This is a genomic window from Aeromonas eucrenophila, assembly GCF_000819865.1.
GTDB lineage: Bacteria > Pseudomonadota > Gammaproteobacteria > Enterobacterales > Aeromonadaceae > Aeromonas > Aeromonas eucrenophila.
The window spans coordinates 350,171-407,841 of record NZ_CDDF01000005.1; the positions used below are offsets into that span (position 1 = coordinate 350,171).

General features: G+C 61.4%; 49 protein-coding genes (2 of these 49 running past the window's edge). 21 read left to right on the forward strand and 28 right to left on the reverse strand.

Features of this window, described 5'->3' with window-relative positions:
- Positions 1–840: the 5' portion of a mannose-6-phosphate isomerase, class I gene (gene manA / locus BN1124_RS05635; RefSeq protein ID WP_042639940.1), read on the reverse strand. Its footprint begins 372 nt before the window's first position; the window shows 840 of its 1,212 coding nt (coding positions 1–840); the start codon lies at positions 838–840; the stop codon falls past the left edge of the window.
- Between the two features lie 129 nt (positions 841–969).
- Between manA and BN1124_RS05640 the strand changes: the two genes are divergently transcribed.
- The 5 genes from BN1124_RS05640 (at position 970) to arsC (ending at position 5,283) form a co-directional block, all read left to right on the forward strand.
- Positions 970–1,845 carry a helix-turn-helix transcriptional regulator gene (locus BN1124_RS05640; RefSeq protein ID WP_033130403.1) on the forward strand — a complete coding sequence of 292 codons (876 nt, stop codon included), beginning with the start codon at positions 970–972 and terminating at the stop codon, positions 1,843–1,845.
- A gap of 200 nt (positions 1,846–2,045) precedes the next feature.
- The gene (gene icd, locus BN1124_RS05645; RefSeq protein WP_042639942.1) at positions 2,046–3,299 is read left to right on the forward strand and encodes an NADP-dependent isocitrate dehydrogenase; all 1,254 of its coding nucleotides are present in this window, start codon (positions 2,046–2,048) and stop codon (positions 3,297–3,299) included.
- 169 nt (positions 3,300–3,468) lie between these two features.
- Positions 3,469–3,801, forward strand: a complete 333-nt coding sequence (locus BN1124_RS05650) for an ArsR/SmtB family transcription factor (protein ID WP_042640865.1) — start codon at positions 3,469–3,471, stop codon at positions 3,799–3,801.
- Between the two features lies 1 nt (position 3,802).
- Entirely contained in the window at positions 3,803–4,861 is a 1,059-nt protein-coding gene (gene arsB, locus BN1124_RS05655) for an ACR3 family arsenite efflux transporter (protein WP_042639943.1), read from the forward strand.
- Positions 4,858–5,283, forward strand: a complete 426-nt coding sequence (gene arsC, locus BN1124_RS05660) for a glutaredoxin-dependent arsenate reductase (RefSeq protein ID WP_042639946.1) — start codon at positions 4,858–4,860, stop codon at positions 5,281–5,283. Before arsB ends, arsC begins: the two co-directional genes overlap by 4 nt.
- Positions 5,284–5,414: 131 nt before the next feature.
- Here arsC and BN1124_RS21190 read toward each other — a convergent pair whose 3' ends face one another.
- The 3 genes from BN1124_RS21190 to dsdX form a co-directional block, all read right to left on the reverse strand.
- A complete protein-coding gene (locus BN1124_RS21190; RefSeq protein ID WP_080675191.1) occupies positions 5,415–5,591 on the reverse strand; it encodes a hypothetical protein in 177 nt (58 codons plus the stop codon).
- Between the two features lie 326 nt (positions 5,592–5,917).
- Positions 5,918–7,249: a D-serine ammonia-lyase gene (locus tag BN1124_RS05665; RefSeq protein ID WP_042639948.1), complete on the reverse strand. Its 1,332-nt coding sequence runs from the start codon at positions 7,247–7,249 to the stop codon at positions 5,918–5,920.
- Positions 7,250–7,265: 16 nt separating this feature from the next.
- Positions 7,266–8,603, reverse strand: a complete 1,338-nt coding sequence (dsdX, locus tag BN1124_RS05670) for a D-serine transporter DsdX (RefSeq protein WP_042639950.1) — start codon at positions 8,601–8,603, stop codon at positions 7,266–7,268.
- Positions 8,604–8,835: 232 nt separating this feature from the next.
- Here dsdX and dsdC point away from each other — a divergent pair, with 232 nt between their 5' ends.
- Both dsdC and BN1124_RS05680 read left to right on the forward strand, forming a co-directional pair.
- A complete protein-coding gene (gene dsdC, locus BN1124_RS05675; RefSeq protein WP_042639952.1) occupies positions 8,836–9,780 on the forward strand; it encodes a DNA-binding transcriptional regulator DsdC in 945 nt (314 codons plus the stop codon).
- A 408-nt stretch (positions 9,781–10,188) separates the two neighbouring features.
- Positions 10,189–10,596: an H-NS family histone-like protein gene (locus BN1124_RS05680; protein WP_025327689.1), complete on the forward strand. Its 408-nt coding sequence runs from the start codon at positions 10,189–10,191 to the stop codon at positions 10,594–10,596.
- A gap of 489 nt (positions 10,597–11,085) precedes the next feature.
- Here BN1124_RS05680 and BN1124_RS05685 read toward each other — a convergent pair whose 3' ends face one another.
- The 9 genes from BN1124_RS05685 to nadK all read right to left on the reverse strand — a co-directional run bounded on the left by BN1124_RS05685 (position 11,086) and on the right by nadK (position 22,768).
- Positions 11,086–12,192: a 3-deoxy-7-phosphoheptulonate synthase gene (locus BN1124_RS05685; RefSeq protein WP_042639955.1), complete on the reverse strand. Its 1,107-nt coding sequence runs from the start codon at positions 12,190–12,192 to the stop codon at positions 11,086–11,088.
- A 257-nt stretch (positions 12,193–12,449) separates the two neighbouring features.
- Entirely contained in the window at positions 12,450–13,256 is an 807-nt protein-coding gene (locus tag BN1124_RS05690; RefSeq protein ID WP_042639957.1) for a siderophore-interacting protein, read from the reverse strand.
- Positions 13,257–13,394: 138 nt separating this feature from the next.
- Positions 13,395–14,795, reverse strand: coding sequence for an efflux transporter outer membrane subunit (locus BN1124_RS05695; RefSeq protein ID WP_042639959.1), 1,401 nt, complete (start codon positions 14,793–14,795; stop codon positions 13,395–13,397).
- On the reverse strand, positions 14,792–16,792 hold the full coding sequence (locus BN1124_RS05700; RefSeq protein ID WP_042639961.1) for a MacB family efflux pump subunit: 2,001 nt from the start codon (positions 16,790–16,792) through the stop codon (positions 14,792–14,794). The genes BN1124_RS05695 and BN1124_RS05700 overlap by 4 nt, the downstream gene beginning before the upstream one ends.
- Complete coding sequence (locus tag BN1124_RS05705) at positions 16,789–17,952, reverse strand: efflux RND transporter periplasmic adaptor subunit (protein ID WP_042639963.1); 1,164 nt, start codon at positions 17,950–17,952, stop codon at positions 16,789–16,791. The genes BN1124_RS05700 and BN1124_RS05705 overlap by 4 nt, the downstream gene beginning before the upstream one ends.
- Before the next feature lie 238 nt (positions 17,953–18,190).
- Complete coding sequence (locus tag BN1124_RS05710; protein WP_042639966.1) at positions 18,191–18,631, reverse strand: universal stress protein; 441 nt, start codon at positions 18,629–18,631, stop codon at positions 18,191–18,193.
- A 314-nt stretch (positions 18,632–18,945) separates the two neighbouring features.
- Positions 18,946–19,827 (reverse strand): DHHA2 domain-containing protein, encoded by an 882-nt coding sequence (locus BN1124_RS05715; RefSeq protein WP_042639968.1) that lies wholly within the window; start codon positions 19,825–19,827, stop codon positions 18,946–18,948.
- A gap of 278 nt (positions 19,828–20,105) precedes the next feature.
- The gene (gene recN / locus BN1124_RS05720; RefSeq protein ID WP_042639970.1) at positions 20,106–21,770 is read right to left on the reverse strand and encodes a DNA repair protein RecN; all 1,665 of its coding nucleotides are present in this window, start codon (positions 21,768–21,770) and stop codon (positions 20,106–20,108) included.
- A 113-nt stretch (positions 21,771–21,883) separates the two neighbouring features.
- Positions 21,884–22,768 (reverse strand): NAD(+) kinase, encoded by an 885-nt coding sequence (gene nadK / locus BN1124_RS05725; RefSeq protein ID WP_042639972.1) that lies wholly within the window; start codon positions 22,766–22,768, stop codon positions 21,884–21,886.
- 219 nt (positions 22,769–22,987) lie between these two features.
- Between nadK and grpE the strand changes: the two genes are divergently transcribed.
- The 3 genes from grpE to dnaJ all read left to right on the forward strand — a co-directional run bounded on the left by grpE (position 22,988) and on the right by dnaJ (position 27,040).
- A complete protein-coding gene (gene grpE, locus BN1124_RS05730; protein ID WP_042639974.1) occupies positions 22,988–23,563 on the forward strand; it encodes a nucleotide exchange factor GrpE in 576 nt (191 codons plus the stop codon).
- 301 nt (positions 23,564–23,864) lie between these two features.
- Entirely contained in the window at positions 23,865–25,787 is a 1,923-nt protein-coding gene (gene dnaK / locus BN1124_RS05735) for a molecular chaperone DnaK (protein ID WP_042639976.1), read from the forward strand.
- Positions 25,788–25,900: 113 nt separating this feature from the next.
- Positions 25,901–27,040, forward strand: a complete 1,140-nt coding sequence (gene dnaJ / locus BN1124_RS05740) for a molecular chaperone DnaJ (protein WP_042639978.1) — start codon at positions 25,901–25,903, stop codon at positions 27,038–27,040.
- A gap of 90 nt (positions 27,041–27,130) precedes the next feature.
- On the opposite strand, the gene BN1124_RS05745 is transcribed toward dnaJ, so the two are convergent.
- A complete protein-coding gene (locus tag BN1124_RS05745) occupies positions 27,131–27,859 on the reverse strand; it encodes an MgtC/SapB family protein (RefSeq protein ID WP_042640866.1) in 729 nt (242 codons plus the stop codon).
- A 223-nt stretch (positions 27,860–28,082) separates the two neighbouring features.
- Complete coding sequence (locus tag BN1124_RS05750; protein WP_042639979.1) at positions 28,083–28,448, reverse strand: hypothetical protein; 366 nt, start codon at positions 28,446–28,448, stop codon at positions 28,083–28,085.
- 530 nt (positions 28,449–28,978) lie between these two features.
- Between BN1124_RS05750 and BN1124_RS05755 the strand changes: the two genes are divergently transcribed.
- From BN1124_RS05755 to BN1124_RS05770, 4 genes are all read left to right on the forward strand, one after another.
- Complete coding sequence (locus tag BN1124_RS05755; protein WP_042639980.1) at positions 28,979–29,392, forward strand: YeeE/YedE family protein; 414 nt, start codon at positions 28,979–28,981, stop codon at positions 29,390–29,392.
- Between the two features lie 11 nt (positions 29,393–29,403).
- Entirely contained in the window at positions 29,404–29,832 is a 429-nt protein-coding gene (locus BN1124_RS05760) for a YeeE/YedE family protein (protein ID WP_042639982.1), read from the forward strand.
- A 95-nt stretch (positions 29,833–29,927) separates the two neighbouring features.
- On the forward strand, positions 29,928–30,944 hold the full coding sequence (locus BN1124_RS05765) for a lipoate--protein ligase (RefSeq protein ID WP_042639984.1): 1,017 nt from the start codon (positions 29,928–29,930) through the stop codon (positions 30,942–30,944).
- A 218-nt stretch (positions 30,945–31,162) separates the two neighbouring features.
- Positions 31,163–32,857: a pyridoxal phosphate-dependent decarboxylase family protein gene (locus BN1124_RS05770; RefSeq protein ID WP_042639986.1), complete on the forward strand. Its 1,695-nt coding sequence runs from the start codon at positions 31,163–31,165 to the stop codon at positions 32,855–32,857.
- Positions 32,858–33,066: 209 nt separating this feature from the next.
- Here BN1124_RS05770 and BN1124_RS05775 read toward each other — a convergent pair whose 3' ends face one another.
- The 11 genes from BN1124_RS05775 to BN1124_RS05830 all read right to left on the reverse strand — a co-directional run bounded on the left by BN1124_RS05775 (position 33,067) and on the right by BN1124_RS05830 (position 50,499).
- Positions 33,067–34,602 carry a glycosyl hydrolase family 18 protein gene (locus BN1124_RS05775; protein ID WP_042639988.1) on the reverse strand — a complete coding sequence of 512 codons (1,536 nt, stop codon included), beginning with the start codon at positions 34,600–34,602 and terminating at the stop codon, positions 33,067–33,069.
- A 415-nt stretch (positions 34,603–35,017) separates the two neighbouring features.
- Positions 35,018–35,380: a copper-binding protein gene (locus BN1124_RS05780; RefSeq protein WP_042639989.1), complete on the reverse strand. Its 363-nt coding sequence runs from the start codon at positions 35,378–35,380 to the stop codon at positions 35,018–35,020.
- A gap of 46 nt (positions 35,381–35,426) precedes the next feature.
- Entirely contained in the window at positions 35,427–38,549 is a 3,123-nt protein-coding gene (locus BN1124_RS05785) for an efflux RND transporter permease subunit (RefSeq protein ID WP_042639990.1), read from the reverse strand.
- 73 nt (positions 38,550–38,622) lie between these two features.
- Positions 38,623–40,128: an efflux RND transporter periplasmic adaptor subunit gene (locus BN1124_RS05790; protein WP_042639992.1), complete on the reverse strand. Its 1,506-nt coding sequence runs from the start codon at positions 40,126–40,128 to the stop codon at positions 38,623–38,625.
- 344 nt (positions 40,129–40,472) lie between these two features.
- Positions 40,473–40,907 (reverse strand): hypothetical protein, encoded by a 435-nt coding sequence (locus BN1124_RS05800; protein WP_042639996.1) that lies wholly within the window; start codon positions 40,905–40,907, stop codon positions 40,473–40,475.
- Positions 40,908–41,063: 156 nt separating this feature from the next.
- Complete coding sequence (locus tag BN1124_RS05805) at positions 41,064–44,192, reverse strand: efflux RND transporter permease subunit (RefSeq protein WP_042639998.1); 3,129 nt, start codon at positions 44,190–44,192, stop codon at positions 41,064–41,066.
- 9 nt (positions 44,193–44,201) lie between these two features.
- Positions 44,202–45,401 (reverse strand): efflux RND transporter periplasmic adaptor subunit, encoded by a 1,200-nt coding sequence (locus BN1124_RS05810; protein WP_042640000.1) that lies wholly within the window; start codon positions 45,399–45,401, stop codon positions 44,202–44,204.
- A 268-nt stretch (positions 45,402–45,669) separates the two neighbouring features.
- Positions 45,670–46,476, reverse strand: a complete 807-nt coding sequence (gene xthA / locus BN1124_RS05815; protein ID WP_042640002.1) for an exodeoxyribonuclease III — start codon at positions 46,474–46,476, stop codon at positions 45,670–45,672.
- A 138-nt stretch (positions 46,477–46,614) separates the two neighbouring features.
- Entirely contained in the window at positions 46,615–47,577 is a 963-nt protein-coding gene (locus tag BN1124_RS05820) for an ion channel (RefSeq protein WP_042640004.1), read from the reverse strand.
- A 59-nt stretch (positions 47,578–47,636) separates the two neighbouring features.
- Positions 47,637–49,283 (reverse strand): tetratricopeptide repeat-containing response regulator, encoded by a 1,647-nt coding sequence (locus BN1124_RS05825; RefSeq protein ID WP_042640006.1) that lies wholly within the window; start codon positions 49,281–49,283, stop codon positions 47,637–47,639.
- Positions 49,284–49,434: 151 nt separating this feature from the next.
- Entirely contained in the window at positions 49,435–50,499 is a 1,065-nt protein-coding gene (locus BN1124_RS05830) for an FAD:protein FMN transferase (protein ID WP_042640008.1), read from the reverse strand.
- Between the two features lie 316 nt (positions 50,500–50,815).
- Between BN1124_RS05830 and azu the strand changes: the two genes are divergently transcribed.
- Entirely contained in the window at positions 50,816–51,256 is a 441-nt protein-coding gene (azu, locus tag BN1124_RS05835; RefSeq protein WP_042640867.1) for an azurin, read from the forward strand.
- 188 nt (positions 51,257–51,444) lie between these two features.
- The gene (locus BN1124_RS05840) at positions 51,445–51,648 is read left to right on the forward strand and encodes a hypothetical protein (protein ID WP_041205382.1); all 204 of its coding nucleotides are present in this window, start codon (positions 51,445–51,447) and stop codon (positions 51,646–51,648) included.
- Between the two features lie 13 nt (positions 51,649–51,661).
- Here BN1124_RS05840 and BN1124_RS05845 read toward each other — a convergent pair whose 3' ends face one another.
- Positions 51,662–52,222: a HutD family protein gene (locus BN1124_RS05845; protein WP_042640869.1), complete on the reverse strand. Its 561-nt coding sequence runs from the start codon at positions 52,220–52,222 to the stop codon at positions 51,662–51,664.
- Positions 52,223–52,509: 287 nt separating this feature from the next.
- On the opposite strand from BN1124_RS05845, the gene BN1124_RS05850 reads away from it, so the two are divergent.
- Positions 52,510–53,478: a nucleoside hydrolase gene (locus BN1124_RS05850; protein WP_042640012.1), complete on the forward strand. Its 969-nt coding sequence runs from the start codon at positions 52,510–52,512 to the stop codon at positions 53,476–53,478.
- 87 nt (positions 53,479–53,565) lie between these two features.
- On the forward strand, positions 53,566–53,895 hold the full coding sequence (locus tag BN1124_RS05855) for a DUF3634 family protein (RefSeq protein WP_042640014.1): 330 nt from the start codon (positions 53,566–53,568) through the stop codon (positions 53,893–53,895).
- A gap of 67 nt (positions 53,896–53,962) precedes the next feature.
- Here the strand turns inward: BN1124_RS05855 and BN1124_RS05860 are convergent, their stop codons facing one another.
- Entirely contained in the window at positions 53,963–54,874 is a 912-nt protein-coding gene (locus BN1124_RS05860; RefSeq protein ID WP_042640016.1) for a LysR family transcriptional regulator, read from the reverse strand.
- Between the two features lie 119 nt (positions 54,875–54,993).
- Between BN1124_RS05860 and BN1124_RS05865 the strand changes: the two genes are divergently transcribed.
- From BN1124_RS05865 to cyoB, 3 genes are all read left to right on the forward strand, one after another.
- On the forward strand, positions 54,994–55,437 hold the full coding sequence (locus BN1124_RS05865; protein ID WP_042640018.1) for a carboxymuconolactone decarboxylase family protein: 444 nt from the start codon (positions 54,994–54,996) through the stop codon (positions 55,435–55,437).
- A 557-nt stretch (positions 55,438–55,994) separates the two neighbouring features.
- Positions 55,995–57,026, forward strand: coding sequence for a cytochrome o ubiquinol oxidase subunit II (gene cyoA, locus BN1124_RS05870; RefSeq protein WP_082041436.1), 1,032 nt, complete (start codon positions 55,995–55,997; stop codon positions 57,024–57,026).
- 3 nt (positions 57,027–57,029) lie between these two features.
- Positions 57,030–57,671 carry the beginning of a cytochrome o ubiquinol oxidase subunit I gene (cyoB, locus tag BN1124_RS05875; protein WP_033130383.1) on the forward strand. Its footprint extends 1,335 nt past the window's final position, so 642 of the gene's 1,977 nt are visible here — the first part of the coding sequence; it begins with the start codon at positions 57,030–57,032; its stop codon lies beyond the right edge, outside the window.

Below are 57,671 nucleotides of genomic sequence, written 5' to 3' on the forward strand. Positions count from 1 at the left end.
CATGATCTCGAGGCCGGTGCCGCGTACGTAGGCGTGCGGGGTGCAAGCATCGAGGAACATGGCCTGACCCGGCTGCAGCGTCACCACGTTGAGCAGCAGCGGCGAGAAGAGCCCCACGTCTCCCGGGTACTGGGCGGCCAGGCCGGTGATCAGTGCGAAGGTCTCCTCATCCTGGTGTGCGGCGGCATAGGCCAGCAGGCCCGCCAGCGCCTCATCCTTGCGGGTCCCTTCCAAAACCAGCAACTGGTGGAAGAAGTGCTGCAAGCCCGCCTCATTCCGAGCGGCGGCGAGGGCCGCGGTCAGCTCGCTCAGGGCCGGGAGGTTGACGCGCACGAACAGCGCCAAAATGGCGGGAATGGCGCGAAAACCGTTCATCGCCTGATAGGGGGTGAGGGCGAACACCAGCTCCGGCTTGTGGTTCGGATCCTTGTAGTTGCGATTGCCCGCCTTGAGGGGGATGCCGGCGGCCTCTTCCTTGGCGAAACCAACCTCGGCCTGGGCCTTGCTCGGGTGCACCTGGATGGAGAGCGCCTTCTCGGCGCACAGCACCTTGAACAGGAAGGGCAGGCTGCCGAAGCGGGCCAGGGTGGCCTCACCCAGGACGGCGGCCGGGGCTGCGTCGATCAGGGTCGAGAGTGTCTGCGAACTGCCCGCGGCGCTCACCTCGGAGCAGCCGTTCGGATGGGCGCCCATCCACAGCTCGGCCTGGGGTTTGCCATCGGGATTGGGGATGCCAAACAGGCGGGTGAGGGCGTCATGGCTGCCCCAGTCGTAGCCCTGGATCGGGTTGTGCATCGGCAGGAAAGGGGGCAGTGAAGAGGGCAAATCGCGACTGCTCATAAGGGACGCCTCATGTAATTTGAAAAAACTCGAGTGAAGAAAAAGGTGGAATTGACCCGCAGAGCCGGACTATAACATGGGCGGTCGCGCGCGCCGCAATCGCTTGCCTCTCTCTTGATCGGGATCATCATGTCACTCATCTTCAGCCAGCTGCTCGACGGCGCCCTCCATGAACAGGTTCCCTTTGAGCAGATCTGGTTTGCCAGCGAGCAGGGCGTGCCCCCGGGTTTCAGTTATCAGGTCAACTTTCCCCGCCTCGAGCTGGTGTTCAGCGGCGAATACTTAAACCAGATCTGGGACAAGGAGCAGGGCAGCAAGCAAGTCAGCGTGTTGCCGGGACAGGCGCTCTACATACCGCCAAACGGCTGGAACAAGCCGCAATGGAGCACCGACTGCTCGGTGCTGAGCCTGCTGTTTGGCAAGCGCCAGCTCGGTTTCAGCCTGGTGAGCAAGCGCCGTGATGAGCCCGATTTCTTCGATGTGCAAAAGCACAGCATCATGGCCCGGGCCGGGCACGTGATCGAACACATACTGGCGGCGCTCAATGCACTGACCGAGGATCCTGGCCGCTCTCCCACCGACAACCATCTGCTGCAGGCGCTGCTCACCAGCGCCCGCCAGCTGCTGGCCGAGTCCACCTTCGATCGGCCGAGGGGGGCTGACCTGTTTCACGGCATCTGCATCTACATCCAGGAGAATTTTCACCGCCCCATCAGCCGCGACTCCATCGCGCACCGCTTCAACGTCTCGGCCAGCCATCTCTCCCACCTGTTTCGCGAGCAGGGCCACATGCGATTGGCCGATTACATCAGCTGGGTGCGGATCGACAGGGCCAAGTTCATGCTGAAAAAATACCGGTTTCGGCTGGAAGAGGTGGCGAACCGCTGTGGTTACATTGATGTGAACTATTTTTGCCGGGTGTTCAAGCAGAAGACCGGGCTGACCCCCTCCCAATACCGCTCCCTGAGCCAGCCGCAGGGCCAAACCGATGGCCTGGCGGGGTGAGGGTGGGCGCTCTCAAGCCCGAGCAGAACAGGCTTTGGATGCGGTTCGGGTCGATCGAACCTGAACCGGTCGGGCGCATTGTGATCCAGTGCTCGACTATGGTCGGACATGCGCGCCCGCCATTTGATTATGAAAATGGATGGGCTAAGATGGCCGCGCTCAATGACATATTTATAACAAACGGAAGTTAGGAGATGCCGATGGAAAGCAGAGTAGTTATCCCGACCACAGGTCAAAAAATCACAGTCGATGCCAACGGCAAGCTGCAGGTTCCCCACAACCCGATCATCCCGTTTATCGAAGGGGATGGCATCGGTGTGGACGTGACCCCGGCCATGTTGAATGTGGTGAATGCCGCGGTCGAGAAAGCCTACAAGGGCGAGCGTTCTATCGCCTGGATGGAGATCTTTACCGGCGAGAAATCGACTCATGTCTATGGCGAAGGCGCCTGGCTGCCGGCTGAGACCCTGGATTTCATTCGTGAATACTGCGTGGCCATCAAGGGCCCGCTGACCACTCCGGTCGGTGGCGGTATTCGCTCCCTCAACGTGGCCCTGCGCCAGGAGCTGGATCTTTACATCTGCCTGCGCCCGGTCCGTTACTACGAAGGCACCCCGAGCCCGGTCAAGCGCCCGGATCTGACCGACATGGTGATCTTCCGCGAGAACGCCGAAGACATCTACGCCGGTATCGAGTGGAAGGCGGACAGCGATGAAGCCAAGAAGGTCATCGCCTTCCTGCAAAACGAGATGGGCGTGAAGAAGATCCGCTTCCCCGAGTCCTGCGGCATCGGCATCAAGCCCATGTCCAAGGCCGGTACCGAGCGTCTGGTCCGTGCCGCCATCGAGTACGCCATCGACAACGATCGCGACTCCGTGACCCTGGTGCACAAGGGCAACATCATGAAGTTCACCGAAGGTGCCTTCAAGGATTGGGGCTACGCCCTGGCCCAGAAAGAGTACGATGCCCAGTTGATCGACGGCGGCCCCTGGTGTTCCTTCAAGAACCCGAAGACCGGCAAGACCATCGTCGTCAAAGACGTCATCGCCGACGCCTTCCTGCAACAGATCCTGCTGCGCCCGGCCGAGTACGATGTCATCGCCTGCATGAATTTGAACGGTGACTACATCTCCGACGCCCTGGCTGCTCAGGTCGGTGGTATCGGCATCGCCCCGGGTGCCAACATCGGTGACGGTGTGGCGCTGTTCGAGGCGACCCACGGCACAGCGCCGAAATACGCTGGTCAGGACAAGGTCAACCCGGGCTCCCTCATCCTCTCCGCCGAGATGATGCTGCGCCACCTGGGCTGGACCGAGGCGGCCGATCTCATCATCAAGGGGATGGAAGCGGCGATTGCCAACAAGACCGTCACCTATGACTTCGAGCGACTGATGGAAGGCGCCACCCTGCGCTCCTGCTCCCAGTTCGCCCAGGACATGATCGACCAGATGTAAGTCTGTCTCGCGTCAACAAGGCCAGCCCTCGGGCTGGCTTTTTTTATGTGAGTACCGAGGGCTGTATCATGTCAGGGGTGTCATGCGCCGGTATGCAAATTGATCATTTCAATATTTCTTGTATAGTTGAAATGTCGACTTTCACAGAGGCATCCCCATGCGCGATCCCATGACGTCCGAGAGTACCGTCAAGGTGCTCGAATCCCTCGCCTCGCCGGTGCGCCTCGCCGCCTGGCGTGAACTGGTGCGTGCCGGCCTCGATGGCATGGTGGCCGGCGAGCTGGCCAGCGCCCTCAATGTGGCCCCCAATACCCTGTCGTTCCACTTGAAGGCCATGCTGGGGGCGAACCTGCTGAGGGTGGAGCAGGAGGGGCGCTTCCTGCGCTATCGCGCCAATATCCCCTTGATGCAGTCACTCATCGGTTATCTCACCGAAGAGTGCTGCGCCGGTCATCCCGAGGCGTGCGGCGTCTCGGTATCTTCTTGCTGTCAGGAGTCGTGACATGTCTGCCATAGCGCCGAGCCCCATCGGCTTCTTCGAACGCTACCTCAGTGCCTGGGTGGCGCTGTGCATCCTGGTCGGCATAGGTCTGGGCCAGGGCTTGCCAGAACTCTTCAAGCTCATCGGCACCCTCGAGGTGGCCAGGGTTAACCTGCCGGTGGGTCTGCTCATCTGGGTGATGATCATCCCCATGCTGATCAAGGTCGACTTCGGCGCCCTGCATCAGGTGCGGGATCACCTCAAGGGCATAGGCGTCACCCTGGTCATCAACTGGCTGGTCAAACCCTTCTCCATGGCGCTGCTCGGCTGGATCTTCATCCGGGGCCTGTTTGCGGATCTGCTACCGGCAGATCAATTGGACAGCTATGTGGCCGGTCTCATCCTGCTGGCGGCCGCCCCCTGCACCGCCATGGTGTTTGTCTGGAGTCGGCTGGTGAAGGGGGATCCCTACTTCACCCTTTCCCAGGTGGCGCTCAATGACCTCATCATGGTGCTGGCCTTCGCCCCCCTGGTGGCACTGCTGCTCGGCGTCTCCAGCATCTTGGTGCCCTGGGATACCCTGCTCACTTCAGTGCTGCTCTATATCGTAGTGCCGGTGATCCTGGCCCAGTGGCTGCGTCGGCGCGCCTTGGCGCGCGGCACGCTCGACACCTTGCTGGCGTGCATTCAGCCCTGGAGTATGGGGGCCCTGCTGCTCACCCTGGTGCTGTTGTTCGCCTTCCAGGGGGAGGCCATCCTGGCTCAGCCCCTGGTGATCGCCCTGTTGGCGGTGCCAATCCTTATCCAGGTCTTCTTCAATGCGGGCCTCGCCTACTGGCTCAACCGGCTGGTGGGGGAGAAGCACTCGGTGGCCGGGCCCTCGGCCCTGATCGGAGCATCGAACTTCTTCGAACTGGCGGTGGCTGCCGCCATCAGCCTGTTTGGTTTCCATTCCGGGGCGGCGCTCGCCACCGTGGTCGGCGTGCTCATCGAGGTGCCGGTCATGCTGCTGGTGGTGCGAATCGTCAATGGCAGCCAGGCCTGGTATGAACAATCCAACTCCCGGGAGTACACCTCATGAGCAAGATCAGCATCTATCACAACCCGGCGTGCGGCACCTCCCGCAACGTGCTTGAACTTATTCGCAACAGCGGCGCAGAGCCCGATGTCATCCTCTATCTGGAGACGCCGCCGAGCCGTGCCGCCCTGGTGCAACTCATCGCCGACATGGAGATCAGTCCGCGCGCCTTGCTGCGTCAGAATGTCCCGCCCTTTGAGGCGCTGGGACTGGCGGAGGAGAAGCTCAGCGATGACGAGCTCATCGACGCCATGCTGGCCCACCCCTTGCTCATCAACCGCCCGATAGTGGTGACGCCACTCGGCACCCGGCTTTGTCGCCCCTCCGAGCGGGTACTCGATATCTTGCCCGATCAGCAAAAAGGGGCCTTCGCCAAGGAGGATGGCGAGCAGTTGGTGGACGCAGAGGGCAAACGGCTTAAATAGAGCGGCGGTAAAGGTTGCTTGAAAGCAGGATCACAACGGCCCCATTTAGGGGCCGTTGTCGTGGATATCTAGGTGAGCAGATACCCGGTGGGATCTTGGAGGGAAGCACCGTCCGGGATGGGTGATCGCCGTCAGGTGGTCTTTTCCACGTGTTGTTGGTAGAGCTGCTGCCACTTGCTGGTTTCGGCTTCGTCGCCCTGTGCCTGCCAGAACTCGCAGATGGAGTTGGCGAGTTCGGATGCCATGGCGTGATCGCCATCGCGGCGGCTCATCAGATATTGTCCCAGCCAACTTTGATACTGTTTCATAGTCCGATCTCCTTATCTAAGGTGCCCTTGGTGGTTGTCGTCTGGCAGATTCCCTTGCCATGACTGACTCATCCAGGTCACAGGTGGTGCTGCGCGTCGGTGCGTTGTGAGCGCGAGATTAGGTCGCGATCTCGCCGGATAAGGACGATAACGGAGCGCAGATGTCAAAAAACGGCCCCTATCTTATCACAAAATAACCAATTTGGGGGGATTGACGGCAAGGGAGGGAATCGGAAGCGATCATGTGTATGGCAAAGGATGTGCCATCTTGCTGATCCATGAAGAGAAAACCCGCCATGAAGGCGGGTTTGGCAGTTGAAAAAAACTTAAATCTTGGCAGTGGCCAGATATTTCTCCATCTCGGCTGCGGGTACCATGCCGCCGCCGGTGGCCCACACCAGGTGAGTCGCCTGGGTCATGGCCGCTTCATCCCATCCTTGAGCCAGTTGCCAGGCGCGGTCGGCCGTCACTCGCCAGGGGCCCGGCATGCCGGCCAGCGCCGAGGGCTCCAGCTTGATCTGCTCCTCTCTGGCGAGCAACCCCAGCAGGTCATACATCTCCTGATCGCTCAGGGTGAAGAAGCCATCCAGCAGCCGCTCCATGGCGCGGCCGACGAAGCCGGAGGCACGCCCCACAGCCAGGCCATCGGCAGCGGTGAGGTTGTCGATGCCCAGATCCTGCACCGCAATCTGATCGTGCAACCCGGTGTGGACCCCGAGCAACATGCAGGGGGAGTGGGTGGGTTCGGCGAAGAAGCAGTGGACGTTATCCCCGAACGCGAGTTTGAGGCCAAAGGCCACGCCGCCCGGGCCGCCGCCCACACCGCAAGGCAGGTAGACGAACAGCGGGTGTTCGGTGTCCACCTTGATGCCCATCTCATCGAACTGCTGCTTCACCCGCTCGCCGGCCACCGAGTAGCCGAGGAACAGGGTGCGGGAGTTCTCGTCATCGATGAAGAAGCAGTTGGGATCGCGCTCCGCCTCCTTGCGCCCCTGCTCCACTGCAACCCCGTAATCCTCGGCGTATTCCACCACTATGACCCCATGTTCGCGCAACTTGCGTTTCTTCCACTCCCGCGCATCGGCAGACATGTGGACTGTGACGGTGAAGCCGAGCTTGGCGCTCATGATGCCAATGGACATGCCGAGGTTGCCGGTGGAGCCGACCGCGATGCTGTATTGGCCGAAGAATTGACGGAACTCGTCCGAGAACAGCTTGCTGTAGTCATCTTCTGTGCGGAGCAAGCCCGCCTTGATCGCCAGCTGCTCGGCGTGGGCCAGCACCTCGTAGATGCCGCCGCGGGCCTTGATGGAGCCGGAGATGGGCAGGTGACTGTCTTTTTTGAGCAGCAGGCGACCGCTGACCTCGACGCCATAACGCTCATTGAGGGCCCCCTGTATGGCAGGGATGGCGGCGACCTCGGACTCCAGAATCCCTTGAGTGACGCGGGTCTCGGGGAAGGCTTCACACAGGTAGGGGGCGAAGCGGGCGAGACGGGCTGAGGCATCAGCGACATCGCGCTGGTCCAGGCCGACATAGGGCAGGCCAACGGCAAGGGAGGTGGCCTTGGGATTGAACCAGGTCAGGGGCTCCAGCGCGATCAGGGAGCGAACCAGCGGGAATTGGACGGTGAGCTGGGAAACATCGATGTTTTTCATGAGATATCTCTGTTTGTTACACGATATAGGAAAGCAGGAAAGTGCCGGCAAGCGCCATCAGGGAGGCGACCAGGGTGGCACTGGTGTAGTACTTGAGCGTTTCGTTCAGGGTGGCGCCACAGTATTGCTTTACCAGCCAGAACAGGGAGTCGGTCACCATGGTGCAGCCGATGGCGCCGGAGCCGATGGCCAGCGTCATGATCTCGGGGCTGATGTCGGGGTAGTGCCCCATGATGGGGGAGACGATGGCGGTGGCGCCCATCATGGCGACGGTGGCGGAGCCGACGGCGGCGTGCAGTATGATGGCCACCAGCCAGGCCAGCAGTATGGGGTGCATGTCCAGTTGGGAGAGGATGCCGGCCAGGCTGTCCCCCAGGCCACTGGCCTTGAGCACCCCGTTGAAGGCGCCACCGGCTCCGATGATCAGCAATATGTTGGCGATGGAGGAGAAACACTGTTCAGTCTGGTCCAGCAGCCCCTCCATCTTCATGCGTTGACGGATCCCCAGCACGTAGTAGGCGGTGAAGGCGGCGATGAACATGGCGGTGATGGGGTTGCCGATAAACTCCAGCAGGGTGTAGAGGGCGCCATCGTGCGCCATGTTGAGATCGGCCACCGTCTTGGCCAGCATCAGCAGTATGGGCAGCAGCACGGTGAAGAGGGAGGCGCCCAGGGTCGGCAGTTCGGCCTCATCGCGGGCCTGGATATCGGCGAAGGCGGCGGGCACGCTCTTGAACGGCAGTCGTTTGCCGAGCAATTTGAGGAACAGGGGGCCACCGATGAGGGAGGCAAAGAGCCCGACCACCAGGCCATAGACGATGACGGATCCCACATCGGCTCCCAGCTGATTGGTGACATAGAGCGCGGCCGGATGGGGCGGCACTATGCAGTGTACGGCCATCAGGGCGGTGCAGAGCGGGATGGCCAGGGTCAGCAGGGAGGTGTTGGTCTTGCGGGCGATGGAGAAGGCGAGCGGAATGAGCAGCACCACGCCGACCTCGACGAACAATGTGATGCCGCACACCAGGCCGACCAGCACCATGATCACCTGGGGCGACAGCCAGCGGCATTTTTGCAGGGTGAGACCGATACGCTCGGCGGCCCCGGACACTTCCATCATCTTGCCGAGTATGGTGCCAAGGCCGATGACGGCGGCGAGAAAGCCTAGGGTGCCGCCAATGCCCTCTTCCATGGCGTTGACCATCTTGACCGGGTTCATCCCCATCATGGTGCCCACATAGAAGCTCGCCAGCAGCAGGGCGAGGAAAGGATGCACCTTGCCCTTCACTATGGTGAGGACGATCAAGATGATGCTTGTCAGCAAGGTACCGACGACCCACATTTCAGAATTCATACTGCGCCTCGACATAAGTGATGGGCTGGGATTGATGGGGCTATTGAACGGCAAGGGAGGGGGCACTGACAAATGATGAAAACGGGGTCTTGGATGCGCTGGTTTGATGCAAAGGTGCCACATTCATCACATTTCCCTGGGATGTGGTAATTTGGATTCGCTTGCTGCATCCAAAAGAACGTGCGCCGGGATATGATGGCGGCATGACCCGACTGCCTGGCAAGAGATGCGGATGTATACCGAAGAGAACTATGTATCGAGAAACAAGCTGCTCAATGGCTATCAGTTGTCGAAGTTGCATACCTTCGAGGCGGCGGCCCGTCACAGCTCCTTCGCCCTGGCGGCCGATGAACTGGCGCTCAGCCCGAGTGCGGTGAGCCACAGAATAAGCGCCCTGGAGGAGGAGCTCGGCTTCAAATTGTTCCAGCGCTTCCATCGCAAGGTGGTGCTGACGGCGGAGGGGCAGAGGATATTCTGGGCACTCAAGTCATCGCTTGAGTTCATCAACCAGGAGATCCTGGAGATCAAGAACCAGGAACTGTCGGGCTCACTGACCGTTTATTCCCGCCCCTCCATCGCCCAGTGCTGGCTGGTGCCAAGGCTCGCAGACTTCTCCCGTCTGCATCCCCAAATCGATCTCAACATCATGACCGGTAACGAGAACATCAACCTGCACGGCTATGGCATCGATCTGACGCTTTATTTCGATGACAAGACCCCGGAGCGGCTCGCCATTCACCCGCTGATGGATGAATACATGGTGCCGGTGTGCAGCCCGGAATATGCAGAGCAGCACCAGTTGCTCGGTAATCCGGACAATTTGCAACACTGCCGGCTGCTGCACGACAGGCAGGCCTGGGGCCATGACTCGGAGACCGACGAATGGCAGAGTTGGGCCCGCCAATCCGGGATCGCCATCGACGGTTGTCAGGCAAACATGGGGTTCGATCGCTCCGATCTCGCCATCATCGCCGCCATGAACCACGCCGGGGTTGCCATGGGCCGCAAGAATCTGGTGAGCAAGCGGTTGGCAAGAAACGAATTGGTGGCTCCCTTCCCGGACAAGGAAGTCTGCTGCGCGCAGCGTTATTACCTCGCCACGCTCCCCAACCGCCAGTGCCCCAAGATCCAGGCCTTTATCGACTGGATCAGCGCTCAGGCGCAACCGGCAGGTTGAATTGGGAGCAATGTAGTGAGTTCATAGCGGTATGAGGGGCAGGCTATCCGTCAATGGTGTATTTCTCCTGTGGGAGTGAATAACTCGAACATCATTTGTACGGGGCGGTCAACCGTAGTGGGCGGGGGCCTGATTCTAACGGCTGACGGGATTACACCCTTGGCATTTACCTGCTTGACAAATGTTATGGGAAAACTGACATGACATTAACCAGCGCTGAAGGAAATATTGTCCGGGATGCAGCTTTCAATAAGTTCAGGGGAGTGGATTAACCCCAGAAAATAATGAATATGATGTTGTCAATAATCCTCCTGCGGTTATAAAATCATTATGTTGTTATCGAGCAGACATGCTATTCTCAAAATGAGTCATCCCTGTGACATACAAAAATAATTCTGTGAGGAAGTAATGAACGAATTTTTAAAGGTTCTGCTGAACATTCGTAGCTTGCGCGCTGCCATCCGTGAACTGCCGTTTGAGCAACTGCAAGAAGCAAAAGAGAAGTTTGATCTGGTATATAACGAGCGTGCCGAGTCTGTTGAACAAGAACGGGCCGAGCAGGAAGAACGCCAGCGCAAGCTGAGCGAGTTCACCGAGATGCTGCAACAAGCTGGTATCGATCCGCGCGAATTGATCGGCAGCGTGGCCACTCCGGCCGCTGCTGGTGCGACCAAGAGCAAGCGTGCTCCGCGTCCTGCCAAATACAAGTATCAGGAAGATGGCCAGGAAAAGACTTGGACCGGTCAGGGCCGTATGCCCAAAGCCATTGCCGAGCAAGTTGCGCTGGGCAAGGATCTGAATGACTTCCTGATCTGATTGTCTTGATCAATTCAGCGATAATGCCGCCTCTTGGGCGGCATTATTATTTTTGGGGTCATGTTGCGGTACTACAACATCGGATAGACCAGATATTTACCTCGTCGACATTGGAATAGCCATGGCCTGCATGGGGCAATAGAGGGCCATCTGTCAGTAGTGATACTCTACTCAACACCAACCATGCCATTCTTTATCCTCTTGCGAGGACTCACACAACCCTCCGCTCTCTTCGATGATCCTGAGGGACAAATGCAAGACTGCCTCGATGCGATGAAATAAGCTGAGTCACTTTCGACCGCTTCTCTCTGTCACTGCCCCCATCTTCTTACCATGCTCACAGAGACGTTATCCCTGTCGGGCTCAGGCACCCGTTATCTCTGCCCTATTTGACACCCTTGCACTGGTTATATATGAGGGCTGTCGACGAGCCCGGTGATTTTTTAATACGGGGTCTGCTGACCCCGTCGTGAATAAATAGGGCACAGCTTAGATTACTAGCTGGATATCCTCGCAAGGAAGAGAACTCGGCGACATTCTGGCCAGACGGCGACGAGCCAGGACGGCATCGGCCAGCATGGCAAGCAAAGTATGACTATCTTCCCAGCACAGGCAGGCATCGGTGATCGACTGGCCGTATTGCAGCTCATCCAGTGGAGCCGGTTTTTGGCTGCCTTCTTGCAAGAAGCTCTCGACCATGACGGCGGCGATGGCATCGCTCCCTGCACCCAGTTGGCGGCAGAGCTCACCGGCGACCCGCATCTGATTCTTGTGCTGCTTCTGGCTGTTACCGTGGCTGCAATCCACCATCAGCCGATGGTTGAGCCCCTGGCGCGCCAGCTGTTCGGCAGCATCCATCACGTCACTCTGGTGGTAATTGGGAAGGGTGCCGCCGCGCAATATGATGTGTCCGCTCGGGTTGCCCTCGCTCTTGATCACGACTATGCCACCCTGGCTGCCCGGGGCGGTGAACAGATGGGATGCCTCGCTGGCCTGAATGGCGTCTATAGCCACCCGGATATTGCCGTCGGTGCCGTTCTTGAAGCCGACGGGGCAGGGCAGGGCCGAGGCGAGCTGCCTGTGCACCTGAGACTCCGTGGTGCGCGCACCAATGGCGCCCCAGCTGATGAGATCGGCCAGATAGAGGAAGCTGGTGGTATCGAGAAACTCGGTGGCGGTGGCCAGTCCCAGTTGATTGATGTCCAGCAGCAGCTGGCGGGCCAGGTGAAGGCCCTGGCCTATGTCGTTGCTGCCATCCAGGTGAGGATCGAACACCAGCCCCTTCCAGCCGACCGTGGTGCGGGGCTTCTCGAAGTAGGTGCGCATCACGACGAGCAAGCTGTCCTGATACTCTGCGGCCAGCCTGGCCAGACGTTTGGCATAGTCGAGCGCGGCGAGGGGATCGTGGATGGAGCAGGGACCTATCACCACCAGCAGGCGATCATCGGCGCCGCTTAAGATCTGGCGCACCTGATGCCGGTGCGCTTCTATTTTCTCCGCCATCTCAGCGGGGCAGGGGTGCTGTGCCAACAGGTCGGCAGGGGTGGGGAGAGCCTCGACCGCGAAGGCGCGCATTACCGAATTCAAAACTGCCATCTGGATTACCTTGCTGTACCTGGGGGGTAAGTGAAATGTCTGCGGTTCAGCACCCTGAATGTCAGGGTTTAGGCGCAATGACAGATCACATTGTTGAGAGTGATTATCATTATCTTGTTGTCTCTCTCGAATGCAAGCCTTGGCGTGGGGATCACCAAGATGGGGGGGAGGCGAAAAAAAGAGTGGAAATCGGATATTGAACAGGCCTGGCTCCCATCGGAGATAGGCCTGATTTATATAGGGAAAATAAGGCGTTATCAGCTGTCCATCACGACGTGGCGATCCTGGTGATAGGCATCTTCATCCTTGCCATGGCGCCAGTAGGGCACTGCATAGACCCGTTGGCGATCCACATCCAGAGTGCGTCTGACATGGCGGCGCAGCGGTACCACCAGCCCTTCCTCCCCGCCGAACCAGAAATAGCTCTGCTCCGCCACCATGGGCAGGGCGGTGAAATAACTCACCAGCGGCTCGGTTTGCTCGGGAGTGCCGACAAACCAGCGCAGACTGACCCCGCTTGGCAGCGACAGATCCTGCACATCTTCCTGATGGGGCACCAGCAGGGCGATATGGCCCTGAGCCTCGGCCGGCATCGCCTCGGCCATGGCGCTGATAGCGGGCAACGAGGTGAGATCTCCCACCATGTAATAGTGCTCGGCCACTTGCAGCATGGGATCCGGACCGCCTGGACCCGAGATGGCCAGCCTATCCCCCGGCTGAACATGCAGGGCAAAGCGACTGGCCGGCCCGATGTCGCCGTGCAGGGCGAAGTCGATATCCAGCTCCAGGGCCTCGCGGCGGAAGGCGCGGATGCTGAAGGTGCGGATGACGGGTTTCTGGCTCGGATCTTCCCAGCGGGGCCCCTTGGGGGTTGGTGTCGGCAGCACAGCATGCTCCTGACCCGGCTGGGGCAGCATGATCTTGATGTGGGCGCCGCCGCAACTGAAAGGATAATCGGCCAGCTCCGGGCTGGTCAGGCAGATCCGGCGCAGATGCGGGCCCACATCATGGACATGTTTGACGGTGAGCAGGCGAGGGCGATTGACCGGGGCGGGCTGTGACATTTGAGTACTCCTGACAGACGATGGCGTCATTTTTCATCAAATGAAAATTATTATCAATTGCTTTGTGGGGAGGGGGAGGAGTGCCTGGGCCGGGGTAAAGTCCACCTCGGCCCAGGTGAAGAGAGGAAATGCCTGAGGCTAGGATCCCCGATCACTGCCCCCCAGCGCCTGATAGATCCCGGCCATGTTGTTGAGCTGGGTCTGCTGCTGACCCAGTAGGCTCAGCTCGGCGTCCCACAGGCGGTTCTGCTCATCCAGCCAGGGCTGCACTCCGGTCGCTCCCGTCTGGAAGCGCGCCTCGGCCAGCCGCTCTGCCTCTTTGGCGTAATCCCGCTGCTGTGTCAGATAGCGCAGCCGCTGCTCGCCCTGATGGCGAGCCGACAGGCCGTCTTCCACCTCCAGCAGGGCTGTGTAGAGCTGCTTGCGAAACTCGGTCTCGGCAATCTGGTAATCGAGCTCGGAGCTCGCGATGCTGAGTCGGGTCTGGTTGTACTCGAGGAAGGGCAGGGCCAGGGTCGCCCCCAGGGTTCCCACCGGGTTGCTCAGCATCTGGGTCAAGGTGTCCGAGGTGGTGCTGGCGTTGCCGGTGAGGCTCAGGGTGGGATAGAAGCCGGTGCGGATCTCGTCCCCCTTGGCCAGCGTCTTGCGCAGCCTGAGCTCGGCCGCCCGCACGTCGGGACGGCGGGCCAGCACGTCGGCCGGGATGCCGACCGCCAGGGTGGGGATGGGGGCCATGACCAGTTCGGTCGGTGCAAACTCCAGCGGGCCGCTGCTGCGACCGAGCAGCAGGCGCAGGGCGTTGGCGGCCTGTTCCCGTTGCTGGATGAGGGCAGCGAGCTCCGCCTGTTTACCGACCTTCTGCTGGCTGGCCTGCACCAGATCGAGCCGGGTGATGGCGCCCGCCTCATATTTGACCCGGGTCAGTCGCTCGGCCCGCTCATAGTTGACCAGTTGCTGCTCGCCGAGGGTGATGGCCGAGCCGAGATAGGCCAGCTGCCAGTATTGCTCCAGCGCCTTGCCGATCAGCATCAGGCGGGTTGCCGCCAGATCCTGCTCGCTAGCCTGCGCCTCCCAGCTCGCCTGATCCCGCACCGAAGCGAGCCGCCCCCAGAGATCCACCTCGTAGCTCAGGTTGAGCGAGGGCCCCAAGTTGCTGCTGGTGCTGCCATCCTTCATGTTCTTGGAGCCGCTCGCCCCCAGATTGGCACTGACCTCAGGGGTGAGGTTGGTGTCGGCCAGATCCGCGCCGAGCAGGGCGCTCCTGAGCCTGAGCCCCGCCACCTGCATGTCCGGGTTGGCGGCCAGCACCGCATCGACCAGTTGGTCGAGGGCGGGATCCTTGAACCCCTGCCACCAGAGGCCTGCCTGCTGCCGGGTCAGATCCTGGTCGGCTTGCTGCCAGTTCGGTGCCACGGCAAGCTCGGGCCTGTGATAGGTGCTCTGCTGGCTGCAGGCACCGAGGGCAAGACCGACGGCGAGGCAGAGCCCTGTCTTGGAGAAGAGGCAAAGCCTCTGACTGAATAGGTTGTGCATCATCATTCCCTTGCCAGTGCCTCGACCGGATCGAGCCGGGCCGCGTTGCGGGCGGGCAGGTAACCAAACAGGATCCCGATGAGCGAGGAGCAGCCAAAGGCCATCAGGATGGAGAAGAGCGAGAAGGACATCTGGAAGCTCTCCACGACCAGGGAGAAGACAAAGCCGATGAGCAGGGCCAGGCCGATGCCGAGCAGGCCCCCCAGCAGGCTGACCATCACGGCCTCGATCAGGAACTGCTGCAAGATATCGGACTGACGGGCACCCACCGCGATGCGGATCCCTATCTCCCGGGTGCGCTCCACCACCGAGACCAGCATGATGTTCATCACCCCGACCCCGCCGACGATGAGGGAGATCACCGCGATGGCGGAGACCAGCAGCGTCATGGTGGCGGTGGTCTTCTCCACCGACTTGATGATGCTGTCGCTGCTGAAGGTGAAGAAGTCCTTCACCCCGTGGCGCTGGGTCAGCAGGGCCACCGCGGCTTGCTCCGCCAGGGCGGGCTGGATCCCGTCCTTGACCCTGATCGTGATCTGGCTGAAATGGTTCTGGGAGATGAGGCGACTCATCACGGCGCTGTAGGGCAGCCAGATGCTGACCGACTGGCTGCTGCGACCGAAGCCGGTCTCCTGGGTCACCACGCCTATGATGCGCACCGGCAAGGTACCGACCAGCACCACCTGACCGACGGGGTCTTCCTTGCCGAGCAGGCTCTCGATGGTTTTACCGTCCACCACGGCCACCGCCGTCCGGTTCTGGATGTCCCGCTCATCGAGCAGGCGGCCCTGGGTGAGGGTCATCCCCTTGACCCGGAAGAAGTCGCTGCCGACCCCCACCACATTGCCGCTGCTGGTCTTGTTGCGAAAACGCAGCTGGCCCGAGGTGGCAATCTGGGGGCTGGCCCCCTCCAGATAGGGTTGGCCGAGCAGGGCGTCGAGATCCCGCTCGTTCAGGGTCTGGATGCTGGCCGCCTTCTCATCCCCCCAGTCCTTGCCGGGGAAGATGTCGATGGTGTTGGTGCCCATGGCGTTGATGTCGTTGATCACCTTGGCGCGGGCGCCCTGACCGAGGGCGACCACGCTGACCACGGCGGCGATGCCGATGATGATGCCGAGCATGGTGAGGAAGGTGCGCATGCGGTGGGCGAGCATGGCGTGCAGGGCCATGCGGGCGGCTTCCCGGTAGCGATCCCAGCCCTGACTGGCGGCCTTGGCAGCTGTGGTTGCTGCCGTGACTTGGGTACTGTCTTTTACTTTCGGTTCATCAGTCTGGGTGTCGATTCGATCGGTAGGGTTGGCTCTGGTCGCCGCCTTGGCCTGAGCGCTGTCTTCGACTACCCGTCCGTCTCGCAGAGTAATGATGCGGTCTGCATGGTTGGCCACCGCCATGTCGTGGGTCACCAGGATGATGGTATGGCCCTGGGCGTGCAGCTCTTTGAGGATGGCCATCACCTCCTTGCCGCTGTGGCTGTCGAGGGCGCCGGTGGGCTCATCGGCCAGGATCACCTCGCCGCCGTTGGCAAGGGCCCGGGCTATGCTGACCCGTTGCTGCTGGCCGCCGGAGAGCTGACCCGGTCTGTGGTGGCTACGATCGGCGAGGCCCAGGCGCGACAGCAGCACGCGAGCACGGGTCTGGCGATCGGTGCGAGAGGTACCCGCATAGACCGCCGGGATCTCCACGTTGGCGGCCGCATCCAGGTGGGGCAGCAGGTGGTAGCGCTGGAAGATGAAGCCGAAGTGGTGGCAACGCAGCCTCGCCAGCGCCAGCGCATCCAGGTGGGCGGTATCCTGCCCGCGAAACAGATATTGCCCGCCACTCGGCCTGTCGAGGCAACCCAGCAGGTTCATCAGGGTGGATTTGCCGGAGCCGGAGGCACCGACGATGGCGACCATCTCCCCCGCCCGGATGCTGAGATCCAGCGGGTGCAGCACAGTCACCTCCTGCTCGCCGCTCTGGTAGCGCCGCTCTATTCCTTTGAGCTGGATCAGGGGCTCGCTCACGGCCTTCTCTCCTCGTCATCGTCCTGGACGGGCTTGCCCTGATCCAGGATCACCTTGTCCTGTTCGTTCAGGCCGCTTTGCACCTCGATCTTGATGTCATCCTTCATGCCGGTCTTGATGCGGCGAGTCTCCCGCTGCTGATCGTCCTTCAGCAGGGAGACCTCGTATTCGTTGTCACCGAGCTTCTTGCCGAGCGCGGTCTGGGGGATCGCCAGCACCTGCTTGCGCTCACCCAGCACTATGGTGACCTGAGTCGTCATGGCGACCCTCAACTGGTGATCCGGGTTGGGCACGTCGAACAGGGCGTAGTAATAGATGGCGGCATTGCTGGTGGTCGTGGTGCTGGCGGTCTGCTCGTTGATGTTGGTGGGGGCCAGCTCGACGGTGCGCAGGGTGGCGTGATAGCGGGTATCCGGATCCCCGATCAGGGTGAAATAGACCGGCATGCCGGCCCTGACCTTGGTCACGTCGGCCTCGGAGATCTGGGCCTTGACCGTCATGGTATCCAGATTGGCGAGTTTGAGCAGGGTCGGTACCGTCTGGCTGGCGGCCAGGGTCTGACCCTGGCGGGTCACTATGCTGACCACGGTGCCATCCATGGGGGCTTGAATGCGGTTATAGCCGAGCTCCGTCTTGGTGCGCTCCACCTTGATGAAGGCGCTGTCGATATCGGCCTGAGCACTTTGCAGCTCGGCGCGGGTGACGGCCAGCTGCGCCTCGGCGCTTTCCAGATCGGCGCGGGAGCTCGCCTCCTGGCTGAACATCTGTTGCTGACGACGCCAGGCCAGCTCGTTCTGCTTGAGCTGCGCCTGCTTGATCTTTAGCTGGGCGCGGCGGCTGGCAAGCTCTGCCTCGGCGGTCTTGAGGTTGTTCTGGGCGATCAGGGGGTCTATCTCCGCCAGCAGATCCCCCTGCTTGACCTGTTGTCCGGCCTCGACCGCCAGATAGGTGACCTGACCCGAGACCTGAGCACCCACGTCCACCTGTTCGATGGCCTGCAGGACACCGCTGGCCAGCACGGTTTGCTCCACGTCCTGGCGGGTCACCGAGGCGGTCAATACGGGATCTGGCGTCTTGCCGGGCCACGCCAGCCACACGAGGATGGCGAGCGGAATGAGGATGAACAGGGCGAGCTTGCCCTGTCTGGGAAGAGTTTTCATTTTCCACCTGAATGAAACATGCGAAGGCGCGCGAGGCCAACATCCTGCAGCAAACGGGACCTAAACAAAAGCGAGCAATGTGTAAGAAATCATGTAGATGAATTTGTCACTAGAGGTGGCCGCGGCGAGGCACGCAGGGGGGGAGGAGAGCTGCGGTGCGGGAACAAAGGAAGATGAACGGAGGGAACAAGGGGAGCCCCCGCAGAACGAGCGGGGCCTCCCCTATCTCAGGCAGCCATCAACCGACGGCTTTTAGCTGTTCGGTATAGGGTTCGTGGCAGATCTGGATATCGACAGGCAGCTTGTAGATGAGCAAGCGTGCCAGGGAGCCTTCCATCCAGTGGTGACGGCTGCCAACCAGCAGCAGCTCGGTCGGGTGTGATGCCAGCCAACGGCTCAAGTCTGCTACCACGTCATCCACCACCAGACACTGGTAATCGACCGGGTGGGGCAGGAGGGTGATGAGCTGGCTGATGATGGCCTTGGCATCCAGGGTGCCCTGGGCACTGCGCTCTTCTTGTGACAGCGACAGGCTGTTGCGCCGGACTTTGCTGCTGTGGGTCAGGTGCAGCAGGGTCAGCTCGCAGCCCATTCCTTGCGCCAGCCGACTCGCCTTGGCCAGCGTCTCCTGCTCGTAATCCTTGCCTTCCAGCAACAGCACAATATTGGTTGGGGTCATAAGCAGTTCTCCTTCTCAGGTGCGGGTCAAGGAGGATGAGGCCCTTGTCTCTCACCATCCCGAGCCCGCGGGATAGTCCCATCAAACGAACCCGTCTCACTCACGTTCAGCGTCACCTCTTGTCGGCGATGCCAGAACGCATCAGGTCCGTTTACATCATCATAACAGATTGAGTTGAATGGAAAATGAAGGGATTTGGGGACTCGGGCCACAAATGGATTCAAAATGTGGCCCGAGCCCCACGGACGGACATGAGATGAGGACTCAGGGAAGGAGGTTCAAGCTGTCTGTCGATGAGCGAGTCAGTCTGGCCATCAGGCGAAATGCCTGGCGAGCCAGGGCAAGCCTTCTTTCTTGCGGCTGACGGCGCCGGCAAGGTGGACGGGATCTGCCGGCAAGAGCCCCTGGCTGGCGAAATGGAGCTGGCTGTCTCCCTTGGCCAAGTCCGTCAGCATCAGCACATAACCATCCAGACCATCTTGCGCCACACGAGCTTGCATCGCCTGGTCCAGCTCGGCTTGACGCGCCTGGATTTCGGCTGGGTTCATCACGCAGATCTGGCTGACGAACAGCTTGTGACCGGCAATCTGATACTCCTTTTCGTCCAAGATCAGCAGATCGGCCAGGGCGGCATCACCGATCTGGGTGCGACGCTCCAGCAGGGTCTGGGCAAAGGGGGCCAGCGCAAGCTCGGCGATGGGCAGCAAGCGGTCGGCCGCGATCCTGTCCTGCTCAGTGGTAGTGGGGGAGGTGAAGTTGAAGGTATCGCTGACGATGGCCCCCAGCAGCAGCCTGGCCTGGGCACGGGAGAGCTGGTCGTAGTCCATCAGCTCCAGCAGCACTGTGGCACTGCAGCCGACCGCCCTGACCCAGGCATCGAGCGGGCCGCGGGTAATGAGGGTGCCGATGCGGTGGTGATCGATGAGGCCCTGCACGTCGGCGTCGGCCAGGCCGTCCGGCCCCTGCTCCAGCTCGCTGAAATCCACCAGAAAGACCGGCTTGTCGGCCACGCTCTCGGTGAGCACGGGCGGCGCCTCCACCCCTGCGGTTTCCAGAATGAAGCGCGTCTCGGCGATGGGCGTCCCCAGCGCAAAGGCCTGGGCAGGGCGGCCCTGGCCGTTCAGCCAGTCGGCGGTGACCAGGGCGGTGCAGATGCTGTCGCTATCGGGATTCTTGTGACCAAAGACATAGAGCATGGAGGATTCCTGAGTTGCAGGGCCTGGCAAGGGATCCGTTGCCGGGCTCGGGTAAAAGGGGTGGGCTGATGATGACAGTGTACACGGGGCAACCCCATGGGCGTCACTCTACCGCTTGGAGGGGAGGGAGAAAACCCAGGGGAAGAGCGTGGCAATAGCGTGAGGTATCGAGGATAAATGGTTTTTTGGTTGTGCCCGCTGTGCTGGTGCGTTTGGCTTGTTGAATATTCCGATGAGGATGAGTGGGAAGGAGAAAGATCCTCCTTCCCGTGCGGAACTCAGGAGGCCAGCAGCTCGCGGGCATTGGCCAGGGTATTGTCGGTGATCTGATCCCCCCCCAGCAGACGGGCCAGTTCGTTGAGGCGGGCCCCGGGATTGAGCGCCTGCATCTGGGTTTCCGTGGTCTTGCCATCGGTATGCTTGCTGACCACCATGTGCTGGTGGCCCTTGCCCGCCACCTGGGGCAGGTGGGTGACCACCATGACCTGGGTGGATTCACCGAGCTGGCGCAGCAGACGACCGACCACGGCCGCCGTCGGGCCGCTGATCCCCACATCCACTTCATCGAAGATGAGGGTCGGCGTCGAAACCTTGCGGGCACTGATCACTACTATGGCGAGGCTGATGCGCGACAGCTCACCACCGGAGGCGACCTTGCCGAGCGGCTGGATGGGCTGACCCGGGTTGGTGGTGACCATAAATTCCACCCTGTCTATGCCGAGGGGCGAGAGACTGCTCTGGGCATCGGCCCTGACCTCGATGGCGAAGCGACCATCGGGCATGGCCAGCTCGTGCATGCTGCTGGTCACCTTGGCACCGAGTTCTTCGGCATAGCGTTGACGGCTCTGGCTGAGCACCTCCGCCGCCTGCACGAAGGACACCCGTGCCTGGGCCAACTCTTCCTCCATCCCTTCCAGCCGCTCTTCATCGGAATTGAGGCGGGCGAGATCGCAGGCGAGATCCTGATGGTGCAGGGCCAGCTCGGCGGGTTTGACGTGGTGTTTGCGGGCCAGGTTGATGGCCTTGGAGAGGCGGGCCTCCAGCTCGTTGAAGCGCTCGGGATCCAGCTCCAGCCGATCGAGATAGCTGCGCAGCTCGCTGTGGCTCTCCTGCACCCCTATCAATGCTTCGTTGAGCATACCGAGCACGTTGCCGAGGCGGCTGTCCATGGCGACCAGGGTCTCCGCCCTGTCCACCGCTACCTGCAGCAGGCCAGCGATGGTGGTCTCTTCGTTGTCATAGAGCAAGTCGAGGCAAAAACCGCATTCTTGCATCAGCTCGGTGCCGTTGGCGAGTCGCTGGTGCTCCTCCTCTATGGCTTCAAATTCCCCCGGTTGCAGGGCAAATTCGTCCAGCTCCTGCACCTGATACTCGATCAGCTGGCGGCGGGCTTCCCGTTGCTGTTGCTCGGCCTTGAGGCGGCTCAACTCATTTTGTAGCTGACGCCACTGCTGGTAGTGGCGACGGACCTCGTCCAGCAGCAGGTGATGGCCGGCGTAACCGTCGAGCAGGGCGAGCTGATAGTCGGGTTTGAGCAGCATCTGGTGAGCGTGCTGACCGTGGACGTTGACCAGCAACTGGCCCAGGCTCTTGAGCTGTACCAGGGGAACGGGGACCCCGTTGATGTAGCTGCGCGAGCGCCCCTCGGCGGAGAGCACCCGGCGCACTATGCACTCCCCTTCATTCTCCAGCTCGTTGGCGGTGAGCCAGGCGCGGGCGGCCGGGTTGCCGTCCAACAGGAAGCGAGCGCTGACCTCCGTCTTGTCACTGCCCGGCCGGACCATGCTGGCTTCGGCCCGCTCGCCGAGGCAGAGGCCGAGCGCATCGATGGCGATGGACTTGCCCGCCCCCGTCTCCCCGGTGATGCAGGTCATGCCGGCTTGCAGATCGAGTTCGAGAAATTTGACGATGGCGAAGTTGGTGACGGTCAGTTGGGTCAGCATGGTCTCATCCTGTATGGGCCAACATTACTGTGTATGCATCCAGTATATACTGGTTTTCCATACAGTAAAGTGCCGACCCATCACAGGATGGATAGAGGGCGCGAGTGCGGGGCTTAAAACAGCTTGCTGCCCCAGCCGAGCTTGTTGCGCAGCACGTGGAAGTAGCTGTAATCGAGGGGATGCACCAGGTGCAGCTTGTGGTGGCTCTTCTTGATGAGGATCTCGTCCCCCGGGTGCACCGCCAGGGTCACCTGACCGTCACAGCTCACCTGCATGGCGTCGTCCTGATTGTCGGGCGAGACCAGCAAGCGCACCTCGCTGTCTGCGTCCAGTACGATGGGGCGGCTGCTCAGGGTGTGCGGGAACATGGGCACCAGCGTGATGGCGTTGAGCTTGGGGGTGAGGATGGCGCCGCCGGCCGACAGGGAGTAGGCGGTGGAGCCGGTCGGGGTCGCGACTATGATGCCGTCCGAGCGCTGGCTGTACATGAAGCTGCCATCGATGTAGACCTCGAACTCGATCATATGGGCTATCTTGCCCGGATGCAGCACAGCCTCGTTTACCGCCAGGTTGCTCGACTTGCGCTCGCCGTGGCGATAGACCGCGGCCTCCAGCAGGAAGCGGTGCTCGCTCTTGAAGTGACCGGACAGCACCTGCTCCAGCGGCAGCAGATAATCCTGGGGCGAGAGATCGGTCAGGAAGCCGAGGTTGCCCCGGTTCACGCCGATCACCGCCACGTCGAAGCGCGACAGCACCCGGGCGGCCCCCAGCATGTTGCCATCACCGCCGACGACGATGGCGAGATCCGCCTGCTGGCCGAGCTGCACCAGATCCATCACGTCCTCGTTCTGGATGCCGAGGGTCTGGGCGACCCGGCTCTCGAGCAGTACCCGAAAGCCGCGGCTGCTGAGATATTGGTGCAAGCCGGTGAGGGTCTGGTTGGCCCCTTCGTGATGGGGTTTGCCGATAAGGGCAACGGTTTTGAACGGAGAATCCATGAGTGTCGGGTCTGGAATGAGTATTGAGCCGAGTATACCGCGCTTTGCCGGAGATTTGTCTGTCGCCATGCGAGCTTGGCTTATCCGGCGCTGAACGGCGACGAAATGCTCGGCCCGGCAGGCCGATCCGCCATGATCTGGCCTTTTCCCCTTGAAAGCGGGGGCTGCGTCCCCATAATAGCGCCATTGATCGAAGTAACCCTGAATATTGGAGATGTCATGAACCACGAAGAACAAAAGGTTGAAGCGATGGAGCAAGTAGAAGTCCAGCCAGTCGAGCCGACCGATGTAGACAGTGAAGTGACAGCCGAGCAGGCCCGCATTGCCGAACTGGAAGCCCAGCTGGCCACCGCCGAGCAGGCCGCTGCCGACGAGCGCGAGCGCGCCGTGCGTGCCGTCGCCGAGATGGAAAACCTGCGTCGCCGCGCGGCCCAGGACGTGGAGAAGGCCCACAAGTTCGCGCTGGAGAAATTTGCGGGCGAACTGCTGCCGGTGCTGGATAACCTGGAGCGTGCCATCGAACTGGCCGACAAGGAAAACGAGGCACTCAAGCCCATGATCGAAGGGGTGGAGCTGACCCTCAAGTCCATGCAGAGCTCGGTCGGCAAGTTTGGCCTGCTGCCGCTGGATCCGCTGAACCAGCCGTTCGATCCCAACGCCCACCAAGCGATCAGCATGATCGAAAACGCCGAAGTGGCGGCGAACACCGTCATCGCGGTGATGCAGAAGGGCTACGAGCTCAACGGTCGGGTCATCCGTCCGGCCATGGTGATGGTCTCCAAGGCACCTGCCTGAGTACCCTCCCGGTATTGAGCCCGCCGCTCGGCGGGCTTTTTATTGCCCCGTGTGGCCCGTCGATGGTTTTGCCGGCGCAAAGCACGATGAGAGCACGGTTTTTTCAGTGCGGGGCTTGAAGCCGGGGCTTGAGACCCCATATAGGGGACAAGGCCACGGCGGCATCCTCGATGTGCACCTTCAGGGTGACAAGAATTTGATGCCGGGAGCTTGAAAGCCACAGTGGCAGGCCCCACCTAGCCGTTAACGTATTAAGGCGAGCACCTCGCCAGTTTATTCAAAGTATTTGGAGATTCGTCAAATGGGTAAAATCATCGGTATTGATTTGGGTACTACCAACTCCTGTGTCGCTATTCTGGACGGCGACCATGCTCGCGTGATCGAGAACGCGGAAGGCGACCGTACTACTCCGTCCATCATTGCCTATGCCGATGACGGCGAAATCCTGGTTGGTCAGCCGGCCAAGCGTCAGGCCATTACCAACCCGAAGAACACGCTGTTCGCTATCAAGCGTCTGATCGGCCGTCGTTTCGAAGATGAAGAAGTACAGCGTGATCTGAAGATCATGCCGTATGCCATCGCCAAGGCCGACAACGGTGACGCCTGGGTTGAAGTGAAAGGCAAGAAAATGGCACCGCCGCAGATCTCTGCCGAAGTGCTGAAGAAGATGAAGAAGACCGCCGAGGATTACCTGGGCGAGCCGGTGACCGAAGCGGTCATCACAGTACCGGCCTACTTCAACGATGCCCAGCGTCAGGCTACCAAGGATGCCGGTCGCATCGCGGGTCTGGACGTCAAGCGCATCATCAACGAGCCGACCGCAGCAGCTTTCGCCTACGGCGTGAACAAGGTCAAGGGTGAGCGCAAGGTTGCCGTTTATGACCTGGGTGGCGGTACTTTCGATATCTCCATCATCGAGATCGACGAAGTCGAAGGGGAAACCACCTTCGAAGTGCTGGCGACCAACGGTAACACCCACCTGGGTGGTGAAGACTTCGACAACCGTGTCATCAACTATCTGGTTGACGAGTTCAAGCGTGAGCAGGGCATCGACCTGCGCAACGACCAGCTGGCTCTGCAGCGTCTGAAAGATGCCGCCGAGAAGGCCAAGATTGAGCTCTCTTCCGCTCAGCAGACCGACGTGAACCTGCCGTACATCACCGCAGATGCCACCGGTCCTAAACACATGAACATCAAGGTGACCCGCGCCAAGCTGGAATCCCTGGTGGAAGACATGGTCAAAGACTCCCTGGAGCCGGTCCGTGTCGCCCTGAAAGACTCCGGTCTGGCAGTTGGCGAGATCGACGACGTCATCCTGGTGGGTGGTCAGACCCGTATGCCGCTGGTGCAGAAGACAGTCGCTGACTTCTTCGGCAAAGAGCCGCGCAAAGACGTCAACCCGGACGAAGCCGTGGCCATGGGTGCTGCTATCCAGGGCGCCGTACTGTCCGGTGACAAGACCGACGTACTGCTGCTGGACGTGACCCCGCTCTCCCTGGGTATCGAAACCATGGGTAGCGTGATGACTGCGCTGATCGAGAAGAACACCACCATCCCGACCAAGAAGTCCCAGGTGTTCTCCACCGCCGAAGACAACCAGTCTGCCGTGACCATTCACGTGCTGCAGGGTGAGCGCAAGCGCGCAAGCGACAACAAGTCCCTGGGCCAGTTCAACCTGGAAGGCATCCGTCCGGCGCAGCGCGGTCTGCCGCAGATCGAAGTGACCTTCGACATCGATGCGAACGGTATCCTGCACGTCTCCGCCAAAGACAAGGAGACCAACAAGGAGCAGAAGATCACCATCCAGGCTTCTTCCGGTCTGTCCGACGAGGAGATCGAACGCATGGTACGCGAGGCGGAAGCCAACGCGGCCGAAGACAAGAAGTTTGAGGAGCTGGTGCAGACCCGCAACCAGGCTGACGGTCTGGTCCACTCTGTCCGCAAGCAGATCACCGAAGCCGGTGATGCCCTGCCTGCCGACGAGAAGACCAAGATCGAGACCGCGATGTCCGAGCTAGAAAGCGCCCTCAAGGGTGACGACAAGGCCGCCATCGAGGCCAAGCAGCAGGCTCTGCTGGAAGCGTCCCAGAAGTTGATGGAGATCGCTCAGCAGCAGGCTCAGGGTCAAGCTGGCGCCGCTGATGCCGGTCAGACTTCTTCCGCCAAGGGCGAAGACGACGTGGTCGATGCCGAGTTCGAAGAAGTGAAAGACGACAAGAAATAAGCCGTACCCAACCGGGCAGCGTTCGCGCTGCCCATCGGCTTGGTCAATGATTTCACGGGCGTTGGGTAACCAACGCCCGTCTGCGTAACTGCTGATATAGCAACAGGATGAGTATGTCGAAGCGCGATTTCTACGAAGTGCTTGGGGTATCGAAAGGTGCCGATGAGCGCGAGATCAAGAAGGCGTATAAGCGTCTGGCAATGAAGTATCACCCCGACCGTAACCAGGGGGATGCCGCCTCGGAAGAGAAGTTCAAAGAGGTCAAGGAAGCCTACGAGGTCCTGACCGACGACAACCTGCGCGCCCGCTATGACCAGTACGGTCATGCCGGGGTAGATCCGAGCCAGGGTGGCGGTGGCCACGGTGGCTTTGGCGGCGGTGCCGACTTTGGTGATGCGTTCGGCGATATCTTTGGCGACATCTTCGGCGGTGGCCGTGGCGGTCGCCGTGGCCCGGCTCGTGGCTCCGATCTGCGCTACAACATGGAGCTGACGCTGGAAGAGGCGGTGCGCGGGGTCTCCAAGGAGATCAAGATCCCGACTCAGGTCCATTGCGAGGTCTGCAACGGCTCCGGCGCCCACACCGGGAGCTCTGCCCATACCTGTCCGACCTGCCACGGCGCAGGCCAGGTGCAGATGCGCCAGGGCTTCTTCGCGGTGCAGCAAGCCTGTCCGCACTGCCACGGTCGCGGCAAGATCATCAAGGATCCGTGCCGCAAGTGCCACGGTGAGGGTCGCTATCAGAAGACCAAGACACTGTCGGTCAAGATCCCGGCGGGCGTCGATACCGGCGACCGCATCCGTCTCTCCGGTGAAGGGGAAGCGGGGGAAGCGGGGGCGTCGGCCGGGGATCTGTACGTACAGGTCCACGTCAAGGAGCACGAGATCTTCGTGCGTGACGGCAACGATCTCTACTGCGAAGTGCCCATCAGCTTCACCACCGCGGCCCTTGGCGGCGAGATCGAAGTGCCGACCCTGGATGGCCGGGTCAAGCTGAAGGTGACGACGGAGACCCAGACCGGCAAGTTGTTCCGCCTGCGGGGCAAGGGCGTCAAGTCTGTGCGCTCCGGTCAGGTCGGCGATCTGATGTGCAAGGTGGTGATCGAGACCCCGGTCAAGTTGACCGAGGCTCAGAAAGATCTGCTGCGCCAGCTGGACGAGTCGTTCAGCGGTGCCGCCGCCAAGACCCACAAGCCAAAGTCGGAAGGCTTCTTCGAAGGGGTGAAACGCTTCTTCGATGATCTGACCAAATAAGCGAAGCGCAATCCGCGTGATGCAAGAAAGCCGGCCCCAGGGCCGGCTTTCTTTTTGTCTGCTTACAGGCTTCAGTTTCCTGCCATCGCCTCAATCCGTGGTGCTGGTGCGCCAGAAGATCTGCTTGATGCGGGGGTGTTCCCCGAGCTTCTTCATCAGGGCATCCAGCTCCTCGCCGTCGATGGAGGTGGCGAGCAGCACCGCCGAGATCTCCAGATCATGTTCCCCGAATGGCTCGATATCCAGCTCGCTCAGGGGGTAATTGGCCTGCTCCAGCATCTGCTCGAGCCAGGGCAGCACTTCCTTCTGGTGGGTGCGGCGGATGAGGGCCGTGACGCGGTAGGTCACCTCGGTATCGGTATTGTCCACCGGGTGGCGGTTGATCTGATTGACCAGGGGGCGCAGCAGGGTGTTGGCTGCCAGCACGAAGAGAGCGCCGAGGATGGCCTCCATGGCGAGGCCGGCACCGCTGGCGGCGCCCACGGCGGCGACGCCCCACAGGGTGGCGGCGGTGTTGATGCCGCGAATGTTGCCGGATTCCCGCATGATGACGCCGGCGCCGAGGAAGCCGATGCCGGAGACGATGTAGGCGATCACATGGACCACGCCGTAGGTGCCGCCGTGCAGGTCATAGATGCGCTGGGCCAGGTTGACGAACAGGGCCGCCCCCACGGCGACCAGCACGTTGGTACGCAGGCCGGCGGTACGCTGGCGATACTGGCGCTCCAGCCCGACCAGGCTGCCCAGCACGAAGGCCAGCAGCAGGCTGGCCAGGGTGTCGAGCAGGGAAAGCATGTCGATTTGTTGCCACATTCTCATGGCGTACTCCTTCTGATAGCGGATGGCCTTCATGGCTGGCAGATAAAATGCTGCTTGATGCGACATTAGTGGGTCGTCTGCGCAGTGAAGGCCATCGTGATAGATGAATATATTGCACAGATCGAGCGGGTCCGCGCCCTTGGGAGGGCGGACAGCATGCCAACGGGCAGCGCGGGGCCAGTCTGACTGGCCCCGGAGCTGGGTTGGCGGTACCGAGCCGGGGCTAGGGAGCGGATTGAGGGCGCAGTTCCCAGCGTACCGGGTGAGCGACCCCGACCTGATGCACGAACTGCACCAGATAGCGGCGCTGGGGCGGGGTGCAGTGCAGGTCGAGCACCAGTTCCCGTCCGCCATCGCGCCCCGGTCTCAGGGATTGCAAGGGGCTCAGTCCTGCCGGTTGCAGGGTGTTAGCCACCATCGCCAGCACCTGCTCCAGCGCGGCGCGATCCTGGCAGCGGATCTGCAAACGGTAGTGATGCTGCCGTTGCCTGGCACGCAGCCAGCGCGGCAGTGAGCTTAGGCCCAGCCTGCCCAGCAGGGCATGAGTGCCAGATTGTAGTGAGGCAGATTGTGTTGAAACAAAGCGCATAGCAGCCTCCTTGTGGGAAGCAGAAACTATGCAGGCAAGGTGTCCACAGGTCTGAGCCCGGGTCACTTGACGTCAAGTGTAAAAAGAGAGAAGAGGGGAGTGGATTTCCGCTTCTCGCAGGGTTGCGAGAGTGCGGCAGAGGAAGACCTGCGGCTATCTCGCGACCGGGGTGCCGACGAACGAGGTCGGCCTGCTACTGTCACTTGATGAGTTGCCCACTGATGGTCTCCGCTGTTGATGAACGGCCAGATGGTACCGATCCACCGCCCGGAGGTAAAGCCTTGTGCTCTTTTTGTCACATTCAGATACAAGTTCGACGACTCAGAGTCGGGCTGCCGAACCCGCACTCAGCGGGTGCCTGGCGTCATCGAACACCTTTAAATTAGTCATTGCTAATGTTTGACCCAGCAGTAGAATGGCCCAATATCAGCAACTTCTAATTTACTATAAGCCCGCTGATCCTGACGTCGGCACCCAGCCCCTGGGGGACGGAGTCCGTCCTGTCGATGACTTTGATACGAGGAGATCCCATGTTGGAAAGTCAATGGTTGCACGCCCTGGGAGGCGGCATGCTGATCGGCGCCGCCGCCCTGATGCTGATGCTGTTCAACGGCCGGGTCGCCGGGATCAGCGGCATCCTGGGCGGCGCCCTGCAACACAGGGACGCCTGGCGCTGGCTCTTCCTGCTGGGTCTGGTTGGGGGAGGCACTCTGGCCTTTGCCCTCGGTTGGATAAGCCTGCCGACCCTGGCGGTATTGCCCCCCTGGCCCTGGGTCGCCCTGGCGGGGCTGCTGGTCGGCATCGGCACCCGCCTTGGCAACGGCTGTACCAGTGGCCACGGCATCTGCGGCGTGGGGCGGCTGTCGCGCCGCTCCCTGGTCGCCACCCTCGTCTTCATGACAACCGCAGTGCTCACTGTGTTTGTCAGTCGCCATCTGCTGTGAGGAGTCCTGACATGACAATGCTGATCAGCCTGTTGTCCGGCCTGCTGTTCGGGCTCGGTCTCGTCCTCTCCGGCATGGTGGACCCCGCCAGGGTGCAGGGATTTCTCGATGTGACCGGAGCCTGGGATCCCAGCCTGGCCTTCGTGATGGGGGGCGCCCTGCTGGTGTTTATGCCGGGCTATTTCTATCTGGTGCGACCCCGTCGCCAGAGCCTGTTGGGGGAGCCCTATCCGCCAGCCCAGCCCCAGCGATTGGATAGACGCTTGCTTGGCGGTGCCGCGCTCTTTGGCATCGGTTGGGGCATGGCCGGGATCTGCCCAGGCCCGGCCCTGAGTCTTGTCAGTGGCGGCCAGCCCCTGATCTGGCTGTTCGTGGCCGCCATGGTGGCCGGAGTGCTGCTGGTGGACAGGTTCTGGCCCTGGTGGCAAGGGCGCCCCTGATCCCGCCTGGCTCATTGCGCCCGATGAGATGAGGGCCCCACAGGGTGGCCCGAGGTGGTACTATCGGAGCCCCATATTGTCCATAAGGCTTGCCCATGCACCCTCTGCGCCTGCTTATCTCGGATTCCCACGATCCTCTGTTCAACCTGGCAGTGGAGGAGTGCATCTTCCGCCAGATGGACCCCGCCCAGCGGGTGTTGTTTCTGTGGCGCAACGCCAATACGGTGGTGATAGGCCGCGCCCAGAACCCCTGGAAGGAGTGCAACACCCGCCGCATGGAGGAAGATGGCGTGACTCTGGCCCGGCGCAGCAGCGGCGGCGGGGCCGTGTTCCACGATCTTGGCAACAGCTGCTTCACCTTCATGGCGGGCAAGCCCGGTTATGACAAGAGCCTCTCCACCGCCATCGTGCTGGACGGCCTGAAACGGCTCGGGGTGGAAGCCTTCGCCTCCGGCCGCAACGATCTGCTGGTGGCGACCCAGGACGGGGATCGCAAGGTGTCGGGCTCCGCCTATCGAGAGACCCTCGATCGCGGTTTCCATCACGGCACCCTGCTGCTGGATGCCGATCTCAGTCGGCTCGCCAACTACCTCAACCCGGATCCCAAGAAGCTCGCGGCCAAGGGCATCACCTCGGTGCGCAGCCGAGTCGCTAACTTGAGCGAATTGCTGCCGGGCATCCGTCATGAGCAGGTGGTGCAGGCACTGAGCGAGGCCTTTTTTGACCGCCATGGTGAGCGGGCCTTGCCCGAGCATATCTCACCCGAACAGCTGCCGGACCTACCCGGCTTCGCCGAGACCTTCGCTCGCCAGCGCAGCTGGGAGTGGAACTTCGGCCACGCGCCGGCCTTTGCCCATCAGCTGGACGAGCGTTTCGCTTGGGGCGGGGTGGAGCTGCACTTCGACGTGGAGAAGGGGATCATCGGACGGGTGCAGATCTTCAGCGACAGCCTGGATCCGGCGCCCCTGGATGCCCTGGCCGAGCGGCTGCCCGGGGTAGCCTATAGGCCCGAGGCGGTAGGGGCCCTGTTCGTCGAGCTCAAGCTCGACTTCCCGACGCAGTTGGCGGAGCTAACTGAGCTCGAGAGCTGGTTGGTGGCGGCGCTGCGTTAAATCGGCCTGGGATTGGCCCGATCCCGCGCTTGCCAAGTGAGAGCGGGATCACGAAATGGGAAGCGGAGCTGGCGGGGCACCGCGCCCTCGGCCCCGCCTCAGCGAGGCCCGATAAGAGGCATGATAAAAAGTAGGCCAGGCCATTAGTTATTGTCGCTGTTTCAAATGCGACCCGAGGGGTATAACCGGGTCACTTCTGCAGTACTAATGGTAACAACATGAGTGACCTGGTTTATCTGAAAGATGACGGCGTCAACGCCGTCGCCCCCGAATTTGCCGCCCGCTTCGCCACCGTCAAGGCCCACTACTTCTCCCGCAATCCCGAGCTCTGGCCGGTGTTTCGCGAGCCCGGCTTCGCCACCCTCAACGAGTTTCGCGCCCGCGCCCTGGCGCCGGATGCACGCCTCAACGCCTGGCCCGATGGTCAGGCCCGTCTCGCGGATCTCTGTGAGACCATGCCGGTGCCGCAGGCCATGCGCGCCCCGGGCGAGCCCATGACCGAGCTGCTGTTCGCTGGCGCCCTGTCCAAAGACTGGGAGAACCCCTCCAGCGTCGAGAACGTCATCACAATGTCGGCGGATCCCGCTATCTACGGCGCCCAGATGGGCATCCTCGCGAACCCGAACCTGGTCTACTCCGAGTACGCCGGGGTAGCCGAGGAGCTCGAAAAAAAGGTGGTGCGCCAGATTGCCCTGCTGGCGGGGTATGATCCCGAGCGCGCCACCGGCATCTTCACCCAGGGGGGGACCTTTTGTAACCTCTACGGCTACCTGCTCGGCATCCGCAAGAGCCTGCCGGAGGCCAAGCACAAGGGGCTCGGCCACTATCAGGACTACCGCATCATCAACTCCCAGGGCGGCCACTACTCCAACATCACCAACCTCTCCCTGCTCGGGGTGGACATAGAGCACAAGACCATTCGCATCCAGGTTGGTGAGAACAACGACATCGATCTGGTGGATCTCGAGCGCACCCTGACCGCCTGTTTCGCCCTCAAGCACGTGGTGCCGACCATCATGCTGACCATGGGTACCACCGACACCTTCGGGGTGGATCAGGTGAAACCCGTGGTGGCGCTGCGGGATCGCCTGTGCGAGCGCTTCGAGGTGGCGGTCAAGCCCCACATCCACGTGGATGCCGCCATCGGCTGGTCGATGATCTTCTTCCTGGATTACGACTTTGCCGCCAACCCGCTCGCCATCAACGCCGCCACCCTGGCGGGCATTGAGCGCAACGTGGCGCGCTTCGCCGAGCTCAAATACGCCGATTCCTTCACCGTCGACTTCCAGAAGTGGGGCTATGTGCCCTACACCTCCAGCCTGGTGATGATAAAAGAGCAGGACGATCTCAAGGCGATGGAGAACGATCCGGAAAACTTCTCCTACTTCGAACGGGACATCCAGGGTCAGACCCACCTGCAGTCCACCATCGAGTGCTCCCGTGGCGCGAGCGGCCTGTTCGGTGCCTATGCGGCCCTCAACTACATGGGGGTGGAGGGCTATCGCACCGTGCTGGCCCACTGTCTGCAGAACGCGAACTACTTCCGCTTCCGCCTGAGCCAGCTCGGCAACGTCAAGCTGGTGGCCCAGGAGAACCAGGGGCCGAGCGTGGGCTTCAAGATCTACAACCCGGAGTGGGTGAGCGATCCGGAGGCCGAGTTCGCCTTCGAGCTGGCCCGCAGCGCCGATCCCGCCTACAAGGCGCGGCTGCAACGCAACACCGACTATCACCGCAGCCTGTTCAAGCACCGAGGCAAGGTCGGGCTCTTCACCAACTGGGTGGAGGCGGTGGCCCACTCCGAGTACGACGAGCGCGGCAAGTACTCCTATATCGCCGGCGAAAAGGCGGTGTTTATGAACCCGGCCTGCGGCCGCGAGCAGATCGACGCCTTTATCGAGCATATTCGCGGCTGATAACGGCGCTTCCATATAACAAATGGGCAGGAATAATCTGCCCATTTTTATTGCATCGCGTATTTAGCTACCGTTGTCTGGACGACATATCGAGCCAGGAGCTGTCATCAACAAATTGCCATCAGCCCGGGCAACAATGAATATATGACGGCAACATGCCGGCGCAGGTGCGCCGGCATGTTTTTTCAGTCTATATCTCCATGTTGAAATCAGGGATTGGGCACCGCACTGGCGCAGTCATATTGTTCGCCCTTCAATCCCATGACGTCACAGGTAACGGTCAATACGTCGTTGGGGCGGGCCCAGTCGGGATCCCAGCCGCCCATGGGTTCATCATGACGCTTGTCTTTATAAAGATCCCACATGATCATGCCGGAGGGGGAATATTTGGCGGTACGGCTGGCGATATCATTGAGAAGCTCCTTGCTCAACAATAAATTCCCGGTTGCCGGCCTGCCCACTTCAAATCCGACCGTGATGGGAGGGGTGATCAACAGTTTCTGGGGCTGAATGGATGCCGCGGCATAACTCGGTGAGCCTTTTACCACAGCGTGTCCCGGGCGCACTGTGTCACCGGATTTCAACCAGCTGAAGAAGGAGCCGTAGTAATAATCGACTTGGCCCGCCAGATCGCAGGGAATATTGGTATCCCCGCCACAATCCGTTTCGCTCAGGTCATAGGACATGATGCCTATGGTGCTGAGACGATCGACCAGATCCGGATATTGCAGCGCCGCATTGTAAATCAAGCCATATAAATTACCGCCCCACCAGGCACCGCCATAGGTATTGCTAGTGTGGGCATTACTGCCCCAGTTGGCCGACATATTGGGGATGCCACCGGTAGCCGGGGCTGCTGTACTCAGTGCCAGCTCGGGATTGATGGCATCGATGGCGCTGTAGAGGGAGCGCATGATGGCCGCAAACTTGTCGACGGTGTCCGGCATGATCCTGGGATAGGGTTGTTCCGATGGCACCAGTTGCATGCTGTCGTCAAAGACCAGTATCCCCTTGCCCTGACTCATCAGGCTGGCGGTGTCGATGTATTCCACGTTGCTGGCTGGCGGTTGCACCGAGTCCGGCGTCAGCCGCCAGCTGTAGGCGTTGAGATCCGCGTGCCAGAACTCTTCATAGTCCAGGTCTATGCCCGCCACGCCGAGATCACTGGCCAGTTGCACCACGTTGCGATACGCCTGATCCGCGGCCTGGCCGGATATCGGGTTGTCGAAGCGGTTGCGGGGACCAGGGTTGGGGAAGGAGTCGTATTTCTCTCCGGCCGGACCACAGGCATCCACCTTGCCTGCCGTGACATCGTAGTATTCCGGGATGCAGCTGAAGTTCCAGCCCCCGACGGCAATATAGGTCTCAACCCCATGCAGCTTGAAGGTGTTGATAATATCCTTGAGCTGGGAAAAATCGGCGGCGGATTTATTATCCTTTGGCTTTTTATTGACGGTGGCCGTGTCGCAGACATAGCCAAACAATCCGGTGCAGGCCAGATCATTTTGTGTGTAATTTACCAAGCTGGGCTGCACAAAGGAAAGAACCAGCTTGTTGAAATTGCTCTTTTGACTGGCGATCTGCTGACTCAAATTTTCCAGATTGGCCAGTGAGGCGTAATAGGCGGGCGTATTGGTTGCGGCATCCGGACCACTCAGATAGTAGGCGGCTATTTCCGGAGATTGCGCTATGGCACTACCGGTGAACAGCAGTGTGATGGCACCGAATAGAGTATGATTTTTCATATAATATCCTTATTGTTCTCTACAAGAGCGTAGTAGAGCCGAAAGCAATATCCTTGCTCTCATACAGGGTTATATTGGATGAAATTGTCGGTTGTTTATTTGATTGGTCTGGTATGACTCCGATTATGAATAAGGAGCCCTGATAGTAAGGGGAGATGGCTATTTTGTGCTGAATGTAAACTGAATGGTGGGCAATGTTATTTTATTAATGCAATTGTCATTTTTGTCTGTATTTACATTCACGGAGCCTGTCGAACTGGATCTTAAATGGCAGTCAGGTCTCATGCGGAATTTTATTTTGAAGGCTCTGCAGATATCTGTGCAATAGCAGGGCAGCATGGTTGTAAATATAAAGAAAGAGGGCATGGAGGGGGACGCATATTCACCTTCCATGCCCGGGAGCTACGCCTGTCGATTACTGCTTCTGCAGCTTGGTCACCGTCAGCTTGCCGGCCGGGTTCTCGGCGTGGAAGCTCACCGCATCCCCGACCTTGAGCCCCTCCAGCAGGGCCGGGCTCGCCAGTCGGAACACCATGTTCATGGGGGGCATCTTGAGGTTACTGATGGCCTCGTGCTTGATCCCCAGCTTGCTGTTCGCCTCGTCGATGCGGGTGATGACCCCCTTGGTCATCGTCTGTGCATCTCCCATCTCCTGCATATCGCCCATCTCCGCCATCTGGGACATGTCGTGCCCCTCGTGGCTCATGGTCATCTCGGCCCGGGCCTGGAGAGAGGCGAGGCCGAGCAGCAGGGTCAGTGTCAACGTCTTGTAGTTCATGATGTTTTCCTTCAGTCGTTTAGTCGAAAGCGGTTGTGAATTCGGGTCATTCAGATTGTTCATGGGCTGGCAGGCTGCGTTTGCGCCACAGATAGAAGGCCGCCGGCAGCACCAGCAGGGTCAGCACCAGCGCCGTCACCATGCCGCCAATCATGGGGGCGGCGATGCGCTGCATCACCTCGGAGCCGGTGCCGTGGCTCCACATGATGGGCAGGAGGCCGGCGATGATGGTGACCACCGTCATCATCTTGGGGCGCAGGCGCAGGGCGGCGCCCTGGATGACCGCCTGATGCAGGCCTTGCAGCGTGGGTTTGCCGCGGGCGACCAGATCGTCCCAGGCGTGGTTGAGGTAGACCAGCATCAGCACGCCCGTTTCCACCGCTACCCCGGCCAGGGCGATAAAGCCCACCCCCACCGCCACCGAGAGGTTGAAGTCCAGCAGCCAGACGGTCCAGATCCCGCCCACCACGGCGAGCGGCAGGGTGGTGAGGATGAGCAGCACCTCCTGGACGCGGCGAAACGCGAGATAGAGCAGCAGCACTATGATGGCGAGCGTCAGAGGCACCACGTAGGCGAGGCGCGCCTTGGCCCGCTCCATGTACTCGTACTGCCCTGACCAGGTGAGGGCGTAACCCGCCGGCAGCACCAGCTGCTTGTCCACCTCGGCCCTGGCTTCCTTCACGAAGGAGCCGATGTCCCTGTCCCGGATATCCACGTAGACCCAGCCGTTGAGGCGGGCGTTTTCGCTCCTGAGCATGGGGGCCTCGTCGCTGATGTAGACCCGGGCGAGATCCGCCAGGGCGATGCGCTCGCCCTTGGGGGTGACCAGGGGCAGCAGCTCCAGGCTTGCCACCGAATCGCGATAGCTCTGGGGATAGCGCAGGTTGATGGGATAGCGCTCCCGGCCCTCTATGGTCTGGCCCACGTCCATGCCGCCCACCGCGGTGGCGAGCACCGCCTGCACCTCGGCGATGTTGAGGCCGTAGCGGGCGGCTTTGAGCCGGTCTATATCCACCTTGACGTAGCGGCCACCGGCTACCCGCTCGGCGTAGACGGACGATGCCCCTTCCACCTTGCCGACGATCTGCTCCAGCTGCTGGCCTATCCCCTGAATGACCTTGAGATCCGGCCCCGCTATCTTGATGCCCACCGGGGTCTTGATGCCGGTGGCCAGCATGTCGATGCGGGTCTTGATGGGGGGCACCCAGGCGTTGGTGAGGCCGGGGAAGCGGATGAGGGCGTCGAGCTCCTCTTTGAGCTTCTCAGGGGTCATGCCGGGGCGCCACTGGTCCCGCGGTTTGAGCTGGATGCTGGTCTCCATCATCACCAGATCGGCGGGATCGGTGGCGGAGTCGGCGCGGCCCGCCTTGCCGAACACGTTCTGCACCTCGGGTACGGTGCGAATGAGCTTGTCGGTCTGTTGCAGGATCTCCCGCGCCTTGCCCACCGAGATATTCGCCGCCGTGGTGGGCATGTACATGATGTCCCCCTCGTCGAACGGCGGTATGAACTCGGACCCCAGATACTTGAGCGGCCAGAAGCCAATGACGGTCACCGCCAACGCCAGCAGCAAGGTGGTCTTGGGGCGCGCCAGCACGGCGTTGAGCAGGGGGATGTAGGCATTGCTCAAACCCCGGTTGAGGGGGTTGGCCTGCTCCGCCAGCACCTTGCCACGGATGAAATAGCCCATGATGACAGGCACCAGGGTGATGGAGAGGCCGGCCGCCGCCGCCATGGCGTAGGTCTTGGTGTAGGCGAGCGGATGGAACATGCGCCCCTCCTGCGCCTCCAGCGCGAACACCGGCAGGAAGCTCATGGTGATGATGAGCAGGGAGAAGAAGATGGCGGGGCCCACCTCGATGCTCGCCCGGGCGATCACCTGCCAGCGGTTCTTCTCCGTCAGCTCTGTGCGCTCCATATGTTTGTGGACGTTCTCTATCATCACGATGGCGCCATCCACCATGGCGCCGATGGCGATGGCGATACCGCCGAGGGACATGATGTTGGCGTTGATCCCCTGCAGATGCATGACGATAAAGGCGACCAGGATGGCGATGGGCAGGGAGATCACCACCACCAGGGAGGATCTCAGGTGGAACAGGAAGGCCAAGCAGACCAGCACCACCACGGCGAACTCCTCGATGAGCTTGCCGGAGAGGTTGTCGATGGCGCGCTGGATGAGATCGGATCTGTCATAGACGGTGACCACCTCCACCCCCTCCGGCAGGCTGCTCTTGAGCTTGGCGAGCCGGGCCTTGACCCCGTCTATGGTGCGCTGAGCATTCTCGCCGTAACGCATGACGATGATGCCACCGACCACTTCCCCCTCGCCGTTGAGCTCGGCGAGACCGCGCCGGCTCTGGGGGCCGGTGACCACCTCGGCCACATCCCCCAGCAGCAAGGGGGCGCCCCGCACATTGGTGCCGAGGGGTATTTGCTTGAGGTCTTCCACGCTCTTCAGATAGCCGTTGGAGCGCACCATGTACTCGGCTTCCGCCATCTCGATGACGGAGGCGCCAGTCTCCTGGTTGCCCTGCTCGATGGCGGTCTGGATGAGGGAGAGCGGGATGCCGTAGGCCCGCAGCTTGTCCGGGTCGACCCGCACCTGATACTGGCGCACCATGCCGCCCACGGTGGCGACCTCGGAGACGCCGTTCACCGTCTGCAGCTCGTATTTCAGGAACCAGTTCTGCAGGGAGGTGAGTTCGCTCAAGTCGTGCTTGCCGCTTCTGTCCACCAGGGCGTACTGGAAGACCCAGCCCACCCCGGTGGCATCCGGGCCGAGCTGGGGCCTCGCCTCAGGGGGCAGGCTAGGGGCGACCTGGCTCAAGTATTCCAGCACCCGGGCGCGGGCCCAGTAGAGATCCGTGCTGTCGTCGAACAGCACATAGACGAAGGAGTCGCCGAAGAAGGAGTAGCCGCGCACCGTCGTGGCGCCCGGCACCGCCAGCATGGCGGTGGTGAGGGGGTAGGTGACCTGATCCTCTACCACCTGGGGCGCCTGGCCCGGGTAGGAGGTCTTGATGATCACCTGCACGTCGGAGAGATCCGGCAGGGCGTCCACCGGGGTCTGTTTGACCGACCAGAGCCCCCAGGCGGTGAGCATGACGGTCAGCAGCAGCACCAGGAAGCGGTTGCCAACGGACCAGCGAATAATCGATGGGATCATGACTTGGCACCTCTCGCTTGGCACGCAGGCAATAGGGCTTGGTCGCTGGTAAAGCAGCAAATGATAGCGGGAATCATGATTTATCCCCCATATCGTGCTGGCTATGGTCCATGCCTTCCATGCCCCTCATATCATCTTCGGCAGGGGGGGCCTTGTTGGCATCCTCGACATGGACCTTGACGATCTTGTACTCATCCCCCTCCTGCTCGACCTGCAGGTGCAGGGCCTGACCCTGTTTCAACTGCTGGATGTCGATGCCGCCTGCGACGGTGAAGTCCATCTCCATGGCGGGCCACTGCCACTCGGGGATGGGTTGGTGGCTAACGCTCAAGATCCGGCTCGCCAGATCCACGGCCTGGATCTCCCCCTGGGTCCACACCTGCTGGGGCCGCACCGCCGTCATGCGCTGGAAGTCCGAATCGATGCTGGACTCGGAATCGAGCAGAAACTGCGCCGAGCTGACGATGCGGTCGCCGGGTTCGACCCCGCTCTCGATGGCCACCTTGTCTCCAAACTGGGCGCCGAGCGTCACCGCCACCGACTTGAAGCCGCCATCCGCCAGGGCCAGCACCAGTCGGTCCTGACTGCCGGTGCGTATCACCGCCTCGCTCGGTACCAGGGTTTGGGGCGCGCCGTTGCCGCTCTGGATGCTCACCTTGGCGAACATGTTGGGTTTCAAGAATTCGTCCGGATTCGCGAAGCGCAGCCGCACCTTGAGGGTGCGGGTGGCCGCATCCAGGGTGGGGTAGAGGTAATCCACCTTGCCCTGCCAGCGGCGGCCGGGGGCGTAGTCCAGGGTCATGGTGACGGGATCGCCGACCTTGAGCTGGGCGGCCTGGCGCTCGAACACCTCGGCGCTCACCCACACCTGCTGCAGGGTGCTGATGTTGAACAGGGCGGCGGCGGGCTCCACATACTGGCCCTCGCGCACCTTGAGCTCGGACACATAGCCGCTGCTCGGGGCATAGATGCGGATGGTCTCGCTCACCTGACGGGTGCGCTTGAGGGCCGCTATCTGATCCGCTGGCACCTGCAGGGATTTCAACTTGCCCTCGGCGGCGCGCAGCAGCAGTGGATTGGCGGTGTTGAGGGCCAGCAGGTATTCGTGCTGGGCGTTGACCAGATCCGGGGCGTAGAGCTCATAGATGAGGCTGCCCTTTGCCACCTTCTGCCCCTCGTTCTTGATGGCGAGAGTGCGGATCCAGCCCGCCATCCGCGCGTTGATGGCCTCCAGCCGCTCCTCGTCATAGCCCACGTAGCCCACCGTTTCTATCTGCTGGTGAACGGGCAGTCGCTCCACCTTGGCGAGCCGCACCCCCAGGTTTTGCTGGATCTCGGGGCTGATGGTGACGGTGCCCGGCGAGCCGTTTTTCTGCTCTTCATAGACGGGGATGAAGTCCATTCCCATGTTGTCCTTGGCGGGGGCGTCACGCCTGTCGTGGGGATCCATGGGGTTGACCCAGTAGAGCGGGGCCTTCTCCTTGGCGGTGGGACCATCGCCAGTTTGTTTGGCTACCCAGTAGCCGCCACCGGCCCCGAGGGCGAGCAGCAGGGTGGACATCAACAGGGTCTTGTTCATAGCGGGCCTCCGGCGCGGATCTGCGTGCAGACAGTGCAGACAGTGCAGACAGTGCAGGAGGAGAGGGCGCGTACAGGCGCGGCAAGGTTGGCTGATGACATGACATCTTCTCTTCTGTCAGGCCGCAAGCGCTGAGGGATCGGGTGAGATGTGCGGCCCTCATGGGCTGGCACCGTCACGGCGATCGGAACGACAGGCTTGGCGGCAAACGGGGCGTCACTGACGAGTCAGCAGACGCACGGCACCTTGCGCCCTTGGGGCATGGCCAATCGGGGCAAAGTCAGGCAAGGCGCGGGATCCCGGGCAAGGCAAGGCTTGCGGCGGGCGCGCAGGAGAAGATGGTTCTAATGACGTAGCACAGAGAGCATCAGATGCCGTCTGGGCCAGGAAGGGGGGTGAGTACCGCGCAGGCGCAGGAGTGGATCCCGTAACCAGTGATCCAGTACGGCGGTGAGGGCGCGGGGTTGCAGCAACAGGGGGAGGACCAGCAGGGTCAGCAGCGCCGCCAGCAGGAGCAGGCCGCTGCCGCCGGGGGAGGTGAGGCCGCCGTGCATCTGGCAATCCCCCTGACTCAGGGTCGCGCCGGCTTGTCCGTCATCGCTCCCATGGCAGGCGAGTCCCTGCATGGCAGCCACCTCGGTGTCTGTGGTCATCACCAGCTTGACCGGGGTGGCATCTGTCGCCCCATGCCAACTGACGCAGAGGGTGAGATTGCAGACGAGCACCAGCGCCAGCAACAGCCGGGCGATGAGCTCTGTGGGCAATCTCGATGACAACATGGACGGTTTCCCTGTGATGAGTGGGGTGAATTTAAACCTTACCTAAAGGAGAAGGTCAAGGCATGACGCCATCAGAGGAGAAACCGGTGACAGGAATGGCGCGGCCGTCACATTGGTAGGCAAAAAAAGCCCCCGCATTGCGGGGGCTCGTCAGTCTCAGTGCTTCTCTTCGGGGGCCGTGGCGGCCTTTTGCTCCGAGCGCCGCATGATGAGGCGGAAGAAGAGCGGGATGAAGAAGATGGCGATGAAGGTGGCCGCCAGCATGCCGCCGATGACGGGCCAGCCGAGGGCATGACGGCTGGCGGCGCCGGCGCCGCTCGAGGTCACCAGAGGCACACAGCCGAGGATGAAGGCGAGCGAGGTCATGACGATGGGGCGAAAACGCAGCCGCGCCGCCTCCAGCGCCGATTCCAGCAGGCTCATCCCCTCTTCGTGCTTCATCACCGCAAACTCGACGATCAGGATGGCGTTCTTGGCGGCGAGGCCGACCAGGGTCACCAACCCTATCTGGAAGTAGACGTTGTTGGTGAGCCCCACCGCCCAGGTGGCAAACAGGGCGCCAAACAGGGCGAAGGGCACCGCGGTGATGACCGCGAAGGGCAGGGTCCAGCGTTCGTACTGGGCCGCCAGGATCAGGAACACCATGATGATGCCAAAGCCAAAGGCGGTGCCGGCACTGCCCGCCGCCTCTTTCTCCTGATAGGCAGAACCCGTCCACTCCAGCTTGGCCTCGTTGCCGAGGGTCTCGTCAGCCACCTGCTCCAGGGCGGCGATGGCCTGACCCGAGCTGTAGCCGGGGGCCGGCTGCGCCATGATCTTGGCCGCTGGGAAGATGTTGAAACGCTCGACCAGCTCGGGGCCGGTGGCATCGCGTACCGTCACCAGGCTGGTGAGGGGGATCATGTCGCCCTTATCGGAGCGCACATAGACGTTGCGAATGTCACTCTTGTGAGCCCGGTAGTCCGCCTCGGACTGCAACTGGACCCGGTAGGTGCGACCGAACTGGTTGAAGTCGTTGACATAGACCTGGCCAAAGGTGGCCTGCATGGTGTCAAACACCGCGTTGATGGGCAGCCCCAGCGCCTTGGCTTTCTCCCGGTCCAGATCCAGGAACACCTGGGGCACGTTGGCCCGGTAGGTGGTGGTGACACTGGCCAGCTCGGGCCGCTGTTTGGCCGCTTCCAGCAGGCGATCCACCTCGCCGGCGAAGGCCTTGGTATCACCCGACCCCCGATCTTGCAGATAGCCTTCCAGTCCGCCCGTGGTGGACATGCCCTGGATGGGGGGCGGATTGAAGGAGGCGACGACGCCATCGGATTGCCCCATGACGCTGAACCCCTGCAGTGTCTTGGCGAGGGAGAAGGAGTCCTGACCCTCGCCCTGACGCTCGCCCCAATCCTTGAGGGTGATGAAGCTCAGGCCCCGGTTGCTGATGATGGCGCTCGACAGTATGTCAAAGCCCGAGAAGGTGACCACGTCCTGCACGTTGGGGTTGGCCATGGCGATCTTGTCAAACTGATCCGCGACGGCCTGGGTGCGGGTGAGGGCGGAGGCGTCCGGCAGCATGACGGAGGAGATGAGGTACCCCTGATCCTCGTCGGGCACCAGGGCGCCCGGCACCTTCAGCAAGAGCACATAGACCCCGGCCAGGATGAACAGGATGATGGTGAAGGCGATGCCGACCCGGCGGTTGAGGAAGGCCACCCCCCGCACGTAGCGGGCGGTCAGCTTGTCAAACTGGGCGTTGAACCAGACGAAGAAGCGCGCCGGTTCATGGTGTCCCTCCTTGAGCAGGATGGCGCACAGGGCCGGGGAGAGGGTCAGCGCCACCAGACCGGAGATGGTCACGGAGACGGCGATGGTGATGGCGAACTGCTTGTACATCACCCCCGTCATGCCGCCCATGAAGGCGACCGGCAGGAACACGGCGCAGAGCACCAGCACGATGGCGACCACGGGGCCGGACACCTCCTGCATGGCGAGGATGGCGGCCTCCTTGGGGGAGCACTTCTTCTCGCTCATGATCCGCTCGACGTTCTCCAGCACCACGATGGCGTCATCCACTACTATACCGATGGCGAGCACCATGCCGAACAGGGTCAGCAGGTTGATGGAGAAGCCCAGCACCAGCATGCCGGCGAAGGTCCCGATCAGCGACACCGGCACTGCGATGCAGGGGATCAGGGTGGCGCGCAGGTTCTGCAGGAACAGATAGACCACGCAGAACACCAGCACTATCGCCTCGATCAGGGTATGTACCACCTCCTCGATGGAGATCTTCACGAACTCTGTGGTGTCGTAGGGGATCCGGTACTCCATCCCCTGGGGGAAGCGAGTCTTGAGGGAGGCCATGGTGCTGTTGATCTGATCCGACACCGCGACCGCGTTGGCGCCGGGTTGCAGGTAGATGGCGATGCCGATGGCCTGCTTGCCATTGGCCTTGGCGGTCACGTCATAGTCCTTGCCCCCGAGCTCCACCCTGGCCACGTCTTTCACCCGGATCTTGGAGCCGTCCGGCATGGAGCGGATGATGATGTTCTGGAACTCGGTCACATCCTCGAGCCGCCCCTTGGTCTGCACCGTGTAGGTGAAGTCGATGGGGGCCGTGGTGGGCTGAGCCCCTATCTTGCCGGCCGCGAACTGGGTGTTCTGCTCCCGGATGGCGCTGACCACGTCGCTGGTGGTCAGGCCGAGCTGGGCCAGCCTGTCCGGCCGCAGCCAGATGCGCATGGCGTAGTCGGTGCCGCCAAACAGCGTGGTATCGCCGACCCCGGGGATGCGCTTGAGCTCATCGATGATGTTGAGCAGGGCGTAGTTGGAGAGGTAGGTGGTATCGAAGGTGGCTTCCGGCGACTCCAGGGTGATCACCTGCAGTATGGAGGTGGACTTCTTGCGCACCGTCACCCCCTGCTGCTTCACGTCGTCGGGTAGCTGGGCCATGGCGGCCGAGACCCGGTTGTTGACGTTGATGGTGGCCTGATCCGGATCCGTACCGATGCTGAAGTAGACGTTCAGGTTCATCTGGCCGTTGGAGGCGGAGCCGGACTGCATGTAGATCATGTCCTCGACGCCGTTGATCTGCTGCTCTATGGGGGCGGCGACCGTCTGGGAGATGACCTCGGGGGTGGCGCCCGAGTAGTAGGCCGTGACCTGCACCACTGGCGGGGTGATCTGCGGATACTGCTCGATGGAGAGGGAGCGCATCGCGGCCAGCCCCGCCAGAACTATGATGATCGAAATCACGCTGGCAAAGATGGGGCGTTCGATGAAGAACTTGGAAAACATACGAACTCCTTATTTGCCCGCGCTGTGGTCGATGACCTTGGCGGTGATGGCCTGCATCTGCTCGGCGGAGACGGGTTTGACCAGGGCGCCGGGACGGGCCTTCATCAGCCCCTCGACCACATAGTGCTCCCCGGCTTTGAGGCCGCTGGTGACCAGCACCTTGTCCTCTATACCCTGTCCCAGCTTGACCACCCTGGGTTCGACCTTGTTGTCGCTATTGACCACCATCACCATGCGATCGGCCTGGGATTGCACTATGGCGCGGGAAGGCACCAGGATGGCGTTCTTGCGCACCCCCAGCTCTATGGTCATGCGCACGAACTGGCCGGGCAGCAGGGCGCCTTGCTTGTTATCGAAGATGGCGCGGGCGCGTATGGTGCCGGTCTGGGGATCGACCCTGTTGTCGGAGAAGTTGAGATGGCCCGGCTGGGGATAGATGGAGCCGTCGGTCAACCGGATATGGGTGCGCCAGTTGGCATCGGTGTTAGCCTTGACCTGACCGCTCTTGAGGAAGTTGTCGAAGATGAGGCGGTCCTGCTCCGAATAGGAGAAGTTCACATAGAGGGGATCGAACTGGGTGATGGTGGTCAGCAGGCCATTGTCACCGCTGGTGGAGATGAGGCTGCCCTCGGACTGGGAGCTCTTGCTCGCCATGCCATCGATGGGGGCCGTGACCTGGGTGTAACCGAGGTTGAGCGCGGCCTCCTTCACCTGGGCCTGGGCCGCCTGCAGGGAGGCGACGGCCGCCTCGTAGTTGGCGATGGTATCGTCGTAGTCCTTGCGGCTCACCACCTGGCGACGGTAGAGCGGGATGATCCGCTCCCGGTCGGCGCGGGCCTTGTTGAGGCGGGCCTGCTCCTGGGCCAGGCTGCCCTGGGCTTGCTCCAGCGCGGCCTGGTAGGGGGCTGGATCGATCAGGAACAGCTCCTGATTGGCCTTGACCGGTTGCCCTTCCACATAGGTGCGTTTGAGCAGTATGCCGCTCACCCTGGAGCGCACCTCTATCTCGCGAAAGCCGGCCGTTTCGCCGACCACGTCGGTGGTGAGGGGCACATCGGTCGGGGTGACGGTGGCCACCACCACGGGCACCTGGGGTTGGGCCTGGGCATCGCCGCCTTTGTTATCGCCACAGCCCGCCAGCACACCGGCCAGCGCCAGCGCCATGCAGCCGCGTTTGAATGTCTTTCTCCTGATGCCTGGAACCTTCATCTTCACACTCCTGCCGATTGGGCCGCGATGGCTGTGCGTCATTTTATTATCACTGGGGCTTGTTAACGACATGTTTGCACATTTAACGTTTTGCTAAACAACGGTTTTTAATAATAGAGTGCCAAAGTTGAACTGGAGCTGTTGTGTGTCGGCCGAGATGGGGGGAGAGGGCTGGGGAAGGGGGGAAGTCGCGACAGTCCGTGACCGGAAGGGCGAAGGAATAACCAGCAAATATCCCTGGGGGCCGGGGGCCCCCAGGGGTGACATATCAGGCGAAGCAGGCCCAGATGGGGGCGTGATCCGAGGGTTTCTCGATGCCGCGCAGCTCGTAGTCGATGCCGGTCTCGGTCACCTTGTCCTTGAGCGCATTGGACGCCAGGATGAGATCGATGCGCAGGCCCCGGTTCTCGTCAAAGCCCTTGGAGCGGTAGTCGAACCAGGAGAAGCGCTCGCACTCGGTGGGGTTGGCGGCGCGGAAGGTGTCGGTCAGGCCGAAGCCTTTCAGGCGCTCCATCCACTCGCGTTCGATGGGCAGGAAGGAGCACTTGCCATCCCGCAGCCAACGCTTGCGGTTCGCCTCGCCGATGCCGATGTCGAGATCCGTGGGGGAGATGTTCACGTCGCCGATCAGCACCAGCTGATCGTCCGGGGTGTGGTGGGTCTCGAGGTAGTGCTGCAGGTCCTCATAGAACTTCTGTTTGGCCGGGAACTTGGTCTCGTGATCCTGGCTCTCCCCTTGCGGGAAATAGCCGTTCATCACCTTGATGATGGAGCCGTCTTCGCGCTTGAAGCTGGCCATGATCATGCGGCGCTGGGCATCTTCCGGGTCTGTGGGGAAGCCCTTCTGTACCTCGAGCGGCGGCTGCTTGCTCATGATGGCGACCCCGTAGTGACCCTTCTGGCCATGGAACACCACGTGATAACCCATGGCCTCCACGTCGGCCACCGGGAAGGCGTCGTCGTGCACCTTGATCTCCTGCAGGCCGATCACGTCCGGCTGGTGCTTGTCGATGATGGCTTGCAGCTGATGAAGACGGGCGCGCAGGCCATTGATATTGAAAGAGATGATCTTCATGTCAGGGATGCTCATGTCGTTTTTATTAGTCGCTATTGGACTAGGAATCCGCCCCGGATGCAAGTTCAGGGGGCGGGTGGTGGCGCCTGACCCGGCCCCGGCGATCCGGGCCGGGCTTTTGCCGCGGCGCCCGCGTGCTCAGCGGGTCATCTTCTTGACGAACACCACCACAAACAGCGCCAGCGTGAAGCTGCCGGTGAAGGCCTCGAAGGCGGCGAAGATCCGCGACAAGCCTATGGGGGTGAAGTCGCCATAACCCAGGGTGGTGAAGGTCACCACGCTGTAATAGAGGCATTCCAGCAGGAAGATGGCGTTCTTCTCGAGGCTCGCCTCGGGGCGGTAGATGAGGTGGTTGCCGTTGAAGCTCAGGCCGAAGAAGAAGTAGAAGATGCTGCAGATGAGGATCAGCAGCAGGGAGAAGAGCACCACCCGCATGGGGGCCTCACCGTAGCCGCAGAACAGATCCACTATCCAGGACGCGAAACGCTGGTAGGAAAAAAACGGCATCTGCAGGCGGCGCATGGTGAGCTCCTGCTGAATGTAGCGACCGGACATGGTGAAGATGCCCTGCGCCTCGGAGGCCTTGCGCAGATCCCGATAGGTCTCCTCGGCCTCTTTCAGCCAGATGCAGGCCTGCACCGGATCCCGCTCGCGGCGCCCTTTCCTGTCCTGCATCAGCCGCTTGCCGGTGTCCAGATTGTCGAGCCGGGTGTTCTGCCAGCGAATGCCGAGCAAGTTGATGTCGTGCAGCTCGGCGCAGTGCAGGTTCGCCTCGCTGAGATCGGCCTTCATCAGGCTGCCGCCCTTGAAACGGATGCCGTAGAGGTGGGCGCCGCGCAGGTTCGCGCGATAGAGGTTGCACTGCTCCAGCAGAAAGCCTTGGGGTCCTTGCTTGTTCACCAGATTGAGGCCGGACAGCTCGGCGCGGGCCAGTTGCAGGCCGTGGCACAGCCCCCCCTGGCGCACATAGTTTTCCAGCGCCTGGGCGGTGTCGGGGGACTGGTGATCGGCCTGGGGATTGTGCCAGCGGCACAGGTCGTGCTCTCCGGCCTCTTCGCTGCAATGGCGGCCATCGGCCACCAGATATCGGCACATTGCCATGTCGTCGCCCCTTCCTCGCTGAATTGGTATCAGCATAGGTGAGGCATGGGCTCAGCTGGCTAGTTGAACTGGTTAAATTCCTGGCGCAGTTTGCGGAAGCGATCCTGCTGGGCGGGATTCAAGGGGATGCCTTCCAGCACGTCCAGGGTCTCCTTGCATTCGGCACCAAACTCCGGACTCTTGCGGTTCTTCTGCATCAGCTGCAGCAGCACCTGGATCTTGTTGAGGGCCGCCCCTGTGTTGGCCGGCGCCCGTCGCAACGCCTCCCGGAAGTGGCCGAGGGCCTGCTCCAGCTCCCCTCCCTGATAGGCCTTGATGCCAAGGTCGTTGAGTTGTTGATAGCGCTGGCGGCGCTCCTGCACCGTCTTGTCATCCCGGGTGACCTGGATGCAGGTGGTCAGCAGTCGGTCCTCGTCCTCCGCCAGCAGCGCCTGCAGGCTCTCGGCATACTCGAACTCGCCGAGCTGGTAGAGCGCGAGTATGGTCTCCCCCAGCAGGGCGGGGGGCATGGTCGCCGGTTGATCCAACCAGTTCTGGTTCGCGCGATAGAGCATCTTCTTGCCCTTGAGCAGCTCGCCGAGGGCGATCTGCACCCTGGCCTGGCAGATCTGCTCGAACACCGGGTAGTTGAACTCCGCCATCATCAGGGAATCGCGGATCCGCGACAGGGCCGAGTTCACCTGCTTTTGCAGGTTGGCGATATGGTAGCCGTCGTTGCTGTTGAGGGCGTAGAGGGTGAGGGTCTGGATATAGGCCCCGAGATAATGCGGGGTGCGGTGGATGGAGTTGCGCGACAAGTCGATGAGGGACAGCAACACATCCTTGGCCTGACCGTAGTCGTGGCGCAGCAGGCAGACCTCCGCCAGGCGGCGGGAGAGTTGGACCGACTGGGGGGAGATGTCCACCGCCCGCCGCAGCTCCTGCTGGGCGAGCTCCCCCTTGCCAAGGGCGAGCTGGGATTCCGCCAGCCAGAGGTGGGCCTCCACCATCAGCGGGGTGTTCCTGAGGGTCGCCTGCAGGTGGCTCACCGCCTCCTCATGCAGCTCGAGCGCGTGACAGGCCTTGCCCAGGGTCAGCCGGGCCCAGCTGTTCTCCTGACCTGCCAGCAGTTGGCGCATTAGGCTGCGGGCCTCCCTGGCCTGGCCGAGCTTGAGCTGGGTATCGGCCTGCAGGCAGCGGCAGAAGTTGGCGAAACGCGGCACCGTATCGGCCTGGGCGGCGCAGGCGGCGATGAGCGCCGGCAGATCGTTCTGGGTGAGGGCGATGAAGACGCTCTCCAGCGCCTGACGACGGGCGAGGGCCCGCTTCAAGCGAAACGAGAACTGCTCCTGGGAGAAGGGTTTCATCAGGTATTCGTCGGGCTCGGCCTCGAGGGCGCTCAGCACCATGGCCCTCGAGCTGTCGCTGCTGACCATGATCACCACGCTCTGGGGCGGGATCAGTTGCTGGTTGCGCAGGCTCTCCAGCAGCTGGCGACCGTTTTCACCGGCGCCCAGCTCATAGTCGAGCAGGTAGATGTCGAAGGTCTCTTTCTGGCAGCGACGCCGCGCCTCTTCGGCCGAGTTGATGTAGGTGATGCGGTTGATGCCGATGTTGATCAGCATGGCCTTCATCATCATCTGGAAGGAGCGCTGTTCATTGACCAGCAGGATGCGCCTGGGTTTGGGTTGGGCTTTTTTTTCTGGCTCGGATTCAGGTGTCTGCATCTGTCTGGTCAGGGCGCTACGGGCGGTAAGGGAAGTGTGCCACCAAAGTCCGCAGGCAGGCAATCCGATGGCGCAATTGCCCCGTGCTTTCCCTCCCACATCGGCGACCGATCATCTTGAACCGGTCGCCGCCCTGCTTGAAGATGTCTGCTCAAGGCTTCTTCTGTTGCAAATAGGGGGCGAACTGGGGGGTATACCGGCTCTCGAAGCCTTTCGGCGTCTTGACGATGAGATAGACCGCCAGTTGATGCTCCTTGGCAAACGCCATCGCCTGCTCGGGCCCCATCACCATGAGGGCGGTATCCAGGGCGTCGGCTTCCAGCGCCGTCGGGGTCAGCACGCTGGCGGAGACCAGCTTGTGGGTCACGGGCTGACCGGTGGCGGGATCGATGATGTGGGAGTAGCGCCGGCCGTCCAGCTCGTAATAGTTGCGATAGCTGCCGGCGGTGCTGAGCGCCATGCCGTTCGGGACAACGACGTCTTCGATGGCGCCCGGGTTGTCCGAGGGCTCGACGATGGCCACCCGCCAGCGGTTGCCCTGACTGTTATGGCCCTTGTTGCGCACCGCGCCCGCCACCTCGATGAGGTAGTTGTTGACCCCCTTGCCCTCCAACAGGGCGGCTATCTCGTCGGCGGCGGCCCCCTCGCCCAGGGTGGAGAGATCCAGATAGAGATCCGGAATGGCCTTGCCGAGCAGGAAATTGTCTCCCTGTTTGATGAGGCTCAGCTTGTCGATGTCCACCCGCTGGCGGGCCTCGGCGATCTGCTCGTCGGTGGGGCGCTTGACCGGGCGCTTGTCCGGCCCAAAGCCCCACAGATTGACCAGGGGCCCCACTGTCACATCCAGCTTGCCCTTGGTGAGGTGTCCTGCGTCTATGCCCTGCTGCACTATCTTCGCCATGGCCGGCGGAATGGGCATGGGCTCCTTGCCCGAGCCCTGGTTGAAGCGGGAGATGAGGGAGCCCGGATCATAGGTGGAGATCTCCTTGTTCATCCGAGCCAGCAGGGTATCGAGCTCGCGTTGCAGCGCCTCCTTTCCGCCGGGGAAGGGGTCATTCACCGTCACCACGTAGTAAGTGCCCATGGTGTTGCCCTGAATGCGGGTCAGGGGCGGCGGGGCGGGCTGACAGGCGCCGAGCAGCAAGGTCAGGGTCAGCAGCAGGCCGCGCAGGGTAGGGGCCTTGGTGGGAACATGGGCTTGGGAAGGGAGGCGCATCCAGTATTCTCGCGGGACAAGATTCGGCAGGAGGGCAGCTTAGCCAAGGTGGCCCGGACTGACGAGCCTCCTGCCGGTGCGGGTGGTGGAAATAATTAAGCGGTTCAAGCTGTTGACCAGCCAAATCTGTTCCAAAGTTGAATGTGCTCGGGCTCAAACAGGTGACTTGGTCCGCAGCTTTGAGCAAAACCCATAGTCGAATGGCGACAGTTCAGTACAATAAATGAAGATCGATTATGACAGCATCTTTGCCCATCGCCGGTGCGAGTTTGCAGGCAAGCGTGTTGCCATTCATTGCCAATCAAAGGAGAAGATGATGAAGAAGGTAATTACCCTGCTGTTTCTGAGTGCCCTGGCCGCCCCGGCCCTGGCCGATGAGTGCGCATTGGTCATCGAGGGCAATGATGCCATGCAGTACAACCTCAAGGAGATGAGCGTTCCCGCCACCTGCAAAGAGGTGACCATCACCCTCAATCACACGGGCAAGATGCCGGTGACCGCCATGGGTCATAACTGGGTACTGGCGAACACCGCCGACTATCAGGCCGTCGCCACCGCCGGCATGAGCGCCGGTGCCGATCACGATTACCTGCCCAAGGAAGATGCCCGGATCCTGGCGCACACCAAGCTGGTGGGCGGTGGTGAGAGCGCCACTGTCACCTTCAAGACCGACGGTCTTGCCGGCAAAGACCTGACCTTCTTCTGCTCCTTCCCCGGCCACTTCGCCATGATGAAGGGCAGCTTCAAGGTCAACTAAGCCGCTCATCCTTGTCATGAAAAAAGCCGGGATCTCCCGGCTTTTTTATTTGGGTTTACATCGGGGGAGAAGGGCGGTGAATAAGCGTCTCTTTTCATGATCTGACCGGCGGTAGCCGGAGAATCGATGAGATAGAATAGGCCGCAAACGGGCCAGAGTCCCGCCGATAAACCGAACGGATAGAGAGAATGAGAGCAGTCAAATGGGTGCTCGGCTGCTGCTTGCTGCTGATGTGTGCCATCGCGTTGGCGGCGGAGCCCCCGGTCAAGAAGAGCCGCAACGGCATCTGCCACCCCAAGGGCGGCACCTACTACAGCCGCACCAAGTACTATGAACCCTACGACAGCATGCAGGCTTGCCTCGATAGCGGGGGCCGAGCCCCCAAACGCTGATCCTGCCTGCCGTTTAGCCGAGCGGTTGCAGGGTAAAGAAGGCGATGGCCGTCTTCTTCTGACACGCCAGTCGTATGCTCTCTTCCCCCGTGACCACCAGCGTCTCGTTGACCGCGACGGCTCGGCCATCCACCTCGAGCTGGCCACTCAGCAGATGGCAGAGGTAAGTCTTGTCTGTATCCAGGCTGAGGCTCAGCGGGAAGGGCACATTGAGCACCCGCACGTTGGCGCTGATGTGCTCGGGATCGTAGATGAGCCCCAGATCCGTCACCTCTTTCTTCAGCAACTCGCAGTGGGTCTCGTCGTCGCCGCTGAAATGGGCGGCCTCAAAGGTGGCGTAAGGGTGGCCGTTGAGCACGAAACCGGCCCCGCCGACGGGCAGCAGGATGCGCTGATAACCGGGGAATTTCGAGAAGGGGCCCGCCGCCTTGATGGGGGCCGAGCTGAGTCGGTAGTCAAAATCGAGCTTGTCCAGACTCGCCCCCTTGGGGGAGATGAGGATCTGGGCCGTGGTGCCCTGCTTGTTCTTCCAGGGCATCTTCAGCTGGTCAGACTCTTTAATCAGGGTGATCACTATGGCGCCTCGGTTGGTGGGAGTGGGCAAGGAGGCCAAGTGATACCATCCTGCGGGCGAGCTCACAAGGCGGCCCGCGCCCCGCGGCGTCCGGTTGCCCACTATTTCGGCACTTGTTTCGACACTCTGGCCTGCTTTGTGGCCGCAACGCTTCTTTTGCCACCGCCGCCGCTCACAATGTCACCAGTCGATGCGGGTGGAGCAAATGAAACCGCGAGGCTGTGATCCCGGCGCTGTTAAACCGCCCATGGGCCGCTACACTGGCAGCTCTGTCGTATGGAGGCACCATGACCCACAAGATCATTCTGGATACCGATCCCGGCATCGACGATGCCATGGCAATACTCTTCGCCGAGGCGCACCCCGCCATCGAGCTGCTCGCCATCACCACCGTCTTTGGCAATGCCACCATCGAGAATGGCACCCACAACGCGCTCTGGCTCAAGCAGAAATATGGCATGAAGGCAGACGTGGCCCAGGGGGCCGCCGCGCCGCTAAAACGCGCGCCGGTCGGGCCGACCACAGTGGTGCACGGTCCCACCGGTTTTGGGGACGTGACGGCCGGGGAGGTGAGCATCAGCGCAGACCCCCGTCCGGCCTGGCAATATATCGTCGAGGCCCTGAAGGCCGCCCCCGGCGAGATCACGCTGGTGACCATAGGGCCCCTCACCAACCTGGCGTTGGCACTGGCGCAGGCACCGGAGATCACCAAGTTGGTGAAACAGGTGGTGGTGATGGGGGGCGCCTTTGGCGTCAACGGCCATCGCGGCAACGTGACCCCCTATGCCGAGGCCAATATCCACGACGATCCCGAGGCCGCGGATGCGGTGTTCACCGCCGACTGGCCCGTGGTGATCATCGGGCTGGACGTGACCCAGCAGAGCTTCTTCAGCAGCGCTTATCTGGATGCCCTGCGGGACGAGGCGGGAGAGCCCGGCCGATTCCTGTGGGACGTTAGCCGTTTCTACCTGCGCTTCTACTCGGAGCGGATCGGCCTGGACGGTTGCCATGTGCACGATCCCTCCGCCATCGCCTATGTGATCGACCCCGAGCTGTTCACCCTGCGGGACGGGCCGGTGCGGGTCATCGACAGTGGCCCCGCCATCGGTCATACCCTGCAAAAATTCGATGGCAAGTACCATCCCCACGATGAGTGGGCCGACTATCCCGCCCAGCGGGTCGGGGTGGCGGTGCGGGATCAGGCCCTGCTCGCCCTCTATCGCGAGACGCTGGTGGCCTGGGGCAAGGGGCACTGAGGCCGATAGGCAAAGCGTGATGCCCACCCGATAATTGCGCGTCGGTGCGGCCTATACTGGCGAAAACGAGGTTCAAGGAGGAGTCAAATGGCCTGGTTGTCTTTGCTGGTGGCGATTGCCCTGATCTGGTGGCTGATGAAACTGGGGCGTGGCGCCCTGTTCGAGATCCGCTTGCAGCCCGGAAAACTGGTGGTGAAGCGGGGCTCGGTACCGCCACGCTTCCTGGCCCAGGCCAAACAGATCCTGCAGCAGGATCCGGTACGGGGGCGCATCCTGGGCCAGCGCGATGGCAATGGCGTCAGGCTGGTGTTCTCCCGCTCCATCCCCGAGCCCGTGGCCCAGCGGCTGCGCAATGTCTTCCCCTATGCCGACTATCGCGCGGCCGCTGCCGCGCCGGATGGGCGCAAGCCCCGCTAGCCGCAGATGAACGATAAAAAGCCGGGCCATTGCCCGGCTTTTTGTTTGGCCTTGGTCCGGCTCCGTATCAGCGGGTTTCCTCCTGCAAGGGGGCGATCGCCTCTATCAGGAAGTCGATGAAGGCGCGGGTCTGGGGTTTCAGGAAGCGGCCGCCGCGAAACACAGCATAGATCTCGTCGTGGCGATCCTCATAAGGAGAAGCTTGCCAGTCGGGCAGCACGGATTGCAGGGATCCGTCGTCCAGTCCTTGCTGCACCATCCAGCTCGACAGCAACAAGAGGCCGCAGCCCGCCTGGGCCGCGCACAGTAGCGGCGTGCCCCCGACGGAGGCGAGGTTGCCTTGCACCGCAACCTTGCGCCGCTCTGTCCCCCGCCGAAAATGCCAGTGCTGGCGCTGTCGCCCCTGACCGCGGATCAGGCAGTTGTGAGCAGCCAGCTCGTCGGGATGGGCGGGCTCGCCCTGTTGCGCCAGATAGCCGGGGGAGGCAACCAGCAGAGTGCGGTTGGTGAGCAGCTTGCGGGCATGCAGGCCGCTGTCGGCCGGGCGCCCGATGCGAACGGCCACATCCACGTTCTCGGCATCGAGATCCACCAGTCGGTTGTCGAGTTCTATCTCGAGTCGCACCCCGGGGTAGCGGGCCAGAAACGCGGGCAGTCGTGGCGCCAGCCAGGCCGCCCCGAAACTTTCGAACACCGACACCCGCAGCGGCCCCCGGGGAGCTTCCGGCAGGGGTTGGAGGGATTGTACCAGCTGATCGGCCTCCTCCAGCAGGCGCACCGAGCGGGCGAGGAAGTATTCCCCCTGCTCGGTCAGCACCAGCTGGCGGGTGCTGCGTTTGAACAGCGGTACCCCGAGCTGCTGCTCAAGGGTGTCTATGGTGCGGGTCACCGAGGAGGGGGCCAGGTTGAGGGCGCGGGCGGCGCGGGAGAAGCTGCCGGATTCCACCACCTGGGCCAGGATGCGAATGCGATCCAGCATGAGGATACCTTTGCGTTTAATGCAAACCTGTTGCCGATGTTGAGAATATTCTATTCATAAGTGGAAAGGTGAACAATGTCCCTGTCGCCCGCAACGGGCATCTTCACGGGAGTATTGTCATGTCAGATCGCATCCAGCTCGCCAGCCAGGCCCCCGCCGCCATCAAGGCCATGATGGGCCTCGAGTCCTACCTCGGCGGGAGCGACATTTCGCCTGTCCTCAAGGAGCTCATCAAGCTGCGAGCCTCCATGATCAACGGCTGCGCCTACTGCATCGAGATGCACGCCGAGGTGGCGATGCAGCAGCAGGAGACCCCGCAGCGCCTGCTGGCGCTGGCTGCCTGGCGGGAATCCCCTCTGTTCGATGAACGCGAGCGCGCCGTGCTGGCCCTGACCGACGAGGTGACCCTGATCGCAGACCGTGGTTTGAGCGAGGAAAATTATCAGCAAGGGCTGGCACTGCTCGGTGAAACCCTGCTGGCCCAGTGCCTGATGCAGATAGTCACCATCAACGCCTGGAACCGGATCGCGGTCGCCACCAGAATGGAGCATCAGCACCGCTGAGGCAGGATTTATCGCTGCCATGGCCGCGCCTTTCTGGCAATAAATGTTGCAAATCGTGTCACATAAGGCATGTAACGGGTCTCACTGGGAGACCCGTTTTTCATCTGATCCCGAGAAGGAGAGAGGATTTTATGCTGGCTGAATGGCCCCCTTTGGGGCTTAGTCGGAAGTTAATCATACTATTGTTTGATTAATTAATTTTTGTTTTTAGCCAAGAATACCCTGATCCAAATCAAGGTTGTGGTCGTGGGTAAATGCTCATGAAGGGTTATTAATGAGGCAAGATCACATATTGATGATGAAAACAATAAGGCTCGGCAGAAGGCTCGCTCAATTATTGAGCGATAAAGAATGGAAATGTAATTAACGAAAGATGAATTGCCAGCTTATGACTTCGATAAAGTCGACCATGTCAAGCCATTAACATTTGTAGCACGCCAACAGCCTCAAAAAACACAATTGATGGATTAATTTTTCATGTTGTTCACATGCCGTTCAGATGCAATAAAATGCCGCATTTTTATGACATCAACGCCTTCGGAAGGTGAGGACACGGCATGAGACCTGGTGATTTGAAGAGGGGTTTGGGTGCTTTGCTGTTGATTGCAGTCACCGGCTTGCTGAGTGGTTGTGACATGGCTCTGATGAGCCCTAAAGGGCAGGTAGGCCTGGAACAGCGATCACTGATATTAACGGCCCTCGGGCTGATGTTAATCGTGGTGATCCCGGTGATTGTGATGGCGGTGGTATTCTCTCGTAAATACAGAGCATCCAATACCGGCGCAACCTATACCCCGAATTGGGCCCACTCCACCAAGATTGAGGCCGTCGTCTGGACGGTTCCCGTCATTATCATCGTCATTCTGGCGATCATTACCTGGAAAACGTCCCACGATCTGGACCCCTACAAACCGCTGGAATCGGATGTCAAACCGATCCAGGTCGACGTTATTTCCCTTGACTGGAAGTGGCTGTTTGTCTATCCGGAACTGGGCATCGCCTCGGTCAATGAATTGGCCTTCCCGATCAATACCCCCATCAATTTCCGGGTAACCTCGGATACCGTGATGAACTCCTTCTTCATTCCGCAACTCGGTGGCCAGATCTACGCCATGGCCGGCATGCAGACCAAGCTGCACCTGATCGCCAACGAGGCGGGCCAGTACAAGGGGATCTCGGGCAGCTACAGCGGCGCCGGATTCTCGGGCATGAAGTTCAAGGCCATTGCCACCCAGGATCAAGCCGGTTTCGACGCCTGGGTTGCCAAGGTGAAGCAGTCGCCGAAGATGCTGAGCACCATGGGTGAGTTCGATACCCTGGCCAAGAAGAGCGAAAACCACCCGGTGGAGTATTTCGCGAGCGCAGATCCCACGCTGTTCGTCAATGTGATCAACAAGTTCATGGGTGACATGAAACCCGCCGATCACAAGGGCATGAAACACGAAGCCGCCACTGCCAAGCAGGGCGACGAGATGGACATGGCCGGGATGGATCATGGCGACATGGCTGAGGCCGGACATGAAGATCATGCCGGGCACATGGCCATGCCGATGGATGACAAGAGTGTGAAAGCAGGATCCGAGGAATAATCGATGTTTGGAAAATTGACACTCGAGGCTGTCCCGTACCATGAACCCATTATCATGGTCACGATAGCCGGTATCATTTTGGGTGGGCTGGCCATCGCCGGTCTCATCACCTATTACGGCAAGTGGCGGTACCTGTGGCAGGAGTGGTTCACCTCGGTGGATCACAAGCGCCTCGGTATCATGTATCTCATTCTGGGCATGGTCATGCTGCTGCGCGGCTTCGCCGATGCGGTGATGATGCGTACCCAGCAGGTCATGGCTTCGGCCGGGGGCGAGGGCATATTGCCGCCGCACCACTACGACCAGATCTTCACCGCCCACGGCGTCATCATGATCTTCTTCGTGGCCATGCCGCTGGTGATCGGCCTGATGAACATCGTCGTGCCGCTGCAGATCGGCGCCCGTGACGTCGCCTTCCCCTTCCTGAACAACCTGAGCTTCTGGTTTACCGCCGCGGCCGTGGTGCTGATCAACGTCTCCCTCGGGGTCGGTGAATTCGCCCAGACCGGCTGGCTGGCCTATCCGCCCTTGTCGGGGCTGGAGTTCAGTCCGGGAGTCGGGGTCGATTACTGGATCTGGAGCCTGCAGATCTCGGGTCTGGGAACCCTGCTGACCGGTGTCAACTTCTTTGCCACCATCATCCGG

What these genes read in the sequence shown, in the direction of transcription:
- icd (WP_042639942.1), top strand. Translation starts at nt 2,046, where the DNA reads ATGGAAAGCAGAGTAGTTATCCCGACCACAGGTCAAAAAATCACAGTC.
- BN1124_RS05685 (WP_042639955.1), bottom strand. Translation starts at nt 12,192, where the DNA reads ATGGCAGTTTTGAATTCGGTAATGCGCGCCTTCGCGGTCGAGGCTCTC.
- BN1124_RS05710 (WP_042639966.1), bottom strand. Translation starts at nt 18,631, where the DNA reads ATGACCCCAACCAATATTGTGCTGTTGCTGGAAGGCAAGGATTACGAG.
- BN1124_RS05750 (WP_042639979.1), bottom strand. Translation starts at nt 28,448, where the DNA reads ATGCGCTTTGTTTCAACACAATCTGCCTCACTACAATCTGGCACTCAT.
- BN1124_RS05715 (WP_042639968.1), bottom strand. Translation starts at nt 19,827, where the DNA reads ATGCTCTATGTCTTTGGTCACAAGAATCCCGATAGCGACAGCATCTGC.
- BN1124_RS05705 (WP_042639963.1), bottom strand. Translation starts at nt 17,952, where the DNA reads ATGAAAACTCTTCCCAGACAGGGCAAGCTCGCCCTGTTCATCCTCATT.
- BN1124_RS05825 (WP_042640006.1), bottom strand. Translation starts at nt 49,283, where the DNA reads ATGCAGACACCTGAATCCGAGCCAGAAAAAAAAGCCCAACCCAAACCC.
- grpE (WP_042639974.1), top strand. Translation starts at nt 22,988, where the DNA reads ATGAACCACGAAGAACAAAAGGTTGAAGCGATGGAGCAAGTAGAAGTC.
- BN1124_RS05855 (WP_042640014.1), top strand. Translation starts at nt 53,566, where the DNA reads ATGGCCTGGTTGTCTTTGCTGGTGGCGATTGCCCTGATCTGGTGGCTG.
- BN1124_RS05790 (WP_042639992.1), bottom strand. Translation starts at nt 40,128, where the DNA reads ATGAACAAGACCCTGTTGATGTCCACCCTGCTGCTCGCCCTCGGGGCC.
- BN1124_RS05760 (WP_042639982.1), top strand. Translation starts at nt 29,404, where the DNA reads ATGACAATGCTGATCAGCCTGTTGTCCGGCCTGCTGTTCGGGCTCGGT.
- BN1124_RS05860 (WP_042640016.1), bottom strand. Translation starts at nt 54,874, where the DNA reads ATGCTGGATCGCATTCGCATCCTGGCCCAGGTGGTGGAATCCGGCAGC.
- BN1124_RS05830 (WP_042640008.1), bottom strand. Translation starts at nt 50,499, where the DNA reads ATGCGCCTCCCTTCCCAAGCCCATGTTCCCACCAAGGCCCCTACCCTG.
- BN1124_RS05690 (WP_042639957.1), bottom strand. Translation starts at nt 13,256, where the DNA reads ATGTCACAGCCCGCCCCGGTCAATCGCCCTCGCCTGCTCACCGTCAAA.
- dnaK (WP_042639976.1), top strand. Translation starts at nt 23,865, where the DNA reads ATGGGTAAAATCATCGGTATTGATTTGGGTACTACCAACTCCTGTGTC.
- BN1124_RS05805 (WP_042639998.1), bottom strand. Translation starts at nt 44,192, where the DNA reads ATGTTTTCCAAGTTCTTCATCGAACGCCCCATCTTTGCCAGCGTGATT.
- BN1124_RS05765 (WP_042639984.1), top strand. Translation starts at nt 29,928, where the DNA reads ATGCACCCTCTGCGCCTGCTTATCTCGGATTCCCACGATCCTCTGTTC.
- xthA (WP_042640002.1), bottom strand. Translation starts at nt 46,476, where the DNA reads ATGAAGATCATCTCTTTCAATATCAATGGCCTGCGCGCCCGTCTTCAT.
- BN1124_RS05770 (WP_042639986.1), top strand. Translation starts at nt 31,163, where the DNA reads ATGAGTGACCTGGTTTATCTGAAAGATGACGGCGTCAACGCCGTCGCC.
- BN1124_RS05850 (WP_042640012.1), top strand. Translation starts at nt 52,510, where the DNA reads ATGACCCACAAGATCATTCTGGATACCGATCCCGGCATCGACGATGCC.
- BN1124_RS05640 (WP_033130403.1), top strand. Translation starts at nt 970, where the DNA reads ATGTCACTCATCTTCAGCCAGCTGCTCGACGGCGCCCTCCATGAACAG.
- BN1124_RS05820 (WP_042640004.1), bottom strand. Translation starts at nt 47,577, where the DNA reads ATGGCAATGTGCCGATATCTGGTGGCCGATGGCCGCCATTGCAGCGAA.
- BN1124_RS05865 (WP_042640018.1), top strand. Translation starts at nt 54,994, where the DNA reads ATGTCAGATCGCATCCAGCTCGCCAGCCAGGCCCCCGCCGCCATCAAG.
- BN1124_RS21190 (WP_080675191.1), bottom strand. Translation starts at nt 5,591, where the DNA reads ATGAAACAGTATCAAAGTTGGCTGGGACAATATCTGATGAGCCGCCGC.
- BN1124_RS05785 (WP_042639990.1), bottom strand. Translation starts at nt 38,549, where the DNA reads ATGATCCCATCGATTATTCGCTGGTCCGTTGGCAACCGCTTCCTGGTG.
- BN1124_RS05775 (WP_042639988.1), bottom strand. Translation starts at nt 34,602, where the DNA reads ATGAAAAATCATACTCTATTCGGTGCCATCACACTGCTGTTCACCGGT.
- dsdX (WP_042639950.1), bottom strand. Translation starts at nt 8,603, where the DNA reads ATGAATTCTGAAATGTGGGTCGTCGGTACCTTGCTGACAAGCATCATC.
- BN1124_RS05665 (WP_042639948.1), bottom strand. Translation starts at nt 7,249, where the DNA reads ATGAAAAACATCGATGTTTCCCAGCTCACCGTCCAATTCCCGCTGGTT.
- BN1124_RS05840 (WP_041205382.1), top strand. Translation starts at nt 51,445, where the DNA reads ATGAGAGCAGTCAAATGGGTGCTCGGCTGCTGCTTGCTGCTGATGTGT.
- dnaJ (WP_042639978.1), top strand. Translation starts at nt 25,901, where the DNA reads ATGTCGAAGCGCGATTTCTACGAAGTGCTTGGGGTATCGAAAGGTGCC.
- BN1124_RS05810 (WP_042640000.1), bottom strand. Translation starts at nt 45,401, where the DNA reads ATGAAGGTTCCAGGCATCAGGAGAAAGACATTCAAACGCGGCTGCATG.
- arsC (WP_042639946.1), top strand. Translation starts at nt 4,858, where the DNA reads ATGAGCAAGATCAGCATCTATCACAACCCGGCGTGCGGCACCTCCCGC.
- arsB (WP_042639943.1), top strand. Translation starts at nt 3,803, where the DNA reads ATGTCTGCCATAGCGCCGAGCCCCATCGGCTTCTTCGAACGCTACCTC.
- recN (WP_042639970.1), bottom strand. Translation starts at nt 21,770, where the DNA reads ATGCTGACCCAACTGACCGTCACCAACTTCGCCATCGTCAAATTTCTC.
- BN1124_RS05755 (WP_042639980.1), top strand. Translation starts at nt 28,979, where the DNA reads ATGTTGGAAAGTCAATGGTTGCACGCCCTGGGAGGCGGCATGCTGATC.
- BN1124_RS05680 (WP_025327689.1), top strand. Translation starts at nt 10,189, where the DNA reads ATGAACGAATTTTTAAAGGTTCTGCTGAACATTCGTAGCTTGCGCGCT.
- nadK (WP_042639972.1), bottom strand. Translation starts at nt 22,768, where the DNA reads ATGGATTCTCCGTTCAAAACCGTTGCCCTTATCGGCAAACCCCATCAC.
- BN1124_RS05650 (WP_042640865.1), top strand. Translation starts at nt 3,469, where the DNA reads ATGACGTCCGAGAGTACCGTCAAGGTGCTCGAATCCCTCGCCTCGCCG.
- BN1124_RS05800 (WP_042639996.1), bottom strand. Translation starts at nt 40,907, where the DNA reads ATGTTGTCATCGAGATTGCCCACAGAGCTCATCGCCCGGCTGTTGCTG.
- dsdC (WP_042639952.1), top strand. Translation starts at nt 8,836, where the DNA reads ATGTATACCGAAGAGAACTATGTATCGAGAAACAAGCTGCTCAATGGC.
- BN1124_RS05695 (WP_042639959.1), bottom strand. Translation starts at nt 14,795, where the DNA reads ATGATGATGCACAACCTATTCAGTCAGAGGCTTTGCCTCTTCTCCAAG.
- BN1124_RS05745 (WP_042640866.1), bottom strand. Translation starts at nt 27,859, where the DNA reads ATGAGAATGTGGCAACAAATCGACATGCTTTCCCTGCTCGACACCCTG.
- azu (WP_042640867.1), top strand. Translation starts at nt 50,816, where the DNA reads ATGAAGAAGGTAATTACCCTGCTGTTTCTGAGTGCCCTGGCCGCCCCG.
- cyoA (WP_082041436.1), top strand. Translation starts at nt 55,995, where the DNA reads ATGAGACCTGGTGATTTGAAGAGGGGTTTGGGTGCTTTGCTGTTGATT.
- BN1124_RS05780 (WP_042639989.1), bottom strand. Translation starts at nt 35,380, where the DNA reads ATGAACTACAAGACGTTGACACTGACCCTGCTGCTCGGCCTCGCCTCT.